Annotated in this window: 55 protein-coding genes (2 of these 55 running past the window's edge); 14 read left to right on the top strand and 41 right to left on the bottom strand. The window is 63.7% G+C overall.

Translation table 11 applies throughout. The features are described 5' to 3' along the window. The 3 genes in view from IVA91_RS32880 to IVA91_RS32870 are tightly spaced (at most 16 nt apart) and all read right to left on the bottom strand, a layout consistent with a single transcriptional unit that may run on beyond the window. Positions 1-865, bottom strand: partial view of an antibiotic biosynthesis monooxygenase gene (locus IVA91_RS32880; RefSeq protein ID WP_247276889.1) — the 5' portion only. Its footprint begins 113 nt before the window's first position; 865 of the gene's 978 nt are visible here — the first part of the coding sequence; it begins with the start codon at positions 863-865; its stop codon lies off the left edge, out of view. Between the two features lie 11 nt (positions 866-876). Next, positions 877-2,274, bottom strand: a complete 1,398-nt coding sequence (guaD, locus tag IVA91_RS32875; RefSeq protein ID WP_247276888.1) for a guanine deaminase — start codon at positions 2,272-2,274, stop codon at positions 877-879. A gap of 16 nt (positions 2,275-2,290) precedes the next feature. Beyond that, a complete protein-coding gene (locus IVA91_RS32870; RefSeq protein WP_247276887.1) occupies positions 2,291-2,587 on the bottom strand; it encodes a hypothetical protein in 297 nt (98 codons plus the stop codon). 488 nt (positions 2,588-3,075) lie between these two features. Here IVA91_RS32870 and IVA91_RS32865 point away from each other — a divergent pair, with 488 nt between their 5' ends. Further along, entirely contained in the window at positions 3,076-3,660 is a 585-nt protein-coding gene (locus IVA91_RS32865; RefSeq protein WP_247276975.1) for a DUF1349 domain-containing protein, read from the top strand. 73 nt (positions 3,661-3,733) lie between these two features. On the opposite strand, the gene IVA91_RS32860 is transcribed toward IVA91_RS32865, so the two are convergent. Further along, entirely contained in the window at positions 3,734-4,336 is a 603-nt protein-coding gene (locus tag IVA91_RS32860; RefSeq protein WP_247420201.1) for a TetR/AcrR family transcriptional regulator, read from the bottom strand. A 199-nt stretch (positions 4,337-4,535) separates the two neighbouring features. Between IVA91_RS32860 and IVA91_RS32855 the strand changes: the two genes are divergently transcribed. Both IVA91_RS32855 and IVA91_RS32850 read left to right on the top strand, forming a co-directional pair. Next, positions 4,536-5,780 (top strand): efflux RND transporter periplasmic adaptor subunit, encoded by a 1,245-nt coding sequence (locus tag IVA91_RS32855; RefSeq protein ID WP_247420204.1) that lies wholly within the window; start codon positions 4,536-4,538, stop codon positions 5,778-5,780. Between the two features lie 184 nt (positions 5,781-5,964). Next, entirely contained in the window at positions 5,965-9,153 is a 3,189-nt protein-coding gene (locus tag IVA91_RS32850; RefSeq protein ID WP_247420207.1) for a multidrug efflux RND transporter permease subunit, read from the top strand. 247 nt (positions 9,154-9,400) lie between these two features. On the opposite strand, the gene IVA91_RS32845 is transcribed toward IVA91_RS32850, so the two are convergent. From IVA91_RS32845 to IVA91_RS32820, 6 genes are all read right to left on the bottom strand, one after another. Then, positions 9,401-9,898 (bottom strand): hypothetical protein, encoded by a 498-nt coding sequence (locus IVA91_RS32845; RefSeq protein ID WP_247276883.1) that lies wholly within the window; start codon positions 9,896-9,898, stop codon positions 9,401-9,403. Between the two features lie 100 nt (positions 9,899-9,998). Then, positions 9,999-10,445 (bottom strand): MaoC family dehydratase, encoded by a 447-nt coding sequence (locus IVA91_RS32840; protein WP_247420213.1) that lies wholly within the window; start codon positions 10,443-10,445, stop codon positions 9,999-10,001. A 436-nt stretch (positions 10,446-10,881) separates the two neighbouring features. Then, on the bottom strand, positions 10,882-11,304 hold the full coding sequence (locus tag IVA91_RS32835) for a hypothetical protein (RefSeq protein WP_247276882.1): 423 nt from the start codon (positions 11,302-11,304) through the stop codon (positions 10,882-10,884). 12 nt (positions 11,305-11,316) lie between these two features. Beyond that, positions 11,317-11,538 carry a hypothetical protein gene (locus IVA91_RS32830; protein WP_091888574.1) on the bottom strand — a complete coding sequence of 74 codons (222 nt, stop codon included), beginning with the start codon at positions 11,536-11,538 and terminating at the stop codon, positions 11,317-11,319. Positions 11,539-11,648: 110 nt separating this feature from the next. After that, the gene (locus IVA91_RS32825; protein ID WP_247276881.1) at positions 11,649-12,467 is read right to left on the bottom strand and encodes a lytic murein transglycosylase; all 819 of its coding nucleotides are present in this window, start codon (positions 12,465-12,467) and stop codon (positions 11,649-11,651) included. Between the two features lie 40 nt (positions 12,468-12,507). After that, positions 12,508-14,361, bottom strand: coding sequence for an NAD(P)/FAD-dependent oxidoreductase (locus IVA91_RS32820; RefSeq protein WP_247420217.1), 1,854 nt, complete (start codon positions 14,359-14,361; stop codon positions 12,508-12,510). A 175-nt stretch (positions 14,362-14,536) separates the two neighbouring features. Here IVA91_RS32820 and IVA91_RS32815 point away from each other — a divergent pair, with 175 nt between their 5' ends. From IVA91_RS32815 to IVA91_RS36920, 3 genes are all read left to right on the top strand, one after another. After that, entirely contained in the window at positions 14,537-16,162 is a 1,626-nt protein-coding gene (locus tag IVA91_RS32815; protein WP_247276879.1) for a long-chain fatty acid--CoA ligase, read from the top strand. Positions 16,163-16,267: 105 nt separating this feature from the next. After that, complete coding sequence (locus tag IVA91_RS32810; protein ID WP_247276878.1) at positions 16,268-17,386, top strand: glycoside hydrolase family 172 protein; 1,119 nt, start codon at positions 16,268-16,270, stop codon at positions 17,384-17,386. 34 nt (positions 17,387-17,420) lie between these two features. After that, on the top strand, positions 17,421-17,552 hold the full coding sequence (locus IVA91_RS36920) for a hypothetical protein (RefSeq protein ID WP_256464572.1): 132 nt from the start codon (positions 17,421-17,423) through the stop codon (positions 17,550-17,552). A gap of 770 nt (positions 17,553-18,322) precedes the next feature. Here IVA91_RS36920 and IVA91_RS32805 read toward each other — a convergent pair. From IVA91_RS32805 to IVA91_RS32785, 5 genes are all read right to left on the bottom strand, one after another. Beyond that, entirely contained in the window at positions 18,323-19,231 is a 909-nt protein-coding gene (locus IVA91_RS32805) for an amino acid ABC transporter substrate-binding protein (protein WP_247276877.1), read from the bottom strand. A 145-nt stretch (positions 19,232-19,376) separates the two neighbouring features. Beyond that, positions 19,377-20,816, bottom strand: coding sequence for an amidohydrolase family protein (locus IVA91_RS32800; RefSeq protein WP_247420221.1), 1,440 nt, complete (start codon positions 20,814-20,816; stop codon positions 19,377-19,379). Positions 20,817-20,833: 17 nt separating this feature from the next. Beyond that, entirely contained in the window at positions 20,834-21,859 is a 1,026-nt protein-coding gene (locus IVA91_RS32795; protein WP_247276875.1) for an ABC transporter substrate-binding protein, read from the bottom strand. Between the two features lie 39 nt (positions 21,860-21,898). Beyond that, positions 21,899-22,675, bottom strand: a complete 777-nt coding sequence (locus IVA91_RS32790; protein WP_247276874.1) for an ABC transporter permease — start codon at positions 22,673-22,675, stop codon at positions 21,899-21,901. Then, on the bottom strand, positions 22,675-23,532 hold the full coding sequence (locus IVA91_RS32785) for an ABC transporter ATP-binding protein (RefSeq protein WP_247276873.1): 858 nt from the start codon (positions 23,530-23,532) through the stop codon (positions 22,675-22,677). Before IVA91_RS32785 ends, IVA91_RS32790 begins: the two co-directional genes overlap by 1 nt. 199 nt (positions 23,533-23,731) lie before the next feature. Here IVA91_RS32785 and IVA91_RS32780 point away from each other — a divergent pair, with 199 nt between their 5' ends. After that, positions 23,732-24,490 (top strand): GntR family transcriptional regulator, encoded by a 759-nt coding sequence (locus tag IVA91_RS32780; protein WP_247276872.1) that lies wholly within the window; start codon positions 23,732-23,734, stop codon positions 24,488-24,490. Here IVA91_RS32780 and IVA91_RS32775 read toward each other — a convergent pair. After that, entirely contained in the window at positions 24,487-24,903 is a 417-nt protein-coding gene (locus IVA91_RS32775) for a nuclear transport factor 2 family protein (RefSeq protein WP_247304557.1), read from the bottom strand. The two genes, IVA91_RS32780 and IVA91_RS32775, sit on opposite strands and share 4 nt — an antisense overlap. Before the next feature lie 150 nt (positions 24,904-25,053). On the opposite strand from IVA91_RS32775, the gene IVA91_RS32770 reads away from it, so the two are divergent. Continuing rightward, the gene (locus tag IVA91_RS32770; protein ID WP_247276870.1) at positions 25,054-26,295 is read left to right on the top strand and encodes an amidohydrolase family protein; all 1,242 of its coding nucleotides are present in this window, start codon (positions 25,054-25,056) and stop codon (positions 26,293-26,295) included. Between the two features lie 227 nt (positions 26,296-26,522). Continuing rightward, positions 26,523-26,843: a hypothetical protein gene (locus IVA91_RS32765; RefSeq protein WP_247276869.1), complete on the top strand. Its 321-nt coding sequence runs from the start codon at positions 26,523-26,525 to the stop codon at positions 26,841-26,843. On the opposite strand, the gene IVA91_RS32760 is transcribed toward IVA91_RS32765, so the two are convergent. From IVA91_RS32760 to IVA91_RS32725, 8 genes are all read right to left on the bottom strand, one after another. Next, positions 26,816-27,766, bottom strand: coding sequence for a DUF1932 domain-containing protein (locus tag IVA91_RS32760; RefSeq protein ID WP_247276974.1), 951 nt, complete (start codon positions 27,764-27,766; stop codon positions 26,816-26,818). The genes IVA91_RS32765 and IVA91_RS32760 overlap by 28 nt on opposite strands. Beyond that, on the bottom strand, positions 27,763-28,632 hold the full coding sequence (locus IVA91_RS32755; protein ID WP_247276868.1) for a hypothetical protein: 870 nt from the start codon (positions 28,630-28,632) through the stop codon (positions 27,763-27,765). Before IVA91_RS32755 ends, IVA91_RS32760 begins: the two co-directional genes overlap by 4 nt. A 20-nt stretch (positions 28,633-28,652) precedes the next feature. Beyond that, positions 28,653-29,336 carry a 4-carboxy-4-hydroxy-2-oxoadipate aldolase/oxaloacetate decarboxylase gene (locus IVA91_RS32750; protein ID WP_247276867.1) on the bottom strand — a complete coding sequence of 228 codons (684 nt, stop codon included), beginning with the start codon at positions 29,334-29,336 and terminating at the stop codon, positions 28,653-28,655. Next, positions 29,333-30,046 carry a PIG-L deacetylase family protein gene (locus tag IVA91_RS32745; protein ID WP_247276866.1) on the bottom strand — a complete coding sequence of 238 codons (714 nt, stop codon included), beginning with the start codon at positions 30,044-30,046 and terminating at the stop codon, positions 29,333-29,335. The genes IVA91_RS32750 and IVA91_RS32745 overlap by 4 nt, the downstream gene beginning before the upstream one ends. A gap of 66 nt (positions 30,047-30,112) precedes the next feature. Beyond that, a complete protein-coding gene (gene dctA / locus IVA91_RS32740; protein WP_247449205.1) occupies positions 30,113-31,414 on the bottom strand; it encodes a C4-dicarboxylate transporter DctA in 1,302 nt (433 codons plus the stop codon). Continuing rightward, positions 31,411-32,289, bottom strand: coding sequence for an amidohydrolase family protein (locus IVA91_RS32735; protein WP_247276864.1), 879 nt, complete (start codon positions 32,287-32,289; stop codon positions 31,411-31,413). The genes dctA and IVA91_RS32735 overlap by 4 nt, the downstream gene beginning before the upstream one ends. 5 nt (positions 32,290-32,294) lie before the next feature. Beyond that, positions 32,295-33,254 carry an amidohydrolase family protein gene (locus IVA91_RS32730; protein WP_247276863.1) on the bottom strand — a complete coding sequence of 320 codons (960 nt, stop codon included), beginning with the start codon at positions 33,252-33,254 and terminating at the stop codon, positions 32,295-32,297. 74 nt (positions 33,255-33,328) lie between these two features. Then, the gene (locus IVA91_RS32725; protein ID WP_247276862.1) at positions 33,329-34,039 is read right to left on the bottom strand and encodes a TetR family transcriptional regulator; all 711 of its coding nucleotides are present in this window, start codon (positions 34,037-34,039) and stop codon (positions 33,329-33,331) included. Between the two features lie 116 nt (positions 34,040-34,155). On the opposite strand from IVA91_RS32725, the gene IVA91_RS32720 reads away from it, so the two are divergent. Further along, positions 34,156-35,136: a tripartite tricarboxylate transporter substrate binding protein gene (locus IVA91_RS32720; protein WP_247276861.1), complete on the top strand. Its 981-nt coding sequence runs from the start codon at positions 34,156-34,158 to the stop codon at positions 35,134-35,136. A gap of 122 nt (positions 35,137-35,258) precedes the next feature. Here the strand turns inward: IVA91_RS32720 and IVA91_RS32715 are convergent, their stop codons facing one another. Beyond that, positions 35,259-36,401, bottom strand: a complete 1,143-nt coding sequence (locus IVA91_RS32715) for a mechanosensitive ion channel family protein (RefSeq protein ID WP_247460317.1) — start codon at positions 36,399-36,401, stop codon at positions 35,259-35,261. Positions 36,402-36,527: 126 nt separating this feature from the next. Here IVA91_RS32715 and IVA91_RS32710 point away from each other — a divergent pair, with 126 nt between their 5' ends. Then, complete coding sequence (locus IVA91_RS32710; RefSeq protein WP_247276859.1) at positions 36,528-37,772, top strand: DUF763 domain-containing protein; 1,245 nt, start codon at positions 36,528-36,530, stop codon at positions 37,770-37,772. 37 nt (positions 37,773-37,809) lie between these two features. Here the strand turns inward: IVA91_RS32710 and IVA91_RS32705 are convergent, their stop codons facing one another. The 7 genes from IVA91_RS32705 to IVA91_RS32675 all read right to left on the bottom strand — a co-directional run bounded on the left by IVA91_RS32705 (position 37,810) and on the right by IVA91_RS32675 (position 41,811). Further along, the gene (locus tag IVA91_RS32705) at positions 37,810-38,049 is read right to left on the bottom strand and encodes a hypothetical protein (RefSeq protein WP_247276858.1); all 240 of its coding nucleotides are present in this window, start codon (positions 38,047-38,049) and stop codon (positions 37,810-37,812) included. Positions 38,050-38,082: 33 nt separating this feature from the next. Then, positions 38,083-38,346, bottom strand: coding sequence for a hypothetical protein (locus IVA91_RS32700; protein WP_247460315.1), 264 nt, complete (start codon positions 38,344-38,346; stop codon positions 38,083-38,085). Positions 38,347-38,591: 245 nt separating this feature from the next. Then, positions 38,592-38,792 (bottom strand): hypothetical protein, encoded by a 201-nt coding sequence (locus IVA91_RS32695; RefSeq protein WP_247276856.1) that lies wholly within the window; start codon positions 38,790-38,792, stop codon positions 38,592-38,594. 14 nt (positions 38,793-38,806) lie between these two features. Further along, a complete protein-coding gene (locus IVA91_RS32690) occupies positions 38,807-38,992 on the bottom strand; it encodes a hypothetical protein (RefSeq protein ID WP_247276973.1) in 186 nt (61 codons plus the stop codon). 171 nt (positions 38,993-39,163) lie between these two features. Then, positions 39,164-40,399, bottom strand: coding sequence for a cytochrome P450 (locus IVA91_RS32685; protein ID WP_247460313.1), 1,236 nt, complete (start codon positions 40,397-40,399; stop codon positions 39,164-39,166). A 107-nt stretch (positions 40,400-40,506) separates the two neighbouring features. Beyond that, on the bottom strand, positions 40,507-40,827 hold the full coding sequence (locus IVA91_RS32680) for a hypothetical protein (RefSeq protein ID WP_247276854.1): 321 nt from the start codon (positions 40,825-40,827) through the stop codon (positions 40,507-40,509). Between the two features lie 210 nt (positions 40,828-41,037). Then, positions 41,038-41,811, bottom strand: a complete 774-nt coding sequence (locus tag IVA91_RS32675; protein ID WP_247276853.1) for a ferredoxin--NADP reductase — start codon at positions 41,809-41,811, stop codon at positions 41,038-41,040. A 157-nt stretch (positions 41,812-41,968) separates the two neighbouring features. On the opposite strand from IVA91_RS32675, the gene IVA91_RS32670 reads away from it, so the two are divergent. Beyond that, positions 41,969-43,165, top strand: a complete 1,197-nt coding sequence (locus IVA91_RS32670; RefSeq protein ID WP_247276852.1) for an amidohydrolase family protein — start codon at positions 41,969-41,971, stop codon at positions 43,163-43,165. Positions 43,166-43,278: 113 nt separating this feature from the next. On the opposite strand, the gene IVA91_RS32665 is transcribed toward IVA91_RS32670, so the two are convergent. The 8 genes from IVA91_RS32665 to IVA91_RS32630 form a co-directional block, all read right to left on the bottom strand. Next, complete coding sequence (locus tag IVA91_RS32665; RefSeq protein ID WP_247276851.1) at positions 43,279-43,734, bottom strand: MarR family transcriptional regulator; 456 nt, start codon at positions 43,732-43,734, stop codon at positions 43,279-43,281. 13 nt (positions 43,735-43,747) lie between these two features. Then, the gene (locus IVA91_RS32660) at positions 43,748-44,452 is read right to left on the bottom strand and encodes an ABC transporter ATP-binding protein (RefSeq protein WP_247276850.1); all 705 of its coding nucleotides are present in this window, start codon (positions 44,450-44,452) and stop codon (positions 43,748-43,750) included. After that, positions 44,449-45,240, bottom strand: coding sequence for an ABC transporter ATP-binding protein (locus IVA91_RS32655; protein ID WP_247276849.1), 792 nt, complete (start codon positions 45,238-45,240; stop codon positions 44,449-44,451). The genes IVA91_RS32660 and IVA91_RS32655 overlap by 4 nt, the downstream gene beginning before the upstream one ends. Beyond that, positions 45,237-47,126, bottom strand: a complete 1,890-nt coding sequence (locus tag IVA91_RS32650; protein WP_247276848.1) for an ABC transporter permease — start codon at positions 47,124-47,126, stop codon at positions 45,237-45,239. The genes IVA91_RS32655 and IVA91_RS32650 overlap by 4 nt, the downstream gene beginning before the upstream one ends. A 68-nt stretch (positions 47,127-47,194) precedes the next feature. Next, positions 47,195-48,397: an ABC transporter substrate-binding protein gene (locus IVA91_RS32645; RefSeq protein ID WP_247276847.1), complete on the bottom strand. Its 1,203-nt coding sequence runs from the start codon at positions 48,395-48,397 to the stop codon at positions 47,195-47,197. A 78-nt stretch (positions 48,398-48,475) separates the two neighbouring features. Beyond that, complete coding sequence (locus IVA91_RS32640) at positions 48,476-49,060, bottom strand: amino acid synthesis family protein (RefSeq protein WP_247276846.1); 585 nt, start codon at positions 49,058-49,060, stop codon at positions 48,476-48,478. A gap of 27 nt (positions 49,061-49,087) precedes the next feature. Further along, complete coding sequence (locus tag IVA91_RS32635; RefSeq protein WP_247276845.1) at positions 49,088-49,984, bottom strand: UPF0280 family protein; 897 nt, start codon at positions 49,982-49,984, stop codon at positions 49,088-49,090. Beyond that, positions 49,981-51,438 (bottom strand): 6-hydroxynicotinate reductase, encoded by a 1,458-nt coding sequence (locus tag IVA91_RS32630; RefSeq protein ID WP_247276972.1) that lies wholly within the window; start codon positions 51,436-51,438, stop codon positions 49,981-49,983. Before IVA91_RS32630 ends, IVA91_RS32635 begins: the two co-directional genes overlap by 4 nt. Positions 51,439-51,682: 244 nt before the next feature. On the opposite strand from IVA91_RS32630, the gene IVA91_RS32625 reads away from it, so the two are divergent. Continuing rightward, the gene (locus tag IVA91_RS32625) at positions 51,683-52,165 is read left to right on the top strand and encodes a (2Fe-2S)-binding protein (protein WP_247276844.1); all 483 of its coding nucleotides are present in this window, start codon (positions 51,683-51,685) and stop codon (positions 52,163-52,165) included. Next, a complete protein-coding gene (locus IVA91_RS32620; RefSeq protein WP_247276971.1) occupies positions 52,165-55,695 on the top strand; it encodes a molybdopterin cofactor-binding domain-containing protein in 3,531 nt (1,176 codons plus the stop codon). Before IVA91_RS32625 ends, IVA91_RS32620 begins: the two co-directional genes overlap by 1 nt. Here IVA91_RS32620 and IVA91_RS32615 read toward each other — a convergent pair. Further along, positions 55,692-55,790 carry the final stretch of a catechol 2,3-dioxygenase gene (locus IVA91_RS32615; protein WP_247276843.1) on the bottom strand. 870 nt of this gene lie beyond the right edge of the window, so only the last 99 of its 969 coding nucleotides appear in the window; the start codon falls outside the window, past its right edge; its stop codon occupies positions 55,692-55,694. The two genes, IVA91_RS32620 and IVA91_RS32615, sit on opposite strands and share 4 nt — an antisense overlap.

Below are 55,790 nucleotides of genomic sequence, written 5' to 3'. Positions count from 1 at the left end.
CGATCCACCAATCGAGCGCCTTGAAGGCGGCGGGCACCAGCCACCAGCCGAGCAGCTGGGTGCTGACGAGATTGCCGACGAAGAGCGACAGCCAGACCGGCACGCCGTGGCTGTCGATCAACGGCGCGCTGATGAAGTAGCCCCAGAGGTAGACGACGGGATAGAGCACCAGAAGGACGATGAGATTGCTCTTCCAGATCAGGCCAGGTCCTTGCTCCGCCGCCTTGCCGGCCGGGAACCAGAAATTGAAGCCGTAGCTCGCCCGCTTCACGCTCATGCCGGCGTTGAAGCGCTCGCCTTCCCTCAGCAGCGACTGCCGCAACGGCGAGTCCAGCCACGCATTGAGGTTGGCATCACAGTCGAACGACAGGATGATGATCCATTCGTCGTGCAGGCCCGGAATCGGTCGCTCGATCTTGTGGCGCAAAAATCCCTTGAACTCGGCCTCCGCGGCCTGAATGCGCTGCTGCCATTTGAGGAAGGCGTCCTCGAGTCCGTCCGGCACCTTGAAAGAGATCACGGCAGAGACTGCGCTCTCGCGCGGCACGCCGGTGTCGGGCAGGATGTGGACATCCTCCGAACCGACGAAGAAGCGCTGCACCTCCGCGATGAGCCGCGCCCGCACATCGCTCTGAAGCCAGGCGCGGGCTGCCGCCGGGCTCGCGAAGCGCAGGATCGTCACCCAGTCGACATGCGCCGGCGGTTGCGGCGGCACCACCTCCTGGCTGAGGAAGCCGGGCCAGGCCTTGAGCACGTCGCCGACCTCGCCGTTCCACCGCGCGAACGCGGCGAAGCCGTCGTCGGCGATGCGGCGCTGGATGACGAGGGCGACCGGCTGTCCGGCCGTATCAGGAGATGCGCTCATGAGCAGCCGCCTCAGCTCTTCTTGTAGAGACGCTTGCCCATCACCCAGGTCTCGTCGACGCAGCGATCGTCGCCGACCATCATCACGGCGAAGAGCATGCTCGCAGCCTCGTCCATCGTGCGCGGCCCGCCGCCCTCGGCGATCAGCGACTGGTGCCAGGGCTGCGCGGCTTGCCCGCCGTTCGGATCGAGCGCGACGAAATCAGCCTCCTTGCCGGGTTCGAAATTGCCGAGCTTGTCGTCGATGTAGAGGCCTTCGGCACCGCCAAGCGTGATCGACCAGAAACCGCGATACGGCGAGAGCTTGTTGCGCTCGGCTTCAGCGAGATCCTTGCGCGCCGGATCAATGCTGCCGTCGAGCAGCGTGTTATTGCACATGCCGACCTTGTAGGCATCGTCGAGCACGGAGATCATGGAGAAGCGGTTGCCGCCGCCGACGTCGGTGCCGAACGACATTTTCACGCGATGCTCCGGATCGGTGGCGCGGCCAATGCGGAACAGGCCGCTGCCGAGGAACAGGTTCGAGCACGGGCAGAACACCACCGCGGCGCCCTTCTTCGACATGCGACGGAACTCGTTGTTCGAGAGGTACACGCCATGGCCCCCGGAGAATTTCGGACCGACGAGATCGAACTTCTCGTAGACGCCGAGATAATCCTGACAGTCCGGGTGCTCGACGAGCACGCCGCTGCATTCGGCCGGGTTCTCGGAGATGTGGGTGTTGACCCAGCAGTCCGGATGCTCATGCTTGAGGCGCTGACACGCTTTCAGCAGCTCCGGCGAGGCACCGAAGGCAAAGCGCGGCGTGATGGCATAGAGGTTGCGGCCCTTGTTGTGGTACTGCGCGATCAGCCGCTTGCTGTCGCGATAGAAGTTCTCGGGCGTGTCGACATAGTCAGCCGGGGCGTTGCGATCGATGCCGGTGAGGCCCGCGATCACACGCATGTTGCGGCGGGCTGCCTCCTCGAACAGCTCCTCGGTCGACACTGGCGACGAGCTCGTGAACGCCTGGCACGTCGTGGTGCCGGAGGCCAGCAGCGCATCGAGGAAGCGCTTCACGCCCTCGCGGGCATAGTTGCGGTCCTTGTATTTGAGCTCTTCCGGATAGATCCACATCTGCAGCCACGGCAGCAGTTGTTCGCCATAGGCGCCGAGCACCCGGGTCTGCGGCAGATGGATGTGGCCGTCGATGAAGCCCGGGACGATGATGCGGTCCTCGATATGGGTGATCTGCACGCCCGGATGCGCGGCGGCAATCTTGTCATACGGGCCGAACGCCTTGATGACGCCGTCGGTGACGACCATGAGGCCGTCCTGGTGAAAGCGCGCGGCGGCCTGCTCGTTGCCGATGTGCCTCCAGGGATCGTCGACGAAGTCGAAGAACGTGCCGCGAATACCGACGGAGGTCATGATTTGGTTCCTTCCTCTAAGTCTGTGTGGCGTGGCCCGCTGAGGGCAGCGCGATCGCAGGCAGCGTGCCCCCAACAGTGCAGAGGCCGAGATAAACCCAATTGCTCGGCGCCTGCGTCGCTTCAGGCAGCACCGCCGCGATCGCCATGGCGCCGCTCACCGCGAGATGGCAGGGCGCGCTGATGAGACCGCCGAACAGGCCGTGGCTGCGCTCGTCCTTGGAATTTGGCTGAACGGCACGACGCCCAGCAGGATCGGCACGACCCTTCCGTTCGCGCGCCCGGCGTCGGAAGCAGGTGCAGTCATGGCTCACGCCCCTCGGTCTCCGCCGGCCGCGTCTTTCGTGCCCGCAACGAGAGGCGACGATACAGGTTGCGGATCTTGACGCACGGAGCGTGCCAGAACTGTGTGTAAAAACCCTTAGGAGTTACCGTATCCATGCGGAGACTTGACCGCTGATGCCGTGGCCGGAGGGCTCAGAACAAAAAACGCGAAAACAACCCCATGCACAGTACAAATCATTGATGAATTTCAGGCCGAAGCGTTCAGCCAGGCCATTTGACTCGTCGGGCAAAACAGGCGCAGACTTGCATGATCGCCGATCGTGAAATCCGACATCGCGCCGACGCCGTTAACGTTTCGGAAGGCATCGCCGCTTCGAACGCGCGCGCTTCGACATCAGGTCAATTGTCGAAGACGCGAGGCAGCGCATTTAATCCGCGCTCGATCTCGGTTTGCACAACGCCACGCTTGTCCGGCAGATGGATTGAGTCCGGCAGGCGTCGGCAATCGAGGTTAGAGATGACTCTCCGCAGAACCGACGGTGTGTGGCTGAATGAACCGGAACGATGGACGGCTGAGGGCGAGAGCCTAAAGATCATCACTGACAAAGGCACCGACTTCTGGCGCGAGACCCACTATGGCTTTAATCGCGACAGCGGGCATTTCCTGGGCTTTCCAACCGGCGAAGCATTCACCGCCAGTTTACGCGTTCAGGGCGACTTCCAGGCGCTCTACGATCAGGCGGGCATCATGGTGCGCGTCGACGCGGAGCATTGGGTCAAGGCCGGGATCGAACTCTCGGACGACCGCGCCATGCTCGCGAGCGTGTTAACCAACGAGCGATCGGACTGGGCCACGGCATCCTATGAGCATGATGCTGGCGATTTTTGGGTGCGCGCGACCGTCGCCAACGGCGTCCTTCGTTTGCAAGTTTCGGCCGACGGCAAGTACTGGCCTCTGATGCGGCTAGCACCGTTTCCGGCAGCGAGCTCCTATCTTGTGGGGCCCATGGCCTGCACACCGGAACGGGCAGGGCTAGAAGTCGTATTCTCGACGTTTCATCTGACACCGCCGCTTGGAAAGGACCTACACGACCTGAGCTAAGTGGCCGTTCTGCAATCTCGCTCGCTGTCGCGCGGACAGATCGACGTTCACCACAGAGCCGTCCCGCTCGCCTCTACTCTCGCTCCGACTGCGCCTCGACCGCCTGTACGGCGACACTTGCCACCTGCCGCAGCGCCTCGCGTTCCGCGCCCGAGGACGCCATCACGCCCATGCCGACCGCGACGGCGGAGACGTAGCGCGCGAGCGCGGCGGGATCGGCGCTTTCCTTCAGATCACCTTCGGCTTTGGCGCGAACAAAGCGGTCGTGGAGCTGGTCTTCGTTCTGGGCGCGGCGGGCGGCGAGCTCGAACGGGACGTTCTCGGAGCCCGTACCGCAGGCGATGCCGCCTTGCACCAGCAGGCAGCCGGGCGGATTCGCCGGATCGGTCTGCTTGTCGGCGATGCCCATCAGCATCCGCTCGGCGACGGCGCGGGCGGTGGGTGCCGCGACCACCTCGTCCATCCAGACGGCGCGCAATTTGGTGTAGCGGTCGAGCGCGGCCTTCAGCAGGCCTTCCTTGTTGCCGAAGCAGGCGTAGAGACTCGGCGGATTGATGCCCATGGCCTCGGTGAGCTGGGCAATGGTCGCGCCCTCATAACCATGGCGCCAAAACACTTCCATCGCCTGATCCAACGCCGTCTCGGCGTCGAATTCGCGGGGGCGTCCCATGCCCATGTGCCTGTCTCCTCGGAATTGGCGCCCTGTAGTGACCTAACGCCTGATCTTATCTAGTTGTTCTGGCTTTCTTTTTCTTGTGTCTTCCAATCGTCGCGGTATCGACGTACAATTTTCTTCGTGAATGATACATAAGTATCTTGCACTGCGGCATCCAGCTCCACATCTGTAGTGAACACTACATATCTGGAGCGCGCAAATGCACCCCTCCCAAAATACCGCCCGCACCGGCCGTTTCCGCCGCCTCCTCGGTGGCGTCGCCATCGTAGGCGCCCTCGCCGCCGCCGGCTCGATCGCGACCGGCCGCTACTTTCACGCGGCGCAAGCGACCGCACCGGCGGCCGCAGCCGAACAAGCCGTTTCCGTCACCGTCGCGATGATCGAGCCGCGGCAAACTGTGCTGTGGGACGATTTCTCCGGCCGGCTGGAGGCCATCCACCGAGTCGAGCTGCGCCCCCGCGTCGCGGGGGCGATCCTGTCGACCAATTTCACGGAAGGTGCGTTGGTGAAGGCCGGCGACGTGCTGTTCAAGATTGATCCGGCGCCTTACGCGGCGGAGGTCGACAAGGCCAACGCCCAGCTCGAAGCCGCCAAGGCGCGCGTTGTCTTTACCCAGAGCGAGCTCGAGCGCGGCGCGCAGCTGGTCGGCAACGCCGTGGTGACGCGGCGCGACTACGACCAGCGCGAGAATGCCAGTCGTGAAGCGATTGCCAACGTGAAGGCGGCCGAGGCAACGCTGCAGACCGCAAAGCTCAATCTCGGCTACACCGAGGTGCGCGCGCCTGTGGACGGCCGCGTCGGCAAGATCGAGGTCACGGTCGGCAATCTCGTCGCCGCCGGCACCGCCTCTCCCGTGCTGACCTCGCTGGTCTCGGTCAATCCGATCTACGCCTCGTTCGACGCGGACGAAGAGGTGGTGCTGCGCGCGCTGAATTCCATTGCAGACGGCTCCGGCCAACGCGGCAAGCTCGACCAGATCCCGGTGGAGATGACGACCTCCGGCGGCCTCTCGGCGAAGGGCCACATCCAGCTGATCGACAACCAGGTCAACGGTCAGAGCGGCACCATCCGCGTCCGCGCGGTTTTCCCCAACGAGGACGGCCGTCTCATCCCCGGCCAGTTCGCCCGAGTGCGCATGGGGCAACCGAAGCAGCAGACGCTGGTCATGATCGACGAGCGCGCGATCGGCACCGACCAGGACAAGAAGTTCGTGATGGCGGTCGGTGACGACAGCCGCGCGGTCTACCGGCCGGTCACGCTCGGCGGCGCCGTCGATGGGCTCCGCGTCGTCACCTCGGGCCTGAAGCCCGGCGACCGCGTCGTCGTCAATGGCTTGCAGCGCGTGCGTCCCGGCGCCCTGCTCAAGACGGAGGTGGCAGCGATGGGCGCGCGAGGGCCGCAGCAGGCATCCAACCACAGCAACCAGGACGTGGTGCAACGCTAGTGTCTGTCATTCCGGGGTGCGCGTAGCACGAACTACGGTGCGCACGCGCGCACCTGAGAATCTCGACATTTTGAAACTCCGACCATCTCACCTTCAGATTCCGGGATCGCGGGCTTCGCTCGCGCCCCGGAATGACGGCGGAGGGGGTCGGAGACGCGGGAAGACATTGCCCAGGGGCAAAGCCATGAATCTTTCAAAATTCTTCATCGATCGTCCTATTTTTGCCGGCGTGCTGTCGGTCCTGATCTTCCTTGCCGGCCTGATCTCGCTGTTCGCGATGCCGATCTCGGAATATCCCGATGTCGTGCCCCCGTCCGTCGTGGTACGCGCGACCTATCCCGGCGCCAACCCCAAGGTGATCGCGGAGACGGTGGCGACGCCGATCGAGGAGCAGATCAACGGCGTCGAGAACATGCTCTACATGTCGAGCCAGGCGACCACTGACGGCGCGATGACGCTGACGGTGACGTTCCGCCTCGGCACCGACCCCGACAAGGCAACGCAGCTGGTGCAGAACCGCGTGCAGCAGGCCGAACCGCGCCTGCCCGCCGTCGTGCGCCAGCTCGGCATCATCACCAAGAAATCGTCGCCCGACCTCACCATGGTCGTGCACCTGCTGTCGCCGAACGGCCGCTACGACATGACGTATTTGCGCAACTACGCGGTGCTCAACGTCAAGGACCGGCTCGCGCGGATTGACGGCGTTGGCGACGTGCAGCTCTATGGTGCCGGCGATTATTCGATGCGGGTCTGGGTCGATCCGCAGAAGGCCGCCGAGCATGGCCTGACTGCGAGCGACATCGTGAGGGCGATCCAGGCGCAGAACGTCGAAGCCGCCGCCGGCGTCGTCGGCTCCTCCCCGAACGTCAAGGGCATCGATCTCCAGCTCTCCGTCAATGCCGAAGGGCGGCTCGCGAACGAAGAACAGTTCGGCGACATCGTGGTCAAGACTGGCGCGCGTGGTGAAGTGGTGCGCTTACGCGACGTCGCTCGCATCGAGCTTGGCGCGTCCGAATACGGGCTGCGCTCGCTGCTCGACAACAAGCAGGCGGTCGCGATCCCGATCTTCCAGGCGCCGGGCTCCAACGCGCTTGAGATCTCCGACCACGTCCGCGCCACCATGGCCGAGATCAAGAAGAACATGCCCGAGGGCGTGTCCTATCAGATCGTCTACGACCCGACCCAGTTCGTGCGCTCGTCGATCGAAGCGGTCATCCACACGCTGCTGGAGGCCATTGCGCTGGTGGTGCTGGTCGTGATCCTGTTCCTCCAGACTTGGCGCGCCTCGATCATCCCGCTTCTGGCCGTGCCGGTGTCGATCGTCGGCACATTCGCAGTGATGCATGTGTTCGGCTTCTCCATCAACGCGCTCAGCCTGTTTGGCCTGGTGCTCGCGATCGGCATCGTCGTCGACGACGCCATCGTCGTGGTCGAGAACGTCGAGCGCAATATCGAGGCGGGGCTATCGCCGCGCGATGCCACCTATCAGGCGATGCGTGAGGTCTCCGGCCCGATCATCGCGATCGCGCTGGTGCTGGTCGCGGTGTTCGTGCCGCTCGCCTTCATCTCCGGCCTGACCGGGCAGTTCTACAAGCAGTTCGCGTTGACGATCGCGATCTCGACCGTGATCTCCGCGGTCAACTCGCTGACACTGTCCCCGGCCTTGTCGGCGCTGCTGCTGAAAGGCCATAACGAACCGAAAGACAAGCTGACGCTGATCCTCGAAAAGACGCTCGGCTGGTTCTTCCGCGGCTTCAACAAGGGTTTTACGCGCTCCTCGGAGAATTACAGCGGCAGCGTCACCAGAGTGATCTCGGGCAAGGCCGCGGTGATGGGCCTCTACGTGGTCCTGGTCGGCCTCACCGCCCTCTTGTTTCAGCAGGTGCCGAGCGGCTTCGTGCCGGGCCAGGACAAGCAATATCTGGTTGGCTTCGCCCGCCTGCCCGATGGTGCCACCCTCGACCGCACCGAAGAGGTGATCCGCAAGATGAGTGACATCGCGCTGACCCAGCCCGGTGTCGAGAGCTCGGTCGCCTTCCCGGGCCTGTCGATCTCCGGCTTCACCAACTCTTCCAATGCCGGCATCGTGTTCTCGACCCTCAAGCCGTTCGACGAGCGCAAGGACCCTTCGCTCAGCGGCCCCGCCATCGCGGCCGATCTGAACAAGAAATATGCGGGGATTCAGGAAGCCTTTATCGCCATGTTCCCGCCGCCGCCGGTCAATGGTCTCGGCACCATCGGCGGCTTCAAGCTCCAGATCGAGGACCGTGCCGGTCTCGGCTATGAGGCGCTGAACGAGGCGACCAAGGCGTTCATGGCGGCGATGCAGAAGGCCCCGGAGATCGCCGGCGTGTTCTCGAGCTTCCAGGTCAACGTGCCCCAGCTGTTCGCCGACATCGACCGCACCAAGGCGCTCCAATTGGGCGTGCCCGTGACGGAGGTGTTCAACACGCTTCAGATTTACCTCGGTTCCTACTACGTCAATGACTTCAACAAGTTCGGCCGCACTTATTCCGTCCGCGTGCAGGCTGACGCGCCGTTCCGCGCTCGCGCCGACGACATCAGGCAGTTGAAGGTGCGCTCGTCCTCGGGCGACATGGTGCCGTTGTCGGCGCTGCTCACGATCCGCCAGAGCGCGGGGCCGGAGCGCGCGATCCGCTACAACGGCTTCCTGTCCTCCGACATCAATGCGGCCGCCGCTCCCGGCTTCTCCTCCGGCCAGGCGCAGGAGGCGGCGACGCGGATCGCCGCGGAAGTGCTGCCGCCGGGCTTTGCCTTCGAATGGACCGATCTGACTTATCAGGAGTTCATCGCCGGCAATTCCGGCGTCTGGGTGTTTCCGCTGGCCATTCTGCTCGTGTTCCTGGTGCTGGCCGCACTCTATGAGAGCCTGACCTTGCCGCTCTCGATCATCATGATCGTGCCGATGGGCCTGCTGGCCGCGATGTTCGGGGTCTGGATTTCGAAGGGCGACAACAACGTCTTCACCCAGATCGGCCTGATCGTCCTCGTGGGCCTCTCGGCCAAGAACGCGATCCTGATCGTCGAATTCGCGCGCGAGCTCGAGTTCGCAGGCCGCACGCCGCTCCGCGCCGCGATCGAGGCGAGCCGGCTACGGCTGCGCCCGATCCTGATGACGTCGATGGCGTTCATCATGGGTGTGCTGCCACTGGTGCTCTCCACCGGCGCGGGCTCGGAGATGCGGCGCGCCATGGGCGTTGCCGTGTTCTCCGGCATGATCGGCGTCACCGTGTTCGGCCTGTTCCTGACGCCGGTGTTCTATGTGCTGCTACGCACCGTCACCGGCATGAAGCCGCTGACGCATCACGGCAGCGACACCAGCGCGGCACCGGTTCAGGGTTTGGGGCACTAGATCAAGGAAATCCCCGATACCAGCAACAGAACGAGCACGGTCTTGCGAAAGACCGTCTCGTTGACGCGGTGGACGCGATCACACCGAGCCCAGATCCCGCGAACCAGGCCGGCAGGCTGATCGCCAAGTCGACGAAGACCTTCGCCGACCGAATATTGCGCCGGAGCGCCCACAAATGGGTGGCCTGCACGCCGATGCTGCACGCCATCATCAGCAGGCTCGCCGGCTCTTTGCCGGTATCAGGTCTCTACTTCCTGTTCTCCTCGCAGAACTTCAACGCCGCCAGCGCTTCGCCGGCCCGCGGGATCTGCATCTCGATGCTGTCATCCTCATCGTCCTCGAAATCGAGCGCGGGACGCTTGGCCTTCGACAGCCGGTCCATGATCGACTGATCGTATTCGAAGATGCCGCGCACGGTGGTCTTGTCCATGACCTCCCACTTCGCCTTCTTCATGATGTCGGCGTCATCGGTGCCGACGTCGGCCCGGAGGATCTCGCCGATTTTGTCCCATTCCCAGCCGTCGTAGATCATGACGATCACGATGGCCTTGTCGGAATAGGTGATCACGATGACGTAGTCGCGGTCCTCGTCGTCCTTATCCTTGTAGCCCCGGCTCGCGTTGCAATGGGTATCCTGCGTACGCTTCTCGATGGTCCAGTCGCCCGCCCTGGATTGTTGCGCGGGCGCCGCGCCGGTGCTCAAGGCACCCGCGAGCAAGCTAGTTGCGAAAAGGAACCGTTTCATCTCTGCCTCCAGCTCTTCCCCGGGGCCGAGGTGACCACCTCTGCCGGCCGCCCGGAAGCATCTCCGGCGCGGCGTGAGGTCAATGGTGACGCCGGCGGCCTCAGCTCCGCCGCGGCACGATCGCGATCGGGGTGAAGGTGTAAACCTCCTCATCGTTCTGATTGAACATCGTCCACTTCACCAACGCGATGCCCTGCGGCTTCGACTTCGAAGGCGTCAGGTTCATGACCTCCCCGACCAGATGGAGGCGGTCATTGGGCCGCACCGGAATCGTCCAGCGCAGGCCATCGACGCCCGCGCCGATGAGCGGATGCGGACCAAAAGGTCGGGTCTGGATCGCAAGATTCATGGCAATTGCGGCGGTGTGCCATCCCGAGGCAGCGAGCCCCCTGAACAGGGTCTCCTTGGCGGCCTCGTGGTCGAGATGCATCGGCTGCGGATCAAATTCGGCAGCGAACCGCTTGATGTCGGCCTCGGTGACCTCGACCTCCGGTGATCTGAACCGCATTCCGACCGAGAGATCGTCGAACCATTCGACCTGCGCCATGATTTTGCCTCGCAATCTGATGCACCGCCTGCGAAGTCACGGTTCAAAGGCTTGAGCAATAGCGGGACCGCAGCGCACAAACCGGCCCCGGGGGTTCCCGGCGAAACCCCTTTCCCGATGCGACGAAACATGCCTGAAACAGATGGCCGGTTAAGTGGTTGTCAAAATAAATACAGGGACGGCCACCATGCAATTCCTCTTCGACCTGATCTACGAATATTCATGCTGCCAGAATCTCGTCGCCCAGCCGCTGGGGGAGGACGTGCTATGATCGAGCTGATCTCTGCCCTGCTTGCCCTTTGCAGTGTTGGCGTCTTCGCTGCGCATGCGCTGGATGCCTACCGCACCACGCACTCCTGACCGACATCGTCAAGCTTACTTCACCTCGCCGCGTTGGGGAGAGGTGAGCATCAGGCGCATCCATGTCCTTCCGGCGCTAGAATGGGCGCCGGTAGAAGTGCTCCGAATGCGTTGCCGGCGGAAACCGATTGGCGAGCGCAAGCGCTCCCCTTTCGTCGGTCTCAAGGGCGATCTTCTGCGCCAGCATCACGTCGCCGGGGACGAGGAAGCCTGACGGGACGAAGCACCACCCCATGGTCGCTCGGCCTTCACCGTCGATTTCGTGGACGTTGGCGGCAGTGCCGTAATGAATGCGATAGGTCTTGCCGGTGTCGCAGCCGACGACGTCGAAATACCGGTGCTCCTCGAATTGCGCGCATTGTGCGGGCGACAGCCATTCGGAGAGCAGCCGGCGGCCACGGGCATCCGGCGTGTTCTCGCCGAAGAAGCGCCGATAGAGTTCACGCAGCGCATGCAGACGCGCACGCGCCGGCGCGCGGAGCCAAACTGCCGCAATCATGAGCAGCTCAGATCAACCGCCAACCAGGCGCGGATAGAATAGCGTTTCTTCCGCGGTCGGGTCGAACGATCTGATACGGGTGACCTCGCCGGGCCCGGTTCGCAGCGCCGCAGTGAAGCCGGCTCCGGTCAGCTCCCGAAAGCGCCGTTCGGCTCGCGCCAGCGCTTCGGCATTGCCAGGATCAAACTCGTGGCGTGTATCGCCGGTCTGGTCCATCACGATCTGGGTTGCCATATTGAGTCTCCTCATGCCCACCCCTGAACCTGATCAAAGCAAACCTCGTGCCCTCAGTTCCTGATGGCAACAACTTTCTCGCATCGACGCATCACGCCTTGCTGAACGGCTTAGCGCAATGCTGCCGCCCCTCCTCCCTCATCGATCTGCCGGCCCATCAGCGCGATCGCTTTCTGATAGACGCCGGCAGCATTCCAAGCCTCGATGGCGGCGAAGTTCGGCTCGCCCGGCTGGTAACCGGCTCCTGCGCGCCAACCATGGGCTTTGAGGAAATTCGCCGTCGAATTCAGTGCGTTGGCAGCCACCTCGAGATTGCCGGTGCCATAGGCCAGGATGTTCTTGGGCATGAACTGGGTCTGGCCGACCTCGCCATGCATGGAGCCCCGGGTCGATCCCGAAAGCGTGCCGCGGTCGATCAGCTTCAAGGCGGCATACAGCTGGTCGGTGAAGAATTCGGGACGGCGGCAGTCGTAGGCGAGGGTCGCGATCGACGACAGCATGTTCTGGTTGCCGCGCTGGCTGCCGAAACCGGTCTCCATGCCCCAGATCGCGATCAGCGGCCCGGGCGGCACCCCGTAGCGCTGCTGGATCGAGGCGAACAAGGCGGCCTGCGACTGCTTGAGCTGCCTGCCTTTGGCAACGATGGTGGCGGCGCCGCGCTTGGCAAGGAACTGGTCGAGCGTCAGGGAAAAGCTGCGCTGGCCGCGATCGGCGGCGATGGTGGCGCTGGCATAATTGGTCTGCATTAAGGCCGAAAGCGCGGTGGGGCCAATGCCTTTGCCCTGCGCCTCCTGACTGAACTCGCGCTTCCAGGCCTCGAAGCCCGCCGGCGAGCTGCCGCATTGCGCAGCCTCGACCGTAGGTGCCAGGCAACCAAGCAGCACCATCGCGCCAAAAGCCGCCCCCGCAACAGCCCTGCCCCTGATCATATCCACTATCTCCCGTCCTGTACCGATCTGCGGCGCAATCTTACCCGCTCGGAGGCGCCGACTCCATGGCGCGATCATAGGACAAGTCCAGCCCGGCCAGATTACCCTCCTTCCGCCATGTGTCGAGCAGCCGCAGGAATGCCACCGGCCCGCGCCAATATTGGCTGTTTCTTGCCGCGATCGGATCGAACACGCCTTCATTATTGTAGTAGCCGGGCGTGCATTCGGCGAGATAGGTCTGCCGGCCGAGCGCGGCCTTGACGACTTCGTCGACCCAGGCCTTCTCGGCGGCGAGCGTCGGCTCCAGGGTTCGCGCCTTGCGCCTGCGCACTTCTGCGATCACATAGGCAATGTGCTGCGACTGCTCGTCGATGATGTGCGGAAAATTGGCGCTCTGACCGGCCTGCACCGTGACGATCAGGAAACAATTCGGGAAGCCGCGGCTATAGAAGCCGTGCAGCGTCTTGACGCCGTCGCGCCAGCGCTCGGACAGGCTGACGCCATCGCGGCCATAGACCTCAAAACCCATGCGGCGGGCGTAATCAGTGCCGACTTCGAAGCCGCTGGCATAGATCAGGCAATCGAGCTCGTAGGCCTTACCGTCGACCACGACCGCATTCTCGGTGATGCACTCGACGCCCTGCCCTTTGGTGTCGACGAGATGCACGTTGGGACGGTTGAAGGTGTCGAGATATTCGTCGTGGAAGCACGGCCGCTTGCAGAATGCCTTGTACCAGGGTTTGAGCGCCGCCGCGGCCGCCTCATCCTGCACGATCGTATCGACGCGGGCGCGGATCTCCTCCATCTTGCGGTAGTCGGCCTGCTCGATCACCCTGAGTGCCTCTTCCAGCGAGGTCACCGGCTGGGGCTGGCGGCGCGGCGCCAGCAGGATCTCGCCGAGCAGCCCGGTCCAACCGTCCTGGACCAGATCCCGTTCGACCGGTTCGCCGGAGATGACCGCGGTGAAATTGTCCATGCGCTCGCGCTGCCAGCCGGGCTTGAGGCTTTGCGCCCAGGCTTGATCCGTCGGACGGTCGTCGCGAACGCCGATAGCGGACGGTGTGCGCTGGAAAACGTAAAGCGCCTTTGCCGAGCGCCCGAGATGCGGCACGCATTGCACGGCGGTTGCGCCGGTGCCGATGATCCCGACGCGCTTGTCAGCGAGGCCGGTGAGATCGCCCTCTGCAGTGCCGCCAGTATACGCGTAGTCCCAGCGGCTGGTGTGAAAGCTGTGGCCTTTGAACGTCTCGATGCCGGGAATGCCGGGCAGCTTCGGCCGGCTCAGCGGACCGCCGGCGAGAATGACGAAGCGCGCGCAGATGCGATCGCCACGATCAGTCTCGACCAGCCAGCGCGCCTCCTGCTCCTGCCATTCCATCCGTGAGATGATCGTCTGAAACAGCGCACGCGCGTAGAGATCAAAATGACGACCGATGCGGCGGGAGTGCTCGTAGATCTCCGGAGCGCGCGCGTATTTGCGCACCGGCATGTAGCCGGTCTCCTCCAGGAGCGGCAGGTAGATGTAGCTTTCGGTATCGCAAGCAGCTCCGGGGTAGCGATTCCAGTACCAGGTGCCGCCGAAATCGGCGGCCTTTTCCACGATCCGGAAATCGTCAACGCCGGCCTCGCGAAGGCGCGCACCGCACAAGAGGCCGCCGAAGCCGCCACCGACGACGAGAACTTCGGTCGCTTCGCTGACAGGTGCGCGTGTGAGGCAGGGATCGGCCCAGGGATCGTCGAGATAGCGAGCGAAATCGCCGGTCACCTCGACATATTGTGCCTTGCCTTCGCTGCGCAAACGGCGGTCGCGCTCGTCGCGATAGCGCGCACGGAGGGCGGAGATATCGACGCTAGATTCCTTCGCCGCACCGGTCTTGTGTTTTTCCGCTGACATTCGTCTCCTCCACGGCAAACACCACTTCGCCGGCCGTTCGCTTGAAGTTAGCCCTGAAAAAGTGCGGCATGCAATCACGCGCCTTCTTTTTTGCGTGAACGTCGCGCGGCGTTCCGTTAACCTCGCGCGCAATCACAAGCGTAGGCCATGCAACGACGTGGCTGTGGAGGAGACCATGCAGGGGTTGATGATGGACATGCCGCTCCTGATCAGCGGCCTGATCCAGTATGCCGCCGACTACCACGGCGAGGCCGAGATCGTCGCGCGCGAGATCGAAGGCGACATCCATCGTTACACCTATGCTGATGCCCATCCGCGCATCAAGCGCATGGCGCTGGGCTTGAAGCGGCTCGGCATGAAGAAGGGCGACCGCGTCGGCACGCTGGCCTGGAACACGCACCGCCATTTCGAGATGTTCTATGCCGCTCCGGGCATGGGCTATGTGCTGCACACCGTCAACCCGCGGCTGTTTCCGGAACAGCTCGTTTACATCATCAATCACGCCGAAGACCGCCTGCTGTTCATCGACCGTGCCACGCTGCCGATCGTCGAGGCGATCGCGCCGCAACTATCGACGATCGAGGCCTACGTCGTGATGTCCTCGCGCGAACGGATGCCGGAGACGAAGCTGCCGAACCTCCGTTGCTATGAAGAGCTTCTGGACAAGGAGAACGAAGCCAGCTTCGCCTGGCCCGAGTTCGACGAAAAGTCCGCCTCCACCATCTGCTACACGTCGGGCACGACCGGTAATCCCAAGGGCGTGATCTATTCGCACCGCGCCGCGATCTTGCAGACCATGACCTGCTGCAGTTTCGACTTCCTGCCGGGCCATGTCGAAGGCGTGCGCGAGGTGATGATGCCGATGGCGCCGCTGTTTCACGGCAACGGCTGGAACATGCCGTTCACCGCGCCCTATACCGGCTCCAAGCTGGTGCTGCCCGGCCGCAATTACGAGCCCGACAAGCTCTATGAGTTGCTCGAAGGCGAGAAGGTGACGCTGTCGGCGGGCGTGCCGAGCTTCTGGCTGATCCTGCTCGACTGGCTCGGGCGCACCGGCAACAAATTCTCGACGCTGCGCGCAACGTTATCGTCGGGTTCGGCGCCGCCGCGCGCGATGGTCGAGAAGCTCAAGCGCGACTACAATATCGACTACGTCCAGGCCTGGGGCATGACCGAGGCCTTGGGCTGCTCGATGCCGGGCCTGCGGCCGGGCTCGGAGCACCTCAGCGACAAGCAGAAGTTCGACCGGCGCCAGGTGTCCGGCCGCGCCTGCTTCGGCACCACCTTGCGCATCGTCGATGATGCCGGAAATGAATTGCCGCGCGACGGCAAGACCGTCGGCCATCTGCGCGCTCGCGGCCCCTGGGTCGCCTCCGGCTACATGAAGCTCGACGAAGGCCTCGACCGCGACGGCTGGCTGATCACTGGCGACATGGCGGTGATCGACAGTCAAGGCCACGTCACGTTGACCGATCGCTCCAAAGACGTGATCAAGTCCGGCGGCGAATGGATCTCCTCAATCCAGCTCGAGGACGTCGCCTTGTCTCATCCCGATGTGCTTCAGGCCGCCGTGGTGGCGATATCGCACGAGAAGTGGCAGGAGCGTCCCCTGCTCCTCGTCGTCCGCAAGAAGGGCGCGACCGTCGACGGCAAGGCCCTGCTCGACCACATGCGCCCCAAGATTGCGAGCTGGTGCCTGCCGGACGCGGTCGAATTTTTGGACGAATTCCCGATGACCGGCACCGGCAAGGTGCTCAAATCCGCGCTGCGCGAAAAGTTCAGGGAATACCGCGTCGCTTGAACCGATGGCCGATCAGGCCTGGGTTCATTCCGTGCGCGGTCTTCACCTTTTGGTTAATCCGCAGGCGATATATCCGGGTGTCGCTAACCCCTCATCGAGGATCCCATGGCGTTTTCCGGATTGGGCCTGCATCTCGGCAATCTCTCGCGGCTGTCGCATGCGCAGACGCGCTCAATCAGCCCCGAGAACTTTACCGGCGAGAAGGGTAAGGGCGGCATGTCCGTCGACGGCCCCGCTGCGCGTCAGGCCCGCGATCTCGGCCAGGGCTGGAAGGTCTCGCCCTACGTCGTCATCGAGCCCGGCGCGACCTTCACGCTGGCCGACATCGAAGGCCAGGGCGCAGTCCAGCAGATCTGGATGACGCTGGCGCGCGGACGCCTGCGTCACTCGATCCTGCGCGTATATTGGGATGATCAAACGCTGCCGAGCGTCGAATGCCCAGCCGGCGATTTCTTCGCCTGCGGATGGGAAGAGTTTGCGCAGGTGTCCTCGCTCGCTGTCTGCGTCAATCCCGGGCGCGCCTTCAACTGCTACTGGGAGATGCCGTTCCGCAGGCGCGCGCGCGTCACGCTGGAGAACCGCAGCGAGGAGCAGCTCACCGCCTACTACCAGATCAACTACACCCTGACCGACGTCCCCGAGGATTGCGCCTATTTCCATGCCCAGTTCAGGCGCACCAATCCGCTGCCGTACAAGGAAGTCTATACCATCCTCGACGGCATCAGCGGCGCCGGCCATTACGTCGGCACCTACATGGCCTGGGGCGTCAACAACAATGGCTGGTGGGGCGAAGGCGAGATCAAATTCTACATCGACGGCGACAGCGCATTCCCGACGATTTGCGGCACCGGCACTGAGGACTATTTCTGCGGCGCCTACAATTTCGATCCCTATGTCGCCCATTCCGGCCAAGGACCGGCGCAGCGATCGCGCTACCAGGAGTTCACGACGCCCTATGCCGGCCTGCCGCAGGTGATCCGCCCCGACGGTGTCTACAAGTCGCAACAGCGCTTCGGCCTATATCGCTGGCACATCCCCGATCCCGTGCGCTTCCGCTCCGACCTGCGCGTGACCATCCAGGCGCTCGGCTGGCTGCCGGGCGTCACGGAGGCGAAATACCTGCCATTGCAGGATGACATCGCCTCGGTCGCGTTCTGGTACCAGACGTTGCCGACCGCGCCTTTCCCCAAGCTTCCGGGGCCCGATTATCTCGAAATCGGCTGATCCAGCCGACGTCCACCGATCAAGGAGACGAAAGATGCTCTACCCGATGTCGCCAAAAGCCGTCGAGCTCAATCGCAAGCTCGAGAGCTTCATGGACCGGCACATCTATCCGAACGAGGAGCGCTTCTATCGCGAGGCCGAAGAACTTGGACCGTGGAAGGTCTAGCCGTCGAGGAGCTGAAGCCGCTGGCGCGCACCGAAGGTCTACGCATTGGGATCGCAGTCTAATCGACGCTTGGCGGTTCCTGGATGGATGCAGATGCGCGCTGCTTCGAAATTCCTTCGAGTATCGCTCCGAAGATTATAATCGGCAGATAGAATGCAAGCATGATCGTATTCCTCCCGCTGTGACAACCTTGACCTACAGGTCAAGTTCCTCGAATTGACACTCGTCGCTTGCATAGCAAGCGACCCGAACCGCCGCGAATATCAGGAACGCATCGCATCAATCGCATGAGCGATCAGAACGACTGCGCTCGCCGCAATGAGAAACGCAAACAACCAACTCACGTCCGCCTCCAATCCCGGAAGTGAACGCGCTCATCCATGCACAGTCAAAAGCGATCGGGCCTGGAACCGCTATTCAGCGGCTCGCTGATGCCTCGCAGCAACAAGTGCATCCGCTGTCGGCCCTATCGGCAGAATGCCAAAAGGAGCAACGTGCCGACGACGCAGGCTGCTAGGACTAAAAACCAAACGCCCATACAGCTTCTCCGACTCACATACGCCAATCAGGATTAGCCCTACGATTTGGCATTGAAACGCTTGTTGCTGGTTTTCCCCAAGCCAAGCGTGATCCATCTGCTCGCTGCGTTAGTCCAATACCTCCACCGTCGCGGAACGTCGCGATATATCAGCGCTCGCTGGCGAGCTGATCCTCAGCCAGGCGCACTGTCTTCACCTCTTCTTACGGGAGAGGTGAAAGCTGCCCTCGCCTCAGTTCACCACATAAACATCAGGATCGGCGCTCGAGCTCGGCCTTTTGAACGCGTTGCGCAAGGCCGGTGACATCGGAACGTTGTAGTTGAGTCCGTTCGGTGGCGTTGGCGATTGCAGCCATTTCTTGTAGAGCACCTCGATCTCGGGGCTTGCATAAAGCTCCGCGGTGGCGCGATCGGCGAGTGCCTTAAACGGCGCATCCTCCCGCCGCAGCATGATCCCGTAAGGCTCCGGCTTCGAGAACGCCTCCTCGCTGATCATGTAGAGCTGCGGCTCCTTCGAACGCGCAATCGCAACCGCGAGCTGCACGTCATCGAGTGCGTAGGCCTGGGCGCGGTCGGTCTCCAGCAGCAGGAAGGCCTCGGCCTGGTCCTTGGCCGGCATCACGTTGATGCCGAGATTGCGCTCGGTATTGACCTTGGCGAGCTGCGTCAGGTTGACCGATCCGGCCACTGCGGTGACGGCCTTGCCCTTGAGATCGTCGATGGTGTTGATCTTCGCGGCTTTCTTCGCCGCGAACCGCGTCGCGCTGAGGAAATGCGTGTTGGTGAAGGCGACCTGTTTCTGGCGATCGGCATTGTTGGTGGTCGCCGAACAATGCAGATCGAGCGTGCCGTTCACCATCAGCGGAATCCGATTCGACGACGTCACCGCGAGAGTGTCGATGGCGATGTCGGGCATGCCGAGCTCCCGTTTCGCGGCGTCGACGATCCTGAGACAGATATCCATGGCAAAGCCGACCGGCTTCTGGTTGCCGTCGAGATAGCTGAACGGGACCGAGGCCTCCTGATAGCCCAGCGTGATCTTCTTCGTCTCCTTGATCTTCTGGAGCGTGCCCGACAGGTCTTCGGCTGAAGCTGCGGCTGCAACACATGTGACGGCCAGGAGAATAGTCGGTAGACGCATCGGGGGCTCCTCAAGAGATCATCGCGCCGGCGCGCAATCATACAAGGTGATAGCCCAGAGCTGGAACGATCACCAGATCAGGTGCCGTCTACCAGCTATCGCGCTTTTCGATGTACCGCAGCGCCAGGAAAGCGTCATGCCCCCTTTACCCGCAGGTGAGCTGCTGCTCGAACCAGCCGGACAGTCGCTCCGACAACGGCAGCCACGTCCGCTGGAAGTTCGCGAACTTTCCGAGATTGGCGCGATACATGCCCCGCAGTTCGTCTTCGATCACCGGCAGATCGACGCCGGCGCAGGCGCCATCCCTCACGATCGTCCTGCCGGCGACGACGACCTCATTGACGAGCGACGCGTTGCCTCGTGCAAACAGCAGTACCATGGGATCGACGGGCATGATCTGGTCACGGTCGAGCCGGTCGAGATCAACCACGACGTAGTCGGCGGGATTGCCGGCGGCCAACTCGCCACTTCCGGGCGCACCGGTCGCGCGGCGGCCGTTGCGAATGGCGAGAGCAAACATCTCGGCCGCTGTCCAAGTCTGCTTGAACCCGAGGCCGCCATGAACCATCTGCACCAGCCGCATCTCACGTAGAATATCGTCATCCTCGTCCAGCGCCAGCCCGTCGACGCCGACCGCAATGGCGCAGCCGCATTTATGGGCGGCGGCAATCGGCGCGAGCCCCGAGCGCAGATGCATGTTCGAGCTGAAATTGGTGACAATGCGCGCGCCGGCCGCCGCGATCATCTCCAGCTCATCCGGCCGGGCGTAGATGCAATGCGCCAGCGTCAGCCGTTCCGAGAGAAAGCCAATGTCGCGCAGCCAGCTCACCATATCCGGGAAGTGCTGATCAACCCAGGCGCGCTGGTACACGGTTTCCAGGAGATGCATATGGATGCGACGGCCGGTCCGCGCCGAGCTTTCCGCCACCGCTTCCAGCAGCGGCTTCGAGCACCATTGCACGCCGGCGGGCCCGAGCTGGACGTCGACCATGGGGCCGGCGATGGCAGCGGCAATCGCGTCGGTCAGCTCGATATAGGCCCGCGGTGACATCGGTGCGCGGACGAAGATATCTTCGATGGTCTTGCGACCGTCCTTGGAGAGACCCGAGAGCACCGGTTCGGCATCGCCATAGACGATCGGGTTCTGGTCGCGCACCGCCATCGCAAAAGCAATGCGGATGCCGACGTCGGACGCCGCTCTTGCAATGGCCTTGGCTTCGTCCAGCAGGGGCATCATGCCGCTCGGACGGGTGTAATGCACCATCACGGCCGCGCAGCCCGCCTTGGCCGACCGAGCCAATGCGGACGCCGCGGCCAAATATGGGTCGACCGGCGTGCCGAGTGCAGTCCGCAGGATCCAGCTTTCCAGAGGCATGCCGACGGCGCCGAAGGATGACGCAGTGGCGCGGGCGTGGTCGTGGGCGTTGACGAAGGCGGGAATGACGAAGGAGCGCCGGCCCCTGGCGGTCCCCGCTCCTTCCGAGACATCCGTGATCGTCCCACCGTCGTGCCGGAGCACGACATTGTCGCCAACGCCGCGGTCAGGACCACGGAACAGGCTGGACGCCGAGATTTCCGCGGCCATCACCGTCTCTCCAAGGATCAGTTGGCCGTGTACACCAACTCCCGCTCCGCGCGCGGCGGCAGGAATTCGCGTGAGAACACCTCTGCCGGCGTCGGCGCGCGGGCGAGTTGGTAACCCTCGACCACGATGGCGATGGCGCGCGTCATGCGGTCATCCTTGATGTCGCCGATGCCGATCTCCTTCATCTCCGGCGACACGATCAGCTTCTCGAACGAATATTGCAGCCGGCGCTTCTCGACATCCGCATTGATGAGATTGTCGTAGTTGAGCGCCGCCTTCATGCCGCCGTTCTGGTCCTTGGCCACCGCGATCGCGCCTTTGTTGATGGCTCGCACGAGGCTCGCGACAGCCTTCGGATTCGAGGCGATCAGCTTGCGCGACACCATCACGCCGTTGGAATAGAGATCGAGGCCGTACTCACCGAAGGAGAACCACTTGAAATCCTTGTCCGGGTCCTGGCGGTTGAGCACGAGGTTGAAGTAGCTGGTGATATTGAAGACGAGCGCTGCGTCGATATCGCCCTTGATCAGCATCGGCTCCTGGAGGTTCGGCGCCATATTGGAAATCTTGATCTTCTCGCCATCGAGCCCGTTCTTGCGGGTGAATACCGGCAGCAGCCGCGTCGTCGGCGTGCCCTGCGCGCCTCCGAGCGTGCGGCCCTCGAAATCCTTGATGGTGTTGATGCCGCTTGACTTCTTGGCGACGATCGCGAACGGCGGCTGGTTCCACATCATGTAGACCATGATCGGCGCCTCCTGCGGCTTGGTCGAGGCGTTCTGGATGATGGCGTTGACGTCGCCGAAGCCCGCGTCATAGGCGCCCGACATGACACGCGTGACGGTGGCACCGGAGCCCTCGCCCTGGTCGATGACGACGTTGAGGCCTTCCTCTTTGAAGTAACCGTTGTCCTTGGCGTAGAAGAACGCGGCGTCGCTGCCTTGCGTCTTCCAGCCCAGCGTGAACTTGATCGTGGTGTCTTCGGCCATGGCGACGCCAGCGGATAGGGCCAATCCCAGCAGCGCGACAATTACGTTTCTCAACATCGAGATCTCCTCAAGCTCCGTTGCGTGACGATTTGAAAATCAGGTGGCGATCACGTCGTTCTTGCGCGTGGCCCAGCCGGTGACCCGCCCTTCAATCAGCGAGAACACGGCGTAGAGCGCGACGCCGAGCCCGGCGAGCACGAACAGCCCGGCGAACACCAGCGGCACGTTGAAATTGGAGGACGCGGTCATCATGACGTTGCCTATGCCGCGGTTGGAGGCGACCGTCTCCGACAGAACCGCGCCGACGAAGGCGTAGGAGATCGCGACTTTCAGCGATGCGAAGAAGAACGGCATGGTCCGGGGCAGACCGACGTTCCAGAGAATGTCGAACTTGCTGGCGCCGAGCGCCTTCAGGACGTCCTCGAGCTCGGGCTCGGTGGTTGCCAGACCCGTGGCAATGTTGACAACGATCGGGAAAAAGCAAATCGACAGCGCGGTCAGCACCGCGGGCACCGTGCCGGAGCCGAACCACAGCACGAAGATCGGCACCACCGCGACCTTGGGGATCGAGGAGAAGCCGATCAGGAGCGGATAGCAGGTGTCATAGGCCGTCTTGGAGACGCCGATGACGGCGCCGAGGGCGACACCGAGCGCAACGCCGAGGACGAAGCCGAACATGGTGGTGGCCAGCGTCTGCACGATGTGCGGCCACAGCACCGGGAAACGCTGAAACAGGGTCACGAACACCTGCGAGGGCCGCGGCAGCACCAGGTCGGACATGCCGGTCATCAGGCAGAACAGCTCCCAGGCGACGAAGAACAGCACGATCAGTCCCGCCGACCACGCCTTCTGCCTGACATCGATCCCGAACATCAGCCTGCCCCCTGCTCAGCCGCGCTGCGCGCATCCTCGATGAAGGCGCGCAGCTTCTGGTTCAACGCGACGAAATCCGGCTCGAAGGTCATGGCGACCGTGCGCGGCCGCGCGAATTCGACCCGGCTGTCGTCGAGGATGCGGCCGGGACGCGCGCTCATCACGCAGATGCGGCTCGCAAGAAAGCCGGCTTCGCGCAAATCGTGCGTGACCAGCAGTACTGTCGGCTTGCGCGTCATCCAGAGATTCTGGAGGATCGTCCACAGCTCCTCGCGGGTGAACTGGTCGAGTGCGCCGAAGGGCTCATCCAGCAGCAGCATGCGCGGCTCGTGGATCAGCGCGCGGCAGAGATTGGCGCGCTGGAGCATGCCGCCGGAGAGCTGCCAGGGATAATGATTGCCGAAGCCTTTGAGGCCGACCTGCTCCAGCAGCGCGTTGGCCTTGTCGCGGAATTCGGTCTTGCGCAGCTTGCGGAAGTTGGAGCGGAACGGCTCGACGATCTTCAGCGGCAGCATGATGTTTCGCTCGATCGTCATCCACGGAAGCATGGTCGGATTCTGGAAAGCCATGCCGACCCGCATCGCCCGCGCTGCCACCTCGCGGCCGCCGACGATGACGACGCCGCTGGTCGGCTGCACCAGGCCGCTGACGAGACGTAAGATGGTCGATTTGCCGCATCCCGACGGGCCGACCAGCGCGACAAACTCGCCGTCGGCGATCCGGAGCGTCGTCTTCGACAGCGCGGACACGGCCCGGTCGCCGCGCCCGAAGGTCACGGCGGCCTCGGACAGCTGGATGGCGATCGGACCGAAGCCGTCAGGAACAGGCTGGCGGTCAAATTGGGCGTTGGGCTGCATGCGCATCACAGCCAAAGTGTATGCAAGCTAGATGCCAGTCGCCGACGTCCGCAGAATTAAGCAACTTACCGAACAGCGTACCAAAATTGTGGTCCCGATTTAGGCAATCGCGACACCAAACTGCATGCAATTGAAGCGCTGGATCAGCGCAGGGTGTGCTAAGGAGAGGGCTGCGACCCTACTCCGAAGGATTCGCCGAATGGCGGCGCGCCCCACCAGCAAGACTTATGAATCATCTGACAAGGTCGGCGTGATTTGCCGCGCACTACGGCGCGCGATCATCGAGCAGGCGCTGGAACCCGGCGCAAAGCTGCCTGAGGACTCGCTCGGCGAGCGCTTTGGCGTCAGCCGCACCATTGCCCGCCACGCGCTGGGGCAGCTCGCCGCCGAAGGCCTTGTCGAGCTGCGCCGCAACCGAATCGCGGTGGTGGCGACGCCGAGCTGGCAGGAGGCGCGAGATGCCTTTGACATCCGCATCCAGCTCGAGCGGCTCGTGGTCCGCCAGCTCGCGGGCAAGCTGACCAAAAGCCAGATCGCCGAGCTGAACGCGCACGTCGATGCCGAGGACCGGGCGCGCGGCGGCACGGATGCGGTCTCGATCCGGCTCGCCACCGAATTTCACATCCTGCTCGCGCAGATGACGAACAGTCCGATCCTGGTGCGCTATGTCAGCGAGGTCGCCTATCGCTGCTGCCTGACGCTGTCGCTGTACAGCCGGCCGCATTCGACGGAATGCGCGATCAACGAGCACCGCGCCATCATTGCTGCGCTCGCCAAAGGCGACGAAGCCAAGGTGATGGAATTGATGCACCATCACCTCGATTCCGTAGCCAATCGGGCATTAGTCGCCCCTGCCCCGCTACGCGGCCGTGACCTCCTCGACATTCTCGCGCCCTATGCCGATGAGGTGGCGAGCGACCGCGTCGTTAAGCTGCCGAAAATCGCGCGCAGGAGTTAGGCCTCGATGCCGCGCTGGACCAGAATGCGCTCGGCGCTGTCGTTCCAGACGTCCATCTTGACGATCTGCCCGCTCTTGACGACGAAGCGATCGACATAGCGATTGCCCTCGAACGGCGTGCCGTCCATCCACTCGCCATAGAGCGTGCCAACGCTGTAGACGATCGTCTCGTCCGCACCGGGACAGACATCGAACCGGTCCATCTTCTTTTTCACCCAGCGATAGCGCTTGGCGTTGAAAGCTGTCGGACCGCGCGGATGATCGAACTCACGTCCGCCGGTGAATGTGATCACCGTGCCCGGCTTCATATAGGTCGCGGCGGCATCTGGATCGGGTTTCATCGAGGCCGTCAGATAGGCCTCGACGATCTTGGCATCGGTCATCGGCAGTTCGGCTTTTGCAAAGGCGGACATAGCGGGTTCTCCGGCTCTCGACATCTTACAGCTCGCGCCGTGAACTGCATGCATATTTTTTGAACAATTTAGCGGCAGAACTGCACACAATTCGGTACTGCCCGCCCCAGCAGCTTCCGCTAGGCTCTGACAGCAAAATCCGACGAAGCCATGATCACCCAGTCCGCCTTCGACCTGATCTTTCGTGACGCGCAGTTGCGATCATCCGCCGCACCCGTCGATATCGGCGTGAAAGGCGGGCGTATTGCCGCGATCGAGCCAAAGCTCGCCTGCGACGCGCCCGAGGTCGATCTCGGCGGCCGCCTTGCCTTGCCCGGGTTCGTCGATACCCACATCCATCTCGACAAAGCCTGCCTGCTCGGCCGCTGTGGGCACGATCACGGCAGTGTTTCGGACGCTATCCGCGCCGTGGCCGGGATGAAGCGCGATTTCACCGTCGAGGACGTCTATGCCCGCGGCGCCCGGGTTCTCGAGCGCGCGATCGTGCACGGCACGACCCGCATGCGCACTCATGTCGAGATCGATCCGCGCATCGCCTTGCGCGGCTTCGAGGCGGTCAAGGCGCTGAAGCGCGATTATGCCTGGGCGATCGACCTGTCGCTCTGCGTCTTCCCGCAGGAAGGCCTGACCAACGACCCCGGAGCTGAGGAGTTGCTGATCCAGGCGCTGCGCGACGGCGGCGAGGTGATCGGCGGCTGTCCCTATATGGATACCGACCCGAACGCCCATCTCGAACGCATCTTCGATCTCGCCGAGACGTTCGACGCCGATGTCGATCTCCATCTCGATTTCGATCTCGATCCCTCTTGGTGGCATCTCGACGAGGTCTGCCGCCAGACCGAACGGCGCAAGTATGGGGGACGCGTCGCGATCGGCCACGCCACAAAGCTCTCGGCACTGCCGCCCGAGCGGATGAAGGCGGCCACCGCGCAGCTGGCGGCATCAGGCGTTGCGGTGACCGTGCTGCCCGCCACCGATCTCTATTTGATGGGACGGGAGGCCACCCACAATGCGCCGCGCGGTCTGACGCTCGCCCACAAGCTGGCCGACAATGGGCTCGTGTGCTCGGTTGCCACCAACAATGTCCTCAATCCGTTCACGCCGTTCGGCGACGCTTCGCTGCTGCGGATGGCAAACTTCTATGCCAACGTCGCCCACGCCGCCGTGAGCGATTTCGACACCTGCCTCGATCTCGTGACCGAGCTGCCGGCGCGGCTGATGAACCTTGGCGATTACGGCATCAAGGTCGGCAACCCCGCCGATCTCGTCGTGCTCGATACGCAAGACAGCCGCTTCGCCGTCGCGGAGCTGCCTGACTTGGTGATGGGCTTCAAGGCTGGCCGACAGACATTTGAGCGGCAGCGGCCGAATCTGTTCCGCCCCCAGAGCTGATGTCGCGACACCGCAGGGTCGCTCCGACCACGCCAAGGCCGGCCCGCCGCTTGCAGCGGTAGGATTGTCGGGAAACGGGCCTGACTACTGACTGCTTCCGTTCAATGTTACCGCTGATTCAATTCGGTAGAATCCCGGACCGTAACTCCACGCATTGCGAGGCCCGTCGCGCTGATCATAACTAGACCTCGGACCGATCATTTGCGTGCGATCGGGAAAGTATCGATATGTTCAGCGCATTCAGCAGCATCGACCAGCATTCCAACCAGGCCGGAACGCCCACCGACACGGCGGTGAAGCGGCTCGACGGCATCGGCCACGTTCTGTCGGATCTCGATATTTCGGGGATCCGGACGCAGGATGATGTCAACCGGACGCTCTGGACGCTCGACGCCGCCAACAAATGCGTTCGCGCGGTGCTGGCCGAATTCCGCACGCAACCGGCCACGGAGCAGCTCGCCCGCAAGTCCAGGAATCTGATCGACCTGATCGAACGCGCCCGCGACCAGGTCGTGAGCTTTCAGCTCCGTGGAACGATCTTGAGCTGATTATTTGCGCGCTTGATCTTCGCGAGGATCCGGTCCGCCTCGGTGCGCCAGTCAGCGCTGCGGGCGAACTCGCTGGTGCCCTTGGTGCCGAACAATCCTTCATCGGCGAGATCAGCCACCCAGGCCTGCCGCTCGGCCGTGCCCTGCGCGGACCAGGGCGTCAGCCCCGCCTCGCGAACGGTTTCGGCGACCTCCCGCACCTCCTCGGCCCGGCGGCGGCCGTGCTCGATCACGCGCTGGAAGAAATAGGCGCCCTGCTTCTCCCAGTCGATCGCGGGGAAAGTTTCCGTAAGCGATGCCAGCACGGCATCTTCCACGCCATAGGCGCGCGCCGTGGTGAAGCTTTCGATGACCATGGCTTCCAGGCCCTTGATCATGATGCTGCGGCACATCTTCACCGCGGAGGACACGCCGAGCTTGTCGCTGGCAACCTTTGCCGCGAATCCGATCGCATTCAGCAGCGGCTCGAGCTCTCTCGCGCCAGCGCCGCCGAGCAGCAACGGCACCTTGATGCGATACGGCGGCACCGAAGTCATCACTGCGCCTTCCACATAGCGACCGGCAGCGCCATCGATCAGCGCAGCAGCGCGCTGCTTGGCGCCCGGTGAAGCCGAATTGAAGTCCAGGAACCAGGTGCCCTGGTTGATCGCGCCCGCGCAGGCTTTTGCCACCGGAACAGCCTGGCTGGCCGTGACCGCGGAGATGATGAAATCGGACTTCGCCGTCAGGTCGGCATGAGAGCCTGCGAACACCACACCGAATTTCGCGGCATGCTCCTCCAGCGAAGCGCCCTGCTCGCCTCCGAGCTTGATGTCGTAGGCAGATACCTTGATGTCCTGCTGGCGCAAATCCTCGGCCAAGATCCTGCCGACCTCGCCATAGCCAACCAGCCCGATCTGCCATCGCCTCGGATCCGCCATCAGTTCAGCCCTCGTGTCGTTTCGTCAAAGAGCTCCTCGACCGCATAGCGGCGCGGAATCAGCGCTTGCTGGAACGCGTAGTCGACGATCAGTTCCAGCGGTTTGCTGTTCGCTTCGATGCCAAACGGAATGAGGTCCGGCGAGGCCGCAGGTCCCACCTGCTCCTTGTTCCGCTTGAGCAGATCATAGATGCCTGTGACTACGTCGGGACGCGATTTGGCGAGCTGCTCGGTCACGACCACGAGATGATTGACCGGGACGACGCCGCGCCGGGCATACCATTTGGCGGCTTCCGCGGCCGGATCGGGGAATAGCGGCTTCAGCTTGGGATCGACCGAGCTCTCGCCAAGCACCGCGTCTAGCTCGCCGTCGACCAGCATCTGGAGAATCTTCTTGTCTTTCGGGGCGCGCTCGGTGATGTCGATATATTCGGCGACATGCGGATCCTCGAACGTCACCCAGCGGATCTTATCGAGATTGACGCCGTAGTCGTTGGCGAGAATGCCCCTGATCCAGGCGCCGGTCGTCGTCGTGAAGGACCGAATGCCCACGCGCTTGCCCTCGAGGTCGGACGGGCCGAGCGCTCCTCGCGCGGGATTGTACAGCGCGTAGGCATGCTGGAAGCGGCCGAGCATGGTGGCCGGCAGCAGCACCAGCGGCTTGCCGTGCGCCTTCGCCATCAGATAGGTCACGATGGCCATCTCGCAGACATCGAAGGCCTGCTCGCGCACCATCGGCTTGAACGCGGTGTTGGTCGGGCTGTACTCGATGAAGTCGAGATCGAACAGGTCGGAGCGGAGCGCGCCGCTCTTCACCGCCTGGACATGGGGATGACTGCCGAGCACGGCCTTCAGCTTGAGACGATCCATCCGCCCGCTCCTGCCTTGCCTCAAACGTCCTCGGGATTGTCGACATAGACGAGCCCGGCTTTGGCAAGAGCGTCGCGCATGCTGTACATGTCGAGGCCGAGCTCGCCCGAGGCGAGACGCTTGCGCTTGCCGCCTTCATCGGCATTGCGCTTTTTCGCCTTCTCGGCGACTTCGGGGGCGTACCGCTTCGGCACCACGACGACGCCATCGTCGTCAGCCACGATGATGTCACCGGGATCGACATTGACGCCGGCGCAGACCACGGGGACATTGACCGAGCCGAGCGTCGCCTTCACCGTTCCCTTGGCCGAGACTGCGCGCGACCACACCGGAAACTTCATCTCGTGCAGCGCTTTGACATCGCGACAGCCGGCATCGATGATCAATCCTTGCACGCCGCGCGCCGTAAGCGAGGTCGCCAGCAATTCGCCGAACATGCCGTCGGTATTGTCGGTGGTGCAGCCGACGACCAGGATGTCGCCCTTCCTGCATTGCTCAACCGCAACATGGATCATCCAATTGTCGCCGGGTTGCGCCAGCACGGTGACCGCGGGACCCGCAATCGCCGCGCCCGCCCACACCGGCCGCAAATATGGCTTCATCAGGCCGATGCGACCATAGGCTTCATGTACGGTCGAAACGCCGTATTCCGCCATGCCGGCGGGATCGGCACGCTTGATGTTGCGAACGACGACCGGCTTCATGCGAGTTCCTCCGCGACGGTCGGAAACAGACGCTGATAGGCCTCGCCATAGGTCATGGGCACGCCGGTGTTGCGGCTGCCCTGGATGCCTCGATTGAGCGCGACGCGTTCGTAATAGCCCCACAGATGCTTTTGCGCGGCCAGGATCTGGAACGCCTCGTACTTCGCCTTCCAGACCTCGTCGATCTTGAGGAGCAGGTCCGGCTTGTAGTTGCACTGCTCCGGCTGGTGTGGCTCGAACAGGAACACCGGCGGCGCCGAGTATTTGTACTGCGCGCCGGGCTTGTGGCCCATCGCCTGCGCGACCACGCGGGTCTCCTGCGCGAAATGCGCGGCGTTGGGGTGGTCGAAATTATAGGGGTCCTCCAGCGCGTGCGTCAGCACGAAGCTCGGATCGAGCTCGCGGTAGATGTCGACCATGCGATCAAAATGCGCCTCAGTGAGCTTCAGCGGATAATCGCCGCAGTCGAAGAACTCGATCTCGGCACCTAACAGCTTTGCCGCCCGCTCCGCCTCGTCCTTGCGGCCGGCCTTGACCGATTCCAGCGTCGCCCCCTTCTCCTTCCAGGCGAACTGGCTCTCGCCGCGCTCGCCGAAGGACATGCAAACGATCTTCATGCGATAGCCCTTCTTCGCATGCAGCGCGATGGCGCCGCCGGCGCGCCAGACGAAATCGCCGGGATGGGCGGTGATCACGAGACCGGTTTTCATGGGACAAGCTCCCTCTTTCGTTCGTAAGCATCAAAGGCCGTCTGCCTCAGGCAGGAAGCCGGTTCATCAAGCCGCGGCGGCCGCTTGCTCCTCACCGTCGAGCACATGCCGGAGGCGCTCGCTGTCGAGCGCGCCTTCCCACTTGGCAATTGCGATCGTCGCAACCGCGTTCCCGATCAGATTGGTCGGCGTTAGCCCCTGCGACATCAGGCGATGAATGCCGAGCACCAGCGCAGCGCTTGTCACCGGAATGGTGCCGGTGGCCGACAGCGTCGCCGCCAGCACGACGAAGGCGGCGCCCGCAATCCCCGCCGCGCCCTTGGAGGTGACGAGAAGGATCAGCAGCAGCTCGATCTGCTCGGCAAGGCCGAACGGCGTGTTGGTCGCCTGCGCCAGGAACACCGAAGCAGCGGCAAGATAGAGGCAGGTGCCGTCGAGATTGAAGGAATAGCCGGTCGGGATCACAAGTCCGACGACGCTCTTCTCGCAACCGGCCTTTTCCAGCTTGGTCAGCATCCGCGGCAACACCGTTTCCGAAGATGTCGTGGCGATGCAGATCAGCAGCTCTTCCCAGATATAGCGGATCAGTTTGACCAGCGAGAAGCCGCAGAGCCGCGCCACGGGGCCGAGCGCCACGATGATGAAGACCACGCAGGTGAGATAGAAGCCCCCCAGTAGCTTGCCGAGCGAGGGCAGCGAGCCAACGCCGAACTTGCCGACCGTAAAGGCGATAGCGCCGAACGCGCCGATCGGCGCCGCCCACATTACCAAGCCAACGACGGCCAACACCATCTTGGCGGCGATGTCGATCAGATGCACCAGCGGCGCGGCACGCTCGCCGAGCTGCACCAGAGCAAAGCCGCACAGTACGGAGATGAACAGCACCTGGAGAATGTTGCCCTCGGCAAAGGCGCCGACGAACGTCACGGGCACGATGTTCATCAGGAACGGCACGAAGCCGATCGCACCGGTCTGCCTGACATAGGGCTCGATCGCGCCGGCATTGATGCTGGCGGGATCGATGTTCATGCCGACGCCGGGCTTGAGCAGGTTCATCGCGACGAGACCGATGATCAGCGCGATCGTGGTCATGACTTCAAAATAGACGATCGCCTTCACCGCAATGCGCCCGACGCGCGCCATGTCGGCCATGTGCGCGATACCGTGCACGACGGTGCAAAAGATGATCGGCGCGATCAGCATCCGGATCGCCTTGATGAAGGCATCCCCGAGCGGCTGCATCTTGGCGCCCGCCTCGGGACTGGCGATCCCAAGCGCGATGCCGGCCGCCATGGCGATGAGCACCTGGATCCAGAGCTCCTTCCACCAGGCGCGGCCGCGCGGCTTTTCGATCGCGAGCGCCGTCATTGGTCGAACCCAAACAGGCGCGCGGGATTATCGACCAGGATCTTCTGCTGGAACTCCAGCTCCGGCGCGAACAGCGGGATCAGGTCGACAAGGTCACCGTCGTTTGGCATCACCTTGACGTTCGGATGAGGCCAGTCGGTGCCCCAAATGACGCGATCGGGCGCGGTCTCGACGATCTTGCGCGCGAATGGCACCGCGTCCGTGAACGGCGGACCGGCCGAGGACACCCGCTCCGAGCCGCAGATCTTGACCCAGCATTTTTCGTCGCGCTGCATCAGTTCGACCAAAATTCTGAACGGAAGCTGGTCGAGCCCATCGGAGGTCTTCACCCGTCCCATGTGGTCGATGGTGTAGCTGAGCGGCAGTCTTGCCAGCATGTCGGCATATTCGGGCAAGTCGATCGCGTCAAAATGCAGATCGATATGCCAGCCGAGCGGCGCGACCATGGCGATGACGCGGTCGAACACGCTCTTATCGGGGACGCCGCCGAGATGGCGGACGAAGTTGAAGCGGCAGCCGCGGAAGCCGCCCTCGTGCAGCACCCGAAGCCCGCGCTCGGTGATGGTGTCGTCGATGTTTGCGACCGCGCGATAGGCACCGTTGCTCTGCGCGAGAGCGTCCAGCGCTACCGTGTTGTCGGTGCCGTGCACGCTGGCATTGACAATGACGGCGCGCTGGATGCCGAGCTTGGCATGGAGCGTGCGGAATTTTTCCAGCGGCGCATCGGGCGGCGTGTAGGAGCGGTCCGGCGCGTACGGATATTTCGCGCCGGGTCCGAAGATATGGCAATGGGCATCGCAAGCCAGCCTTGGCAGCTTGAATATCGGCCTGCGCGTGTTTGGGTCTGGCGGCGGAATGGTCGGCGTGTACATCATGATCTTCAGCTGAACTTGAACAGGCGCGCGGGATTGTCGACCACCAGCTTCTGCTGGACCTTTGCGTCGGGCGCGTAGAGCGGGATGAGGTCGACGATCTCACCGTCGTTCGGCATGATCTTGACGTTGGGATGCGGCCAATCAGTGCCCCACAGCACGCGATCGGGTGCGTTGTCGATCAGCGCCTTGGCGAACGGCACTGCATCATGGAACGGTTTGCCGGCCGCTGACGCACGTTCAAGACCGGTGATCTTCACCCAGCATTTATCGTCCTTCTTCTGGAGATCGAGCAGCGCGGTGAAGCTGGGGTCGCCGAGACCTTTCGCGGCCTGGACCGTTCCCATGTGATCGATCACGTAAGGCGTCGGCAGCGCGGAAAGGATGAGCGCGAATTCGGCAATCGTGCCCGGCTCGAAATAGAGGTCGACGTGCCAGCCGAGCTCGGCGACCCGGTGCACGATGCGCTGGAATTTTCCCATGTCGCCGACGCCGCCGAGGCGCTTGAGAAAAGCGAAGCGGCAGCCGCAGATGCCTGCCTTGTCGAGCGCCGCCAGCTCCTTCTCGGTCATCTCGTCGTTGACATTGGCGATGCCCTTGTACGCGCCCTCGCTCTGGGCGATGGCGTCGGTCACGACGCGATTGTCGGTGCCGTGAACGGTGGCATTGACGATGACGCTGCGTTCGACCCCGATCTTCTCGTGCACGCTGCGGAATGCCTCCAGCGGCGCATCGGCCGTGTTGTAGGGGCGCTTTTCCGCGAAGGGGTAACGCGACGCCGGCCCAAAAACGTGGGTGTGGCTATCGCAGGATTTCGCTGGCAGCTTGAACGACGGCGTCTTGGGATTTGCATGCGGCGGCGCGATCGTGGGGATCGCCTTCGGCTCGGCGCCTTGCGCGCGTGCTTCATTCGCAAGCGCCGCGCCGGCCAGGCCAGTCAAGAGATGCAAGCACTCCCGCCTATTCATGTCCTCAACACCCCGTCACATGGTCCACTTGCGAGTGGAAGCGTAAGGCCACGCCTCCCCTCGTGCGGCTTCTTTCAAGTCTTGCTGCTGACGACCGGCCGCCGCCGCACCGGCGCGGCTTGATCCAGCGCGGGCGCCTGGAACGAGGCAACGGTGGCCTGCACCAGTTGCTCGATGGCATTGGCTGCATCGCCGCCGTCGGCCTCACCGCGCGACAGGCGCGACACGCGCTCCGGCGTCACCAGTGAATAATAGAGTGCACCCAGCAGGAAATGGCTGCGCCAGACGATGTCGGTGCGCGGAATGTGTGGCAGACTCTCGTGAATCGCGTCGATGAAGGCGTGGCTGGTGTCGTCAAAGGTCTGCGCGATGATTTTTCGAGCGACCTCGTTGCCTTCCGCCGACATCACGGCACGCAGCCGCGTGAAGCGCGCGCCGCCGCCGGCGAGATCGCTGCCCGAGGTGAAGGCCGGCACCACATAAGCGCGCACGATCGCCTCCAGCCGATCCTGGAGATCGCGCACGCGCTTGGCGGCCGCGAGCAGTTCGGATCGGCGCAAATTCATCGGCCCGCAATGGCGCCGGTAGATCTCCAGCAGTAGGCCGTCCTTGGTCTTGAAATGATAGGTCACGCTGCCGGGATTGGCCCCGGCAGCCTGCGCGATGTCGCGCACCGACACAGCATTGAAGCCGTTCGTGGCAAACAGCTCCTCGGCCGCGGCGAGGATCGCCTCGCGCATGTTCGGCTTGCGGGCCGTTTCCTTGCTGGTGGACTTGCGTACCATACGATTTGTACTATCGTACAAAAGATCAAGTCTCGTCAACAAAAACAACGGGCGGTGTCCGCAATGGCCTGGAGACCGCCGGCAGGCGGCCGAATGCCCTCAAGGAGTGCTGGGAAATGCTGGGTTTGAACAAAAAGATCGGCGGTTTGATGCTGTGTGCCGGTCTGCTGCTGGCGGGCGGCGCCGCGCAGTCCGCCGACATTTATCCGAGCAAGCCGGTCCACATTCTGGTCCCCTACGCCGCGGGCGGTGCGGTGGACGTGCTCGCGCGCACGCTGGGCCAGGCGCTGGCCAAGACCTGGGGCCAGCAGCCCGTGATCGACAACCGCCCGGGCGCAGGCGGCATCGTTGCCTCGCAGGCGCTGACGCAGGCCGCGCCGGACGGATACACGTTGATCCTGGTCGCGAGCGGTCATCCTCTCAATCAGTTCATCTATCCGAGCGTGCCCTACGACACGTTCAAGGATTTTACCGCGATCACCGAGATCGCTTCCTCGCCGCTCGCGATCGTCGTCGCCAAGGACAGCCCCTACAAGACGCTTGGCGATCTCTTCACTGCGGCGAAGAAGGAGCCGGACAAGCTCTCCTATGGCATGTCCGGCAACGGCACCTCGGCGCATCTGGCCGGCGAACTGCTCAAATACATGTCGGGCAGCAAGATCGTGGCGATCCCTTACAAGGGCGGCGCACCGGCGCTGACGGCGGTGATCGCCGGCGAGATTCCGCTCAGCATCAATCCGCTCGCGGAAGCGATCGGCCAGCTCGAAGGCGGGCCGGTGCGCGCACTCGCGGTGACCTCGGCCGAGCGCTCCAAGGCGCTGCCGGATGTTCCGACCGTCACGGAAGCCGGCGTGCCCGGCTACGACGTCTCGGTCTGGTGGGGCCTGCTCGGTCCGGCGAAGATGCCGCCGGAGATCGTCGCCAAGCTCGAAACCGACCTGAAGGCGGCGCTGCAGGATCCGAGCGTCCTGTCGACGCTCGGCAAGATCGGCGCCACCCCGGTTGGCTCCTCCGCCAAGGACTTTGACGCCTATATGCATGCCGAGGCGACGAAGTGGGAGCCGTTGCTGAAGGCCGCCAACATCCGCGCCCAGTGAGGCTGTTCGCACGAGAATCGCACTAGGCGCCTCGGGCAGCGCCCTGCTCAGCACGCCCGCGCGCCCCGACGGCGAAGACGCGCGAGTGGCCAGCCTCCGCCCAGCAAGAAGGGACGCGCCGTTCAGTTATGGGCCCTCGCCCGCATTTTCTCCGGCGGCGCGGGGCGCCGCGGCAAATCGGCATCATCGTCACCCGAGGGGATCAGGATCGCACGCTCGCGCGGCAGTGCCTCCGGCATCTCGTCGCGGATGAAGGCCACGAGCTTCTCTCTGACCTCGCAGCGCAGGTCCCAGGATTGCGGCGCATTGCGCGCGCTGACCAGCGCGCGAAGCTCGATGGTGCGCGAATCTGCGTCGATCACCTGGAGATTGACCACGGCGCCGTCCCAGAGCTTGGACTGCTTCACCGCCTCCTCCAGCCAGTGCCTGATGCGCGCCACATCGGCACGGTAATCGACATGGAGCCCGACCACTCCGATCAGCGAGGCGGTGTCGCGCGTCCAGTTCTGGAACGGCTTTTCGATGAAATAGGACAGCGGCACCACCATACGGCGCCAATCCCACAGCCGGATCACGACATAGGTCGAGGCGATGTCCTCGACCCATCCCCACTCGTTCTCGATGATCACGGCATCCTCGATGCGGATCGGCTGGGTGATGGCGATCTGCAAGCCCGCGATCAGATTGCTCAGCAGCGGCCGCGCGGCAAGACCGACGATGATACCGGCGGCACCGGCGGAGGCGAAAAGGCTGACGCCATATTGCCTCACCGAGTCGAACGTCATCAGCGCGGTGGAGACTGTGATGATAACGATGATGGTGTCGGTGACACGCTTGAACACGCGGACTTGCGTGACTTGCTTGCGCGCGATGAAATTCTCGGTGACGTCGCGAAAGTTCTGCAAGTATCGCGCCGCACTCATGTCGACGATCCGGATCGATATCCAGCCGATCAAGGCGATGACGGCGACGACGAACAGGCGCATCAGCGGCGTGCGGATCGTATCGTCGAGCGGCGCAAGTGGCAGGACCAGTGCCACGGCAGCCAGACACAGCGCCAGCTGGGCCGGGCCGGACGTGCGCTCGATGAACACACTCAGGAGCGGAAGCCGGGTTCCGAAAGCGCGATTGAGCAGCCAAACAGCGAACCGATAGAACGACAGAGCGAGCATCATCGCGCCGGCGACCAAGCCGAGGCCGATGAACCATGACGGTATCCAGCCGAACATCCTGTCGATGTCGGCCATAAGGGTCTGCCAATTCATTGCTGTCCCTGTCCTTACGTACGCGTCAGCGCTCAACGCCTGCCGCCCAGCTTCGCTCCCCTATCTCGTGCAACGCAGCATTCCGCTGGTGCAACCGCTGCCGAACTGAGCTAATTTAGGGCGCCCATGACCCGACGTAGCGGCAGCGCCGATCTTCCCTTGCACACCGGACGTGTTCCGCCGTGGCTGGCAAGCCGCATGGCTTCGTTGGGCGCAATCGTCACTCAGGCGATCGTGCATCATTACGGACGCGACGCGTTCATGCAGCGGCTGTCGCATCCGTTCTGGTTCCAGTCGTTTGGCGCCGTGATGGGGATGGACTGGCACTCCTCCGGCATCACGACCTCCGTGATCGGCGCCCTGAAGCGTGGACTCGGACCGCTCCAGGACGAGCTCGGCATCTATGTCTGTGGCGGCCGCGGCCAGCATTCACGCAAGACGCCGGACGAGCTGTTGCAGCTTGGCGAGCGTGTCGGCTTGGACGGCGCAATGCTGACGCGTGCCAGCCGCCTGGTGGCGAAGGTCGACAGCGCGGCTGTGCAAGACGGCTTCGACCTCTATCTCCATGGGTTCTTCGTCACCGCAGAGGGCAAATGGACGGTGGTGCAGCAGGGCATGAACGGCGACAAGCGGCAGGCCCGCCGCTACCACTGGCATTCCGAGGCGCTGAAGAGTTTTGTCGATACGCCCCACACTGCGATCGACGGTCCCAAGCAAGGCGAGATCGTCAACCTCACCGACCATCGCGCCGATATCTCGCGCACCGCGCAGCTCGAGCTGTTGAGAGGTCTTGGCCCGGATCGCATTGTCTCCGAGTTCGAACGACTCACCGGCCTCGAGCCGGCGCAGGCCATACTGCCGCATCTGATCATGCCCGCGCATCACGACGTTCGCCCCAAGGACGTGTTCGCACGACGCCTGCACGGCACGCTGGCCGCGGCGGCCGAGCGCGGCCCGGTCGATTTCCCGGAGCTGTTGCTGACGCCCGGCGTCGGTGCGCGCACCGTGCACTCACTTGCGATGGTCGCCGAGGTCGTGCACGGCGCACCCTATCGTTTCAACGATCCCGCGCGCTTTTCGCTCGCCCATGGCGGCAAGGACCGGCATCCCTATCCCGTTCCAATCAAGGTCTATGACGAAACTATCCAAGTGCTGAAGGGCGCGATTCAGAACGCCAAGCTGGGACGCGAGGAAGAAATGCAGGCGATCAAGCGCCTCGACGACCAGGCGCGGCGGTTGGAGCGGACCGCACAGGGCCCCTCGGTCGAGGCCTACATCGCCGGCGAGCGTGCTGCCTCGCCCGACCTCGACGGCCGATCCGTGTTCGGCTGGGAGCGCGATCTGACACCGACCAAAAAGCGGACCGGCTGAAACCGGTCCGCGAGTTGGTCGGGAGGAACGCCACTTCTCAGGTCTCGGTCTCCGGCTCATCGTCGAGCCGGTTGGCTGCATGGTCCTGATACTGCTCGGTCTGGATGAACTTGCCATCCATGCCGCGGATGTCCGAATGCTGTGCCTTGTCGCGGTTTGACAGCACCATGTTGTCGCCGATCTTGTCCTTCGGGATTTCGGCCATGGCGCCAGTGCCATCGCCCTTGCCATGCATTCCCGATCTGAAGTGCGTCTTGCTGCCGTGCCCTGCTGGCATCGGTTTCTCCTCTTGCAGTGATCTTCCGAAGACTTAGTGCTTTTGTTGCGCCGGCATTGGCTTCGGCGGCTTGTGGCCGCTCTGGCCGGAATCATTGTGCTTGTTGTGATCGCTCTCCTGATTGAGGCCGCCGCGACTTACTGCGTATTCGCTGTGCCTGGCTTCCGAGCGCGCGCGATGAACAGCAGCGTCCTCGGTATTATGGCCGATAGCCTGATCGAGCTCCCGCGCGTCGGGAACATCGGGCTTGCGCTCGAGAATGCGAACCTGCTGCTCGTGGGTCTTTTTGCCTTGCATTGCTGTTCTCCGGACTACCGGCGCCTTCGGTGCGCGCCGCCATGTGCGACGTCCTTGTCGATGCCGCCGCCGACGCCCACATCATTCTCGCGATCGCCCTCGATTGTGTTCTCACCGAGAGCATCTTCGAGATCGTCGGGTGACGCACCCGCCATTGTCGCTCCCTTTGATCCTCCGATCAGGGGATTTTCGCGCATGTCCTTCTCGCTAGGCATGTACAACTTGGGTTGCTTGCTGCTCATGAGCTACCTGCCTCCGCCCTTTCCGGCTTCATCGTGTCTGTGATGGGAATCGCGCTCGCCGCCTCCGCCGGAGATCCGGCTGTGACTGCGCTGCAAATCGTCCGCCGGCGGTTTCTTCACTTCCAGCGGGGCCTTCGCATTCTCGTGCGAAGCGCCAGGTCCGCCCTGACGAATGCTGTTTGGTGTCTTGATGGATGTCGACATGAACGTCGTCCTCCTCACCGATCTTGCTGATAGCCTTGATTGGTCGTGTTCTGCTTGATGTTGCCCTGCTGTCCCTGCTGGTCCGGATTTTCCACGCGCCGTTGGCCGTGCGGGGTCCGATCCGCCGACACTTGCTTGGCGTCGCCAGTTCCCTTCGGGCTCTGATTATCCGGTGGAACAGGTGGCATCTTGCTGGCCATGATCTTGTCTCCGTTAAGACGGTGACCTGCGATGCGGCCAAGGAACTCGTCGCCGCGTTCGAGGTCCTGATGACAACAGGACCAGCGGCACACCGTTCCTGACTGATCACGTTCGGCAAAGATTTTCCGAAAGATCGCCGACTGAGCCCGCCGCGGTGAGGGAACGATCAATCATAGCTCCGCGCGCGCCTCTGTTCCGCGGCCCTCAGTTGAGACGGGAAGTTTCGCAATCGCACGCAAACCCGGCCGCCTGCGCCAGCGGACCTCTGCCGGATCGACGGCCAAGCCAAGCTTTGGCCATCGTACGAACAGCGCTTCGAGCGCGCACGCCGCCTCAATGCGCGCGAGCTGGTGGCCGAGGCAGAAATGGATCCCCGTCCCGAACGAGATGTGCCGGTTCGGCCTGCGCGCGAGATCGAGGCGTTCCGGACGATCGTGCACCGTAGGATCCATGTTCGCCGCGGCGAGCATCGCCATGACGCGATCGCCCTTCTTCAGGCGCACGCCTTCGACGTCGAGATCCCGCCGCACATAGCGCGGCTTTGAGAATTGCACTGGCGAGACGAAGCGCAGGAACTCTTCGACGGCAAGCCCGACGCGACTCCAGTCCTCTTCGAGCCAATGGCGCAACCCGGGATTCCGGAGCAGTTCGTACGCCGAGCCGCTGATGAGATGCGTGGTGGTCTCCGATCCGGCCGCAAGCAGCAGAAAGACCATCGAAACCATTTCGTCCGGCGTGATCTGGCCGCCCTCGCGCTCGACCTGAACCAGCTCTGCGATCAGGCCTTCGCCGCCTTGCACACGTGCAATCTGCAACTGCCGCTCGAGGTAGGCACGCATCTTGCGGAACGCGAACAGCAGCCGGAAAAAGCTGACCACATTGGTCAGCGAGGACATCGTGTTGGCCCAGGCGATGAATCTCGGACGGTCGGCCGGAGGCAGGCCCAGGAGTTCGGAGATCACCGCAAGCGGCAGGATACGCGCGTAGCGCTGAACCAGATCGGCCGGGCTTCCGTTCGCAAAGAGCTCGTCGGCGAGACCGTCGGCAGTAGTACGGATGCGCGGCTCCATCGCGACGATGGCGCGCCGACGAAAGGCCTCGTCCACGATGCCGCGGAGCCTCGTGTGATCCGGCTCGTCCATCGTCAGCATGTTGTTGGCGATGGTCTTGACGTATCTCGGCATCCACCAGCGCAGACCAGCGACGTCGCCATCCTCCCTTCGGAACGTGAACGTCGCGCCGTCCTTCAGGACCTGCGCGGTGGCGTCATGGGTTGTGGTAATCCAGACGTCGCCGATGAGAGGAAATCGCGTCGCGACCACGGGGCCAGACATGCGCAGCGTCGCAATCGCCTTGGGCGGATCGCGAAAGAAGGCCTCGCTGGTGAAATCGAGGCGCGCTGTCATGGGTTCACCGGAGTGATTGCTGGCGTCTCACCGAGATGGTGCACGGCGCGGGCCGTGCAAGGGTGGAGCGCGCCCTCCGCTTCAGTCGCAGGTGTCGAGAGACACGCCTACCCCCGTCCCGGAGATCGCTGCCCGGTCTTGCGCTGCTGCGTGTAGGCGTCCCAATGGCTCCAGCTGCCATTGCTGAGGCTTTGCAGGTCGGTCGCGAGCGGTCGGCGCGTGCGCTTATCGCGATCGGCGATCACGCGCTCGGACTGCGCGATCTTGCGCTTGAGTTCCGCGATGGTCTTCTCGGATTGACCGTTCCGCTTCGACGAGGCGATCTCGCCCATCGTGAAGCGCGCGGTCTCCAGCGCCTTCAACTCGGCGCGGTTCTTCTTCAACTGGACCCGGTGCCAGGCGATGTTGCTGTCGCTGTCCGCAACCATGTGGGAACTCCGCTGATTCGCTCCCACATAGTATCGTGCGCCGAATCGACGCCGCAACGGGCGCCCGGCGGCGAAAATGCGACCTTATTGGGCAGGAATTACGGGCCTAGAACGTTTTCGAGGGAGGTCGATACCGGTCCTCGTAAAGAAAACGCGTCAAAATAAGAATCTGGAGCCCCGTTCCGATGCGCATCGGAACGGAAATGGGCTTTAACGCTCGGCAAAGGCCTTTTCGACCACGAACTGGGCCGGCTCGCCGTGATTGCCCTCCATGAGGCCGCGTTCACCCAGCAGCACGCGCGTGTCCGCGACCAGGGCCGGACTGCCGCAGATCATGACGCGGTCGTGGGCAGCTTCCAGCGCCGGGAGACCGATGTCGCTGAACAGCTTGCCCGAGGTGATGAGGTCGGTGATGCGGCCGCGATTGCGGAACGGATCGCGCGTGACGGTCGGATAGTAGATCAGTTGATTGCGGATGTATTCGCCGATCAGTTCGTCCTTCGGCAGCGTCTCGGTGATCATCTCGCCATAGGCGAGCTCGTTGACATGCCGGCAGCCGTGCAGCAGCACCACTTTCTCGAAGCGCTCGTAGGTTTCAGGATCCTTGATCACGCTCAGGAACGGCGCGAGACCCGTGCCGGTGCCGATGAGGTAGAGGTTGCGGCCCTCTTCCAGGTTGTCGATCACCAGCGTGCCGGTGGCCTTGCGGCTGATGATGATCTCGTCGCCTGCCTTCAAATGCTGAAGCCGCGAGGTCAGCGGACCATCCGACACCTTGATCGAGAAGAACTCCAGCGTGTCCTCGTAATTGGCGCTGGCGACGCTGTAGGCCCGTAGCAAGGGCTTCTCGCCGACCTTGAGGCCGATCATGGTGAATTCGCCGTTGCGGAAACGGAAGGTCGGGCTGCGGGTGGTCTTGAAGGAGAACAGCGTGTCCGTCCAGTGGTGGACGCTCAAAACACTTTCCTGATTGTAATTGCTCATCACACCTTCCCTGTCGCTTCCAACGCAGTTCCGAGGCGGGCAGCTATGCGTCGTTTGTACACAATCATTCGTATACTAATGAATAATCTGGCTTGATCCCGCGGTCAAGGCTGCCCAAGATCGAAAGCATTGCAGCTAGGAATAAGGAGCCCCTTCCATGGCGCATGACACACCCCAGGCCACCGGACCCTCGAAGCTCGTGATCCGGAATATCGGCTTGATCCTGTCCGGCGCCCTGGAAAAGCCGATCCTGGACGGCGACACCATCGTTGCCGAGAACGGCAAGATCACCGCCATCGGCCGATTCAAGGACGTCGACACGGAAGGCGCGACCACGATCGTCGACGCCCACGGCACCACGGTCGCGCCGGGCCTGATCGACAGCCACGTCCACCCTGTTGCGGGCGACTGGACGCCGCGGCAGAACCAGATCAACTGGATCGACAGCTACCTCCATGGCGGCGTCACCACCATGATCTCGGCCGGCGAAGTGCACACGCCCGGCCGCCCCCGCGACGTCGTCGGCCTCAAGGCGATGGCGGTGTTCGCCCAGCGCGCGTTCTGGACCTTGCGCCCCGGCGGCGTGAAGGTTCACGCCGGCGCGCCGGTGATCGAATGCGAGATGGTCGAAGAGGATTTCAAGGAGATGGCCGCCAATGGCGTCAAGCTGCTCGGCGAAGTCGGTCTCGGTGGCGTCAAGGACGGCCCGACGGCACGCAAGATGGTCGGCTGGGCGCGCAAATACGGCATCCAGAGCACCATCCACACCGGCGGCCCCTCGATCCCCGGCTCCGGCCTGATCGACAAGGACGTGGTGCTGGAAGCCGACACCGACGTGGTCGGCCACATCAATGGCGGCCACACGGCGCTCCCCGACGACCAGATCCGCTGCATCTGTGAGGGCTGCAAGCGCGGCCTCGAGCTCGTGCACAACGGCAACGAGCGCTCGGCTTTGTTCACGCTGCGCACCGCGCGCGAGATGGGCGATCTGCACCGCGTCATCCTCGGCACCGACGCGCCGGCCGGCTCCGGCGTGCAGCCGCTCGGCATTTTGCGCATGGTGTCGATGCTGTCCTCGCTCGGCGAGCTGCCGGCCGAGATCGCCTTCTGTCTTGCCACCGGCAACACCGCGCGCATGCGCGAGCTCGATTGCGGCCTGATCGAGGTCGGCCGCTCCGCCGACTTCGTCATCATGGACAAGGCGCAGCACTCGCCGGGCAAGACCATTCTGGAGAGCGTGCAGCTCGGCGACCTCCCCGGCATCGGCATGACCATCATCGACGGCATCGTGCGCACCCAGCGCAGCCGCAATACCCCGCCGGCGGGCAAGGTGCCGGAGCTGGTGACGAAGTGACGGCAGTGGCCGTCATTCCGGGGCGCGCGTGAGCGCAAACCCGGACTCTCGCACAACAGCGTCGGGTTTCCGAGTTCACGCGCAATGCGCGTGCCCCGGAATGACGGAAACGATCACCGCAGCTTGTTCAGCAGCGCCATCAGCGTTTCGCGCTCTTTTGCATCCAGCGGCGCGAGCGTCTCGCGGGTGATCGCGAGCGCGTTCGGCGCTAGCCTCTCCGCAAGCTGCTGACCCGCGCGCGTCAGGCTGACCAGCAAGCGGCGTCCGTCTTCCGGATCCTGGCTCGTCTCGGTCAAGCCGCGCGCCGTCAGGCGGTCGATCACGCCCTTGATGGTCGCGACGTCCATCGCCGTGAGACGTCCGAGCTGGTTCTGCGAGCACGGCCCGGTCTCAGCGAGCTTCGACAGCGCTGCCCATTGCGTCGGCGTCAAATTGGTGCCGATATCGCGCGAGAAGATTGAGCTGTGGCGTTGCCAGACCTGGCGCAGGATGAAGCCGACCTGCTCGTCGAGCACGTAAGGCGGTTTTGCCGGTTTGACGCTTTTCTTCGCCGTAACGCTTCTCGCCATCCGTTCCCCACCCTCACAACGACAGATGCGCGTCGCGGATATCCGGACGCGCGTCGAGTTCGGCCATGGTGCCGCCGAAGCAAATGCGGCCGCGCTCGATGATGTAGGCGCGATCGGAAATCAGCCGCGCGAAATGCAGATTCTGCTCGGAGACGACGATGCTGACGCCCTCTTTCTTCATGGTCAGGATGGCATCGACCATCTGCTCCACGATCTTCGGCGACAGGCCCTCCGAAGGCTCGTCCAGCAGCACCAGCGACGGATTGCCCATCAGCGTGCGCGCAATGGTGAGCATCTGCTGCTCGCCGCCGCTCATGCGTCCGCCGGAGCGATTCTTCATCTCACCCAAGTTTGGAAACAGCGCGAACAGTTTTTCGCGCGTCCAGTGCGGCGCGTTCGGACGCTTGGGCTGGCGGCCGACCTCGAGATTTTCCTCAACGGTCAGGTCTGTGAAGATGCGCCGCTCCTCCGGCACATAGCCCAGGCCCTCGCGGACGATCTCGTGCGTCGGACGCACCGAGACATCCTTGCCCTCGAACATGATGCGGCCGGTTCGCTGCGCGACGAGGCCGACGATGGAGCGGAACGTCGTCGACTTACCCGCGCCGTTGCGCCCGAGCAGTGCGACGACCTCGCCCTCACCGACCTCGAAGCCGATGTCGAACAGGATATGCGCCGGGCCATAATGGCTGTTAAGCCCTTCGACCTTCAGCTTCATGCCGAGGCTCCCTCGCGATGGCGGGCATCATAGACGAGGCCTTCGCCGAGATAGACCGCCTGCACCTGCGGATTGCCGCGCACTTCGGCCGGCGAGCCCTCGGCGATCAGCGCGCCGCGGTTGAGCACGATGATGCGGTCGGCATGTTCGAACACGACGTCCATGTCGTGCTCGGTGAAGAGCACGCCGATCGATTTCTCCCGCGCGATCTGCGCGGTCAGCCGCATCAGGTCGACGCGCTCGCGCGGCGCCATGCCCGCGGTCGGCTCGTCCATCAAGAGCAGCTTTGGCTGGTTGGCGAGCGCCACCGCAAGCTCGAGACGCTTGAGGTCGCCATAGGCGAGCTCGCCGCAGGGGCGATCAGCGTAGCCGCCCATGCCGACCAGCTCGAGCAGCCGACCGGCTTCGCCGCGGTCGAACTTCGGCGCCGAGCCGAACAGATTGAACAGCTGCTTTCCGTGCGATATCAACGCGACCTGCACGTTCTCGCGCACGCTCATGGTGGCGAAGGTCGCGGTGATCTGGAACGTGCGCCCGACGCCGAGCCGCCAAACTTCGCGCGGTTTCCTGCCGGTGATCTCTTCACCTAATAGGCGGACATGCCCGGAGTCCGGCTTGTTCTGGCCGTTGAGCATGTCGAAGCAGGTGCTCTTGCCGGCCCCGTTCGGGCCGATCAGCGCCAGAATCTCGCCTGCACGCAACGAGAACGACACGCCGCGCACGGCATGAATGCCGCCATAGGATTTGGTCAGGCCTTCGACCGCGAGAAGTGGGGGTGCGACGCTCATTCGGCGGACTCGATCGGCTTAGCAAGCAAGGGAGATGCCGGCGGCGATGCTTTCTTACGGCGCTGCGCCAGCATCTCGAGCATGCCAACGATTCCCTTGGGGAAGACGACGACGATCAGCATGATGAAGCCGCCGAGCACAAGCTTCGACAAGTCGGTCTGGCTGATCAGCCAGATGTTCAAAGCCTTGTAGACGATGGCGCCGATCACCGCGCCCGACACCGTTTCGACGCCGCCGAGCAGCACCATGACCAGCGCATCGACCGACAGCGAAATGCCGAGATTGTCGGGGAAGACGCTGCCCTTGAGGTAGGCGAACAGGGCGCCGCCGATCCCAGCGGTGGTTCCTGCGATGACAAAGGCCGTCCACCGGATGCGCTTCGCGTCGATGCCGATCGCTTCGCTGCGCAGCGTCGAGTCACGCGTTGCTCGGAGCGCATAGCCGAACGGCGAGAACACCATGGCTCGAAGCGCGATCGTGACGAGCGCCGCGACGCCGAGCGCGAGCCAGTAGAAATGCGGTGGGCTCGCGGCCCAGCTCGACGGCCACAGGCCCAGAATGCCGTTGTCACCGCCTGTCACGTCCACCCACTGAAATGCGATCGACCACACGATCTGCGCGAAGGCGAGCGTCAGCATCGCGAAGTAGACGCCGGAGAGCTGCACCGCGAAGAAGCCGAACACGGCCGCGCCCAGGCAGCCGAGCAGCGGGCCGAGCAACAGACACACGATCATCGGCAGCCCCGCCATCTTGGCGAGGAAGGCAATGCCATAGGCGCCAAGCCCGAAATAGGCGGCATGGCCGAACGATGCGAGCCCGCCGACCGACATCAAGAAATGCAGGCTGACGGCAAAGATGACGAAGATCGCGATCTCCGAGCCGACCGTCAGCGCGTAATTGCCGGCGAACAGCGGCAGCGTCGCTGCGATGACGAGCGCGGCAAGTGCAGCCAGCCGTTCATTCGGCGTCAATGGCCGCCAGGGATTGACGGTGAGGCCCGGCGTCTTGCGCGCAGCCGCCTCGGGCCTGCCGAACAGGCCCCAGGGCCGCACGATCAGCACCACTGCCATCACCAGGAAGACCAGAATGATGGAGATCTTTGGAAAGATCAGGATGCCGAAGGCGTTGAGTTCGGACACCAGCACCGCCGCAACGAACGCGCCGACGATACTGCCAAGGCCGCCGATCACGACCACGACGAAGACCTCGACGATGATCCGGAGATCCATGGCGTGATGCACGGCATCGCGCGGGATCTGAAGCGCGCCGCCGAGAGCGGCGAGGAAGACGCCGACTGCGAACACGGAGGTGAACAGCCATTTCTGATTGACGCCGAGCGCGGCGACCATGTCGCGGTCCTGCGTTGCGGCGCGCACCAGCACGCCCCAGCGCGTGCGCTGAAACAGCAGCCAGAGAATGCCGAGCACGACGGGTCCGAGCACGATCAGGAATAGGTCATAGCTCGGAATGTTCTGGCCGAAAAAATCGATCGCGCCCTTGAAGCCGGGCGCGCGGCGGCCGACGAGGTCGTCGGGTCCCCAGATCAGCACCACGAGATCTTCGACCATCAGGGTCAGGCCAAACGTCGCGAGCAGCTGGAACAATTCGGGCGCATGATAAATGCGCCGGAGCAGCACCATCTCGACGATGATGCCGATCATCGCCACCGCCAGCGCCGCCAGCACGATCCCGCCCCAGAAGCCGAACGCACCCGACAGTCGCTCGGTGAGCGTGAAGGCGATGTAGGCGCCGATCATGTAGAAGGCGCCATGCGCGAAATTCACGATCCGCGTCACGCCGAAGATAATCGACAGGCCCGAGGCCACCAAGAATAGCGACGCTGCGCTGGCGAGACCGGTCAGAAACTGTGCGACGTAAAAGGCCATCGGCGGTCCGGGTAGAGGTTGAGGTCACCTCTCCCCACGAAGAGCGGGGAGAGGGAGGGGAAAGATAATCAATCCTTCGGCCGCAGCTTCTCGACCTCGGCATCGGTGGGCAGATAGTCCGCGCCCTTCTTGTAGGACGAATCCACCATCACACCCTTGCCATCCTTCAGCGCGGTCTTGCCGACATAGGCACCGAGCGTCGATTGATGGTCGATCTTGCGGAAGGTGATCTCGCCGAAAGGCGATGGCATCGACAGGCCTTCGGCCGCGGCGATCAGCTTCTCCGGATCGGTCGAGCCGGCCTTCGCCAGGATTGCCGCTGCCGACTTGATGGTCTGATAACCGACGATCGAGCCGAGGCGCGGATAGTCGTTGTACTTGGCCTGGTAGGCCTTCAGGAACGCGTCGTGCTCTGGCGTCTTGATCGAGTACCAGGGATAGCCGGTGACGATCCAACCCTCCGGCGTCTCCTCCTTGAGCGGATCGAGATATTCCGGTTCGCCGGTCAGGAAGGAGACGACCTCCCGCCCCTTGAACAGGCCGCGGGTGTTGCCTTCGCGCACGAGCTTGACGAGGTCGGCGCCGAAGGTGACGTTGAGGATGGCTTCCGGATTGGCGGCGGCAACCGCCTGCACCACCGGACCTGCGTCGATCTTGCCCTGCGGCGGCCACTGTTCGTCGACCCACTGGATGTCCGGGCGCTTTTCCGACATCAGCTTCTTGAACACCGCGACGGCCGATTGGCCGTATTCGTAGTTCGGCGCGATCGTCGCCCAGCGTTTCGCCGGCAGCTTGCTGGCTGCCTCCACCAGCATCGCCGCCTGCATGTAGTTGGAGGGACGCAGGCGGAAGGTGTATTTGTTGCCCTTCGACCAGGTGATCGCGTCGGTCAGCGGCTCGGCCGCGAGGAAGAACACCTTCTTCTGGTTGGCGAAGTCGCTGACGGCGAGGCCGATGTTCGACAGGAACGTGCCCGCGAGCATCGCAACGCCCTCGCTCGAGACGAGCTCATTCGCAGCGGTCTGCGCATCCGCCGGCTTGCCGCCATCGTCCTTGGAGATGACGACGAGCTTCTTGCCGTTGATGCCACCGGCCGCGTTGATCTCCTCGGTGGCGAGCTGCCATCCCTTGCGATAAGGCTCGGTGAAGGCCGGCAACAGCGAATAGCTGTTGATCTCGCCGATCTTGATGTCCTGCGCCAGGGCCGAATGGGCCATGCCGCCGGCCAGAAGCGCGAAGGCCGCGCCGACAAAAACGTTTCTTGCTCGCATCCCAACCTCCAGTTTTGAACTTCTCTGCCTTTCGCAAACGATCTGATCGGAGAACCCGTGCCCGGTTCTCCGGACGCGCTATCTCAAACCGTCTTCGCCCTTGATCTCCGCAACCGTCAGCCCGCCGACGCGCGGCAGTGGACGGCCGCTGTCGGTGACGGCAACCGCGACCATGATTTCATTGGCCCGCGGTGCATCGTTGATCTGTACCTCCATGCCGTCGAAATGGCTGCGTACGAAAGCCGCGTCCTTGTGCCCCAGAGGGATATCGAGCGTCGTGCCCGGGCCGCTGCGTTTTTTCGACGACGGGATCAGCGCCGCGCCCTTGCCCAGCACTTTTCGCACCGGCGCACCCATCTTCGGATGAAGAATGGCGGCGGCGTGCTCCAGCTCGCCGTTCTCGCCGACGGCGGCGGCCTTGCCATAGCTCTGCACCTTTGCGCCATCGATCCCGAGCGCCGCCACCGCGCGCTTCGATAGCAGCTCGCCCAGCTCCTCGCCAATCGCGACGAGCGGCGAAAGGTCTTCGACATATTTCCCCGCAAAGGGATTCTCGATCACGGCGATCGCCGCGGCGCGCCGCGTCGGCGGCGACACCTGACGTCCCATCTCCATCTGGGTCTCTTCGAGGACGGTGACGATCTTGCGGATGATCGCGTTCATGATTGTTTCCTCAAGTAACTTCCCTGTTCAGGCATGAACCGCAGTCTCCAGCATAGGCGGGCGCGATCGTTGCCGTTCGATATCTTTTGGTCCGATGACAAGCATATCACCACAAAGCTGCAATACGGCACCCTCGATCAATTCGCGATCGAATAAATGCCGTGCACATTCCGCGCCAGATTCGAGCGCGGCCGCGATCTCATTGTGCGACAACTTGCCGACCTCGCGGGTGACAAGACGGGCCCCGAGATCGCTGTCAGGCTGAAGCTCGTTGGCGGGCTTGCGGATGATGGCCGGATGTCTCGGCAGATCCACCGCGTTGGCGATGATCGTGGCCGCCGCATCGGCCTGCGATGCCGTTGCAGCCAACACCGTCACCGCGTCGGCGATGCCGAGCGAAAAACTACGACCGTGGCGTCCGCTGGTCGCGATTCCGCGTACAGGGTCGGCCGAATCGACCCTCATGGTCCGCATCACGCCGGAGCCATCAGGGCGATCCATCAGACCGACAGAGAAATGCTCGCCTTCGCCAAGATGAAGCGCGAGGTCGCCGCCATTGTTGACGTAGGCTTGATTGAGTGTCGCGGCTCCGAGCATTGCGCCAAGGATCTCCTCCGCCACACTGCCAGCAACGGCGGCCATCGGCGTGACGAAGCAATCAGCCGCGTAGGGCGACACAGCGGCATGCATCCGCCGCGCGACCACGCCCTTCAGCGAAGTCCGCTCCTCAGCGGCCGTCCGCAGCTCCGGCAGTTCCGCGCAGAGCTCATCCAACAATCCGGTGAACCGCCACGCTGCAGCCTCATAGGCCGCGCGCACCTCGTCCGCAGGCCCCCTCGCCTCCACGATCAAATCAATCGGTCCATCCTGCAAATGCAGCCGCCGGCCGTCAGACAGGAATGCGATTTGCGGGCGCCGTGTCATGCCCGACGTCCCGGGATCGGGTTCTGCCAGGGCAATTGACGGACGTCGTCACCGCTCTGCACTTCGGAAAGCGGCTTCACATGATCCATGTGACCGCCGAGCGCGGCATAGTCCGACAGCATCATGGTGAACTCGATTGGCGCGACCAGCGCCGGCGTCGGCACGTAGCCAAACGCACCCGCCGGCATCTGCGTCACGTCGACCATGTAGGTGATGCCTCCGCCGGGCCAGACATAGACCGGCGCGCCGCCGCTGGTGACGCGCGTCAGTGCGTCCTTAACCGAGCGCGTCAGCCGCACCGGATTGTCGGTGACGCCGGCGCGCAACGAGCCGCCGGCACCCGCCATGAACAGCACCGTGCAGAGTGCCGGCTCGCAATTCTCCTGGATGCGCTCGACCGAAAACTTCAGGTCATCAGGCATCTCGGTCTCGACCGGCTTCAAAGCCTCGTCGAGGACATAATAGGACGAATGCTCGCCGGTGGTGGAGACCATCAGCATGGTCAGACCGGGCTTGGCTTGCTTGGCATCAAACGGCCCGAGAATCGAGAGCGGATCCGAGATGTTGGTGCCCCCCCAGCCCGTGCCGGGCTCGGCGACCTGGAAATAGCGGCCGGGCGTCGAACGCCGGCCCTTCATCTTGATGCCGGTATCGGCGATGTCGAGCAGCTTGCCGGCCTGATGTTCCGACAGCACGCCAGTGATGTGGTCATCGACCACGACGACCTCGTCGACCTTGCCATGCCACTGCTTGGCGAACATGCCGATCGTCGCCGAGCCGCAGCCGACCCGCATGCGCTCTTCCTTCACGCCGTTGACGATCGGCGGCTGGCCGGCCTGCACCACCACGGTCGCGCCGCCGTCGATGGTGAGCTCGACCGCCTTGCAATTGGCGAGATCCATCAGCGTGTCGCAGGTGACGCGCCCCTCTTTCTTGGAGCCGCCAGTGAGATGATGCACGCCGCCGAGCGAGAGCATCTGCGAGCCGTATTCGCTGGTGGTGACGTGGCCCACCGCCTCGCCTTGCGCGCGAACGGTCGCGGTCTCCGGCCCGAGATAGCGATCGGTGTCGATCTTCACCTTGACGCCGCAATAGGAGAAGATGCCCTCGGTGACCACAGTCACCATGTCGACGCCGTCGACCTCCGCGGAGACGATGAATGGCGCCGGCTTGTAGTCGGGATAGGTCGTGCCCGCGCCGATCGCCGTCACAAAGGTTGAAGGCTCGTGGACGATCTTGCCGTCCCAGTCTTCGGTCCGGCTGAACGGCACCAGCTTGCCGCCATGCGAGACGGTGCGCTCCAGGATCACGTGCGGATCGACGCGAACGAGCTTGCCGTCGTGGTTAGCGTAGCGGTCGCAAGCTCCCGCCGCACCCGGCTTGATATAACACATCACCGGACAGGCATCGCAGCGTATCTTGTCGATGGCAGCGCTCGTCGTTTCCATCACCATGTCAGAGCCAGCAGACACCGCGGTTATCATTCGTATACGAACGATGTTGCGCGCGGTCCCGATGGCTGTCAAGCGGCGGTGCGGCGCAAAAGGTGCACCTGCCGCATAAAAGCTCATATGCCTATCCGCCCTGTCCACAAAGGAGGCAGTCGCGCTGCAGTGCGGCATGACGGCTTGCACGTTTGTGTACAAACGGTATCGTCGCGACTTACAAATCGCGTGTTTACAGGGCTTGGGAACGAGGATGATGCAGACACCGATCCGCCTCACCGTGAACGGCAGGATCCACGAGGTCACTGCGGCGCGAGACACGCCGCTGCTCTACGTGCTGCGCAACGACCTCGCGCTCAACGGGCCGAAATATGGCTGCGGCCTCGGTGAATGCGGCACCTGTACTGTCCTGATCGACGGGGCCGCGGCACGCTCCTGCGTGATTCCCGTGAGTGGCTGCGATGGCCGCGACATCGTGACGCTCGAAGGCTTGGGCACGCGCGACAAGCCGGACATCGTGCAGCAGGCCTTCATCGACGAGCAGGCCGCGCAATGCGGCTACTGCCTCAACGGCATGATCATGACCACCAAGGCGCTGCTCGCGGTCAATCCGCGGCCGACCGAACAGCAAGCGCTGGCGGCACTGCGCTACAATCTCTGCCGCTGCGGCACGCATGTCGAAATCCTGCGCGCGGTGATGCGCGCCTCCGGCCAGCTCACCGAGGCCGCTGATTGATGGTCTCCTCCCATTCGAACGGAGCTGAGCGGCCATCCGGTTCGCTCGTCGTCTTGCGCACCGTGGACGAGGTCACAACCGAGACCTATGTCCGCATCACCGCGGACGGTTCGATCACAGCCTATAACGGCCATGTCGATCTCGGCACCGGCATCCGCACGGCGCTCGGCCAGATCGTCGCCGAAGAGTTGGACGTGTCCTTTGCGCGCGTCGTCATCGTGCTCGGCGATACCGCACTGGTGCCGAACCAGGGCGCGACGATCGCGAGCGAGACGATCCAGATCACGGCTGTGCCCTTGCGCAAGGCCGCAGCCCAGGCGCGGCACTTCTTGATCGCACGCGCGGCCGAGCGGCTCGAACTGCCGGCGGCCGAGCTTAAGATCGACGACGGTCTCGTGCGCGGGCCCGACAATCGCTGCGTCAGCTATGGCGAACTGATCGGCGGCGAGACGATCAGCCTGGAGCTTGCCGATGACGTCGTCGTCAAGGCGGTTGGCGATTATGCCATCGTCGGCCAGTCGGTGCCGCGGGTCGACCTGCCGGCCAAGGCCACGGGCGAGCTAACTTTCGTGCACGACATCCGCGTGCCCGGCATGCTGCACGGCCGCGTGGTGCGTCCGCCCTATGCCGGCGTCGATGCCGGTCCGTTCGTCGGCACCAGCCTGATCGCCCTCGACGAGGCGTCGGTGCGCGACATTCCCGGATTGGTTGCCGTCGTGCGCATCGGTGATTTCGTCGGCGTGGTCGCCGAGCGCGAGGAGAATGCGATCCGGGCGGCAGAGCAGCTCAAGGTGAGCTGGAAGCCGACACCCGCGCTGACCGATCTCGCTGATGTCGAGAGCGCGCTGCGCGCCAATCCATCGACGCCGCGCACGCTGATCGACAAGGGCGACGTCGACGCGGCGATATCGGGCGCGGCCAAGCCGATGCAGCGCACTTATGTCTGGCCGTATCAGATGCACGCCTCGATCGGCCCGTCCTGCGCGGTCGCCGACTTCCAGGATGGCAACATCCGCGTCTGGTCCGGCACGCAGAACCCGCACGTGCTGCGCAGCGATCTGGCGCTGCTGATCGAGCGTCCGGAGAGCGAGATCGAGGTGATCCGGCTGGAGGCCGCCGGCTGCTATGGCCGCAACTGCGCCGATGACGTCACGGCGGACGCCCTGCTGCTGTCGCGCGCGGTCGGCCGGGCCGTGCGCGTGCAGTTGACGCGCGAGCAGGAGCACGCCTGGGAACCCAAGGGCACCGCGCAGCTCATCGACGTCAATGGCGGCCTCGACGCCGGCGGCGGCATCGCTGCCTACGATCTCGCCACGCGCTACCCCTCGAACGCCGCGCCGACCCTGGCGCTGCTGCTGACCGGGCGGATCTCGCCCGAGCCCGCCGTGCTCCAGATGGGCGACCGCACCGCTATTCCGCCTTACGATTACGACCACATGCGCGTCGTCGCCCACGACATGCCGCCGATCGTGCGCGCGTCCTGGTTTCGCGGCGTCTCGGCGCTGCCGAACACCTTTGCACATGAATCCTATATCGATGAGGCCGCGACAGAGGCCGGCGTCGACCCGATCGAGTATCGCCTGCGCTACCTGAAGGATCAGCGCGCCGTTGACCTCGTCAATGCGGTCGCCGAGCGCGCAGGCTGGACGCCGCGACCGGTCCGCGAAGAGAAAGACGGCGAGATCGTGCACGGGCGTGGCTTTGCTTATGCGCTCTACGTCCACAGCAAGTTCCCCGGCTATGGCGCGGCGTGGTCGGCCTGGGTTGCAGACGTCGCGGTGAACAAAAGCACCGGCGACGTCAGCATCACGCGCGTGGTCGCCGGACAGGACTCCGGCCTGATGATCAATCCGGACGGCGTGCGTCACCAGATTCACGGCAACGTCATCCAGTCCACCAGCCGCGCGCTAATGGAGGAGGTCTCGTTCGAGCGCGGCGCGGTGGCAGCGCGCGAATGGGGGGCCTATCCGATCATCCCCTTCCCAGACGTGCCCAAGATCGACGTGCTGATGCTGCCGCGTCAGGACCAGCCGCCGCTCGGCGTCGGCGAATCTGCCTCAGTGCCGAGCGCGGCGGCGATCGCCAATGCGATCTTCGATGCCACCGGCGTGCGCTTTCGCGAGCCGCCATTCACGCCGGAACGCATTCTCAGGGGATTGCACGGCGATGCGGCGGCCGCGCCGCAGGCCCTGCCCGCGCCGGCCACCCCGCCGCCATCCCGCATCTGGGAGAATCCGTTCGCCCAACGCGCCGGTATCTTTGCGACGATCGCGGCCGTCTGCACCGCCGCGATCGGAGTCGGCGCGGCGCTGCTGCCGGGGCGCGCGATCGCACCCATCGCCCAACCCGACGCGTCGGTCTATTCCGCGGCAACGATCGCCCGCGGCGAACAACTCGCGGCGCTCGGCAATTGCGCGGAGTGCCATACGACGGTTCGAGGCGCGCTCAATGCCGGTGGCCGTGCGCTGGAAACGCCGTTCGGCACGATCTACTCGACCAACATCACGCCCGATGTCGAGACCGGCATCGGCGCCTGGTCCTACCCCGCCTTCGAGCGCGCGATGCGCGACGGGGTGCATCGCGACGGACGGCAGCTCTATCCTGCCTTCCCCTACACACATTTTTCGAAGACCAGCGAGGCCGACCTGCAGGCGCTCTATGCCTACCTAATGGCACAGCCTGCGGTGCGCGCGACACAGCCTGCCAACGCGCTCGCCTTCCCCTTCAATCTTCGGCCACTGCTCGCGGGATGGAACGCGCTGTTTCACGAGGCGGATGAATTCAAGCCCGATCCCGCGAAGTCTGAGCTTTGGAATCGCGGCGCCTATCTAGTCGAGAGTCTCGGCCATTGCAGCGCCTGCCATTCGCCGCGCAATGCACTCGGTGCCGAGCAGCGCCAGGCCTATCTCGCCGGAGGCTTTGCCGAAGGCTGGGAAGCTCCGGCCCTGACCTCGCTCTCCCGCGCACCTATTCCGTGGAACGAGGACGAACTCTTCGCTTACTTGCGCACTGGTCATTCGCGCTATCACGGCGTCGCGGCCGGCCCGATGGCGCCGATCGTCCGGGACCTCAAGGCCCTGTCCGATCAGGACATCCGCGCAATGGCGGTCTATCTCAATTCCTTCAATGACACCGCGAGCGACGGACAAATGCAAGACGCGCTCGCAACAAAACTCGAGAACGCGACGCAAGTCACTGTCGGCGCGTCCACGGGCGCGCGGCTCTATGTCGGCGCCTGCGCGGTCTGCCACGAGGTCGGCGGCCCGCCGCTGTTCGGCACCAGGCCCTCGCTCGCGCTCAACAGCAATCTGCATAGCGCGAGCTCGGACAATCTCGTGCAGGTGATCCTGCACGGCATTGCCGATCCGGTGTCGAGCGATCTCGGCTACATGCCCGCCTTCAAGGGCAGCCTGAGCGACGCGCAGGTCGAGGAGCTCGTCACCTTTCTGCGCAAGCAGTTCGCACCGGAGAAGCCGGCCTGGACCGGCGTGCGCGAGACGATCGCGCGCGCACGCGCATCCGCAAATTAGGCGTGCTTTTTGATCTCCACCGGCGGCGTGCCATGCGTGTGGAACGACTCGATCGTCTTCAGGCCCCAGGCCTGGCCCTTCTTGCGCTCCTCCTC

The organism is Bradyrhizobium sp. 153, assembly GCF_023073835.1.
Taxonomy (GTDB): domain Bacteria; phylum Pseudomonadota; class Alphaproteobacteria; order Rhizobiales; family Xanthobacteraceae; genus Bradyrhizobium.
Note: the sequence above shows the minus strand (reverse complement) of the source record. Positions and strands in the feature narration are given on the sequence as shown.

Bases quoted from the DNA above. Each gene is read 5' to 3' on its own strand.
- dctA (WP_247449205.1), bottom strand. From the start codon at position 31,414: ATGACGGCGCTCGCGATCGAAAAGCCGCGCGGCCGCGCCTGGTGGAAG.
- IVA91_RS32750 (WP_247276867.1), bottom strand. From the start codon at position 29,336: ATGAAGCCGGTCGTCGTTCGCAACATCAAGCGTGCCGATCCCGCCGGC.
- IVA91_RS32850 (WP_247420207.1), top strand. From the start codon at position 5,965: ATGAATCTTTCAAAATTCTTCATCGATCGTCCTATTTTTGCCGGCGTG.
- IVA91_RS32680 (WP_247276854.1), bottom strand. From the start codon at position 40,827: ATGGTTGCGGACAGCGACAGCAACATCGCCTGGCACCGGGTCCAGTTG.
- IVA91_RS32685 (WP_247460313.1), bottom strand. From the start codon at position 40,399: ATGACAGCGCGCCTCGATTTCACCAGCGAGGCCTTCTTTCGCGATCCG.
- IVA91_RS32825 (WP_247276881.1), bottom strand. From the start codon at position 12,467: ATGATCAGGGGCAGGGCTGTTGCGGGGGCGGCTTTTGGCGCGATGGTG.
- IVA91_RS32620 (WP_247276971.1), top strand. From the start codon at position 52,165: ATGGTCTCCTCCCATTCGAACGGAGCTGAGCGGCCATCCGGTTCGCTC.
- IVA91_RS32845 (WP_247276883.1), bottom strand. From the start codon at position 9,898: ATGAAACGGTTCCTTTTCGCAACTAGCTTGCTCGCGGGTGCCTTGAGC.
- IVA91_RS32625 (WP_247276844.1), top strand. From the start codon at position 51,683: ATGATGCAGACACCGATCCGCCTCACCGTGAACGGCAGGATCCACGAG.
- IVA91_RS32635 (WP_247276845.1), bottom strand. From the start codon at position 49,984: ATGACACGGCGCCCGCAAATCGCATTCCTGTCTGACGGCCGGCGGCTG.
- IVA91_RS32730 (WP_247276863.1), bottom strand. From the start codon at position 33,254: ATGAATAGGCGGGAGTGCTTGCATCTCTTGACTGGCCTGGCCGGCGCG.
- IVA91_RS32655 (WP_247276849.1), bottom strand. From the start codon at position 45,240: ATGAGCGTCGCACCCCCACTTCTCGCGGTCGAAGGCCTGACCAAATCC.
- IVA91_RS32840 (WP_247420213.1), bottom strand. From the start codon at position 10,445: ATGGCGCAGGTCGAATGGTTCGACGATCTCTCGGTCGGAATGCGGTTC.
- IVA91_RS32710 (WP_247276859.1), top strand. From the start codon at position 36,528: ATGACCCGACGTAGCGGCAGCGCCGATCTTCCCTTGCACACCGGACGT.
- IVA91_RS32795 (WP_247276875.1), bottom strand. From the start codon at position 21,859: ATGTTGAGAAACGTAATTGTCGCGCTGCTGGGATTGGCCCTATCCGCT.
- IVA91_RS32705 (WP_247276858.1), bottom strand. From the start codon at position 38,049: ATGCCAGCAGGGCACGGCAGCAAGACGCACTTCAGATCGGGAATGCAT.
- IVA91_RS32660 (WP_247276850.1), bottom strand. From the start codon at position 44,452: ATGAAGCTGAAGGTCGAAGGGCTTAACAGCCATTATGGCCCGGCGCAT.
- IVA91_RS32860 (WP_247420201.1), bottom strand. From the start codon at position 4,336: ATGGGCATGGGACGCCCCCGCGAATTCGACGCCGAGACGGCGTTGGAT.
- IVA91_RS32720 (WP_247276861.1), top strand. From the start codon at position 34,156: ATGCTGGGTTTGAACAAAAAGATCGGCGGTTTGATGCTGTGTGCCGGT.
- IVA91_RS32650 (WP_247276848.1), bottom strand. From the start codon at position 47,126: ATGGCCTTTTACGTCGCACAGTTTCTGACCGGTCTCGCCAGCGCAGCG.
- IVA91_RS32775 (WP_247304557.1), bottom strand. From the start codon at position 24,903: ATGTCCGCCTTTGCAAAAGCCGAACTGCCGATGACCGATGCCAAGATC.
- IVA91_RS32640 (WP_247276846.1), bottom strand. From the start codon at position 49,060: ATGAACGCGATCATCCGCAAGATCGTCACCGTCCTCGAAGAGACCCAG.
- IVA91_RS32800 (WP_247420221.1), bottom strand. From the start codon at position 20,816: ATGGCCGCGGAAATCTCGGCGTCCAGCCTGTTCCGTGGTCCTGACCGC.
- IVA91_RS36920 (WP_256464572.1), top strand. From the start codon at position 17,421: ATGCTCTACCCGATGTCGCCAAAAGCCGTCGAGCTCAATCGCAAGCTC.
- IVA91_RS32810 (WP_247276878.1), top strand. From the start codon at position 16,268: ATGGCGTTTTCCGGATTGGGCCTGCATCTCGGCAATCTCTCGCGGCTG.
- IVA91_RS32830 (WP_091888574.1), bottom strand. From the start codon at position 11,538: ATGGCAACCCAGATCGTGATGGACCAGACCGGCGATACACGCCACGAG.
- IVA91_RS32735 (WP_247276864.1), bottom strand. From the start codon at position 32,289: ATGATGTACACGCCGACCATTCCGCCGCCAGACCCAAACACGCGCAGG.
- IVA91_RS32630 (WP_247276972.1), bottom strand. From the start codon at position 51,438: ATGGTGATGGAAACGACGAGCGCTGCCATCGACAAGATACGCTGCGAT.
- IVA91_RS32785 (WP_247276873.1), bottom strand. From the start codon at position 23,532: ATGCAGCCCAACGCCCAATTTGACCGCCAGCCTGTTCCTGACGGCTTC.
- IVA91_RS32725 (WP_247276862.1), bottom strand. From the start codon at position 34,039: ATGGTACGCAAGTCCACCAGCAAGGAAACGGCCCGCAAGCCGAACATG.
- IVA91_RS32805 (WP_247276877.1), bottom strand. From the start codon at position 19,231: ATGCGTCTACCGACTATTCTCCTGGCCGTCACATGTGTTGCAGCCGCA.
- IVA91_RS32700 (WP_247460315.1), bottom strand. From the start codon at position 38,346: ATGCAAGGCAAAAAGACCCACGAGCAGCAGGTTCGCATTCTCGAGCGC.
- IVA91_RS32755 (WP_247276868.1), bottom strand. From the start codon at position 28,632: ATGGATCGTCTCAAGCTGAAGGCCGTGCTCGGCAGTCATCCCCATGTC.
- IVA91_RS32770 (WP_247276870.1), top strand. From the start codon at position 25,054: ATGATCACCCAGTCCGCCTTCGACCTGATCTTTCGTGACGCGCAGTTG.
- IVA91_RS32780 (WP_247276872.1), top strand. From the start codon at position 23,732: ATGGCGGCGCGCCCCACCAGCAAGACTTATGAATCATCTGACAAGGTC.
- IVA91_RS32715 (WP_247460317.1), bottom strand. From the start codon at position 36,401: ATGAATTGGCAGACCCTTATGGCCGACATCGACAGGATGTTCGGCTGG.
- IVA91_RS32745 (WP_247276866.1), bottom strand. From the start codon at position 30,046: ATGAAAACCGGTCTCGTGATCACCGCCCATCCCGGCGATTTCGTCTGG.
- IVA91_RS32670 (WP_247276852.1), top strand. From the start codon at position 41,969: ATGGCGCATGACACACCCCAGGCCACCGGACCCTCGAAGCTCGTGATC.
- IVA91_RS32835 (WP_247276882.1), bottom strand. From the start codon at position 11,304: ATGATTGCGGCAGTTTGGCTCCGCGCGCCGGCGCGTGCGCGTCTGCAT.
- IVA91_RS32815 (WP_247276879.1), top strand. From the start codon at position 14,537: ATGCAGGGGTTGATGATGGACATGCCGCTCCTGATCAGCGGCCTGATC.
- IVA91_RS32820 (WP_247420217.1), bottom strand. From the start codon at position 14,361: ATGTCAGCGGAAAAACACAAGACCGGTGCGGCGAAGGAATCTAGCGTC.
- IVA91_RS32765 (WP_247276869.1), top strand. From the start codon at position 26,523: ATGTTCAGCGCATTCAGCAGCATCGACCAGCATTCCAACCAGGCCGGA.
- IVA91_RS32675 (WP_247276853.1), bottom strand. From the start codon at position 41,811: ATGAGCAATTACAATCAGGAAAGTGTTTTGAGCGTCCACCACTGGACG.
- IVA91_RS32855 (WP_247420204.1), top strand. From the start codon at position 4,536: ATGCACCCCTCCCAAAATACCGCCCGCACCGGCCGTTTCCGCCGCCTC.
- IVA91_RS32695 (WP_247276856.1), bottom strand. From the start codon at position 38,792: ATGTCGACATCCATCAAGACACCAAACAGCATTCGTCAGGGCGGACCT.
- IVA91_RS32790 (WP_247276874.1), bottom strand. From the start codon at position 22,675: ATGTTCGGGATCGATGTCAGGCAGAAGGCGTGGTCGGCGGGACTGATC.
- IVA91_RS32645 (WP_247276847.1), bottom strand. From the start codon at position 48,397: ATGCGAGCAAGAAACGTTTTTGTCGGCGCGGCCTTCGCGCTTCTGGCC.
- IVA91_RS32865 (WP_247276975.1), top strand. From the start codon at position 3,076: ATGACTCTCCGCAGAACCGACGGTGTGTGGCTGAATGAACCGGAACGA.
- IVA91_RS32690 (WP_247276973.1), bottom strand. From the start codon at position 38,992: ATGGCCAGCAAGATGCCACCTGTTCCACCGGATAATCAGAGCCCGAAG.
- guaD (WP_247276888.1), bottom strand. From the start codon at position 2,274: ATGACCTCCGTCGGTATTCGCGGCACGTTCTTCGACTTCGTCGACGAT.
- IVA91_RS32665 (WP_247276851.1), bottom strand. From the start codon at position 43,734: ATGGCGAGAAGCGTTACGGCGAAGAAAAGCGTCAAACCGGCAAAACCG.